This is a genomic window from Palaeococcus sp. (in: euryarchaeotes), from assembly GCF_053987695.1.
Map to the genome: position 1 here is coordinate 1 of NZ_JBMXHE010000006.1, position 44171 is coordinate 44171.

The window sequence follows — 44171 nt, forward strand, 5'->3', positions numbered from 1 at the left end:
GCTGGTAAAAAAGCTCTCAAAACTTATGATTACTTTCTTCAAAAAGGAATTTTAACAGTAAATGGAGCAGACTTCTTAGGAGTGGATCCTTCATACGTCAGGATAAGAATTCCAAAGAAAGCTGAGGTGTTTATAAAACAGCTATCAAACTAGGAACAGGCGAGTACTCCACCATAGAGAAATAGTTGTTTAATGTTTCTCTTATTTCTAGCTTTAATAACCTCAATTGGGAGAGCTGAGGCTCTCGCGACATGAATTAACCGTCGATTAATATTTCACTACGGTTATACCACAATAAAAAACAAAACTTTATAAAGACTATTTTTCTCATGTGGACATGAAGAGAGATGAGGGTGTCAGGTATGAGCGAGCCTTTAAATGGAAATGCTAACGGTGATAGTATAGATCTTGGAGTGGATTTTAAGACCACAGAAGAGGTTAAAATCCCTGAGAAGTTGATAGATCAGGTTATCGGGCAAGAACATGCCGTTGAGGTTATCAAAACCGCTGCAAAGCAAAAACGTCACGTTCTCCTAATTGGGGAGCCGGGAACGGGTAAGTCAATGCTCGGCCAGGCGATGGCCGAACTTCTGCCTACGGAGGAGCTCCAGGATATTCTGGTGTTTCCAAATCCCGAGGACGAGAACATGCCTCGGATTAAAACCGTTCCGGCATGCCAGGGTAAGCGGATAGTGGAGAAGTACAGGCAGAAGGCAAAGGAGCAGGAAAACATTAAGTCCTACCTTCTTCTCTTTGTGCTCTTTGTAATAGTTATAGCTGTAATAATGGATCCAGGACCTCAAACACTGCTCTTTGGAGTTTTTGTGCTTATAGTATCATTAATGGCCCTTTCCAATATGAAACTCCGGAACCAAGCCCTAGTTCCAAAACTCTTAGTTGACAACTGCGGAAGGAATAAAGCCCCATTCGTTGATGCCACGGGTGCCCATGCCGGTGCCCTGCTTGGAGACGTTAGACACGACCCGTTCCAGTGTTTTAGCGGTAAGGAGAGTATTGTACTTGAAAAAGATGGTGAAAGAAGAGTAGTTACCTTGAAAGAGTTCGTTGATAGCGCTCTTAAAGAGCCGTCGGGAGAAGGGCTAGATGGTGAGGTTAAGGCTATCTACAGGGACTTTAGGAATGAGAACGTTAAAATACTCACAAAGGATGGCTTCGTGAAGCTCCTCTATGCTAACAGGAGGGAAGGAAAGCAAAAGCTCAGAAGAATAGTGAACCTTGAGAGGGATTACTGGCTTGCGGTAACACCCGAGCACAAGGTATACACGACAAAGGGTCTTAAAGAAGCGGGCAAGCTGACCAAAGATGACGAGATAATAAGGGTTCCCGTTATAATCCTTGACCGCTTTGATGTAGCCCGCACATACAATGAGGAGAAGAAGCTCAAAGATTACTTCCGCTGGAAGGAGTATTACGAGAAAACCGGCAACGGATATAAGAGGGCCGCTAAGGAACTTGGCATTAAAGAGAGCACGCTCCGCTGGTGGGCTCAAGGAGCCAAGCCAAAATCCTTGAAAATGGCCGAAGAACTCGAAAAACTTGGTCTCCTACCACTGAAGAGCGATGATGAACGGCTTGAGGATATAGCCAGAGTGATGGGCATCCTTTTCAGCGATGGAAACATTGACAGGAACCTCAACACTCTAAGCTTTGTTTCAAGTGAGAGAGAAGCCATCGAAGAATTCGTGAGAATCCTTGGCAACATCTTTGGAGAGTTTGAATATGAGATCAAGGAGAATCGTAGGGCTATGGGAGAGAGTATTCTCTTCAGGACGTGGGACAGGAGAGTCATAAGGTTCTTCGTTGCCCTTGGTGCTCCCGTTGGTAACAAGACAAAGGTTAAGCTTAAGCTTCCGTGGTGGATCAAGCTTAAGCCGTCACTTTTCCTCGCCTTCATAGATGGTCTCTACAGCGGCGATGGCAGCGTACCAAGATTCGCCCGCTATAAAGATGCCATCAAATTCAACGGAACTCTTGAAATAGCCCAGCTTACCGATGAGCTTGAAAAGAAGCTTCCATTTTTTGAAGAGATAGCATGGCATTTGTGCCTCTTTGGAATCGAGGCAAAGGTTAGAGTGGACGAAGCTAATGGTAAGTACAAGGTGAGGCTTGTATTCTCACAATCCATAGACAACGTGCTTAACTTCCTTGAGTTCGTCCCAGTAAGTCTCTCCCCATCGAAGAGGGGAAAATTCCTCGGGGAAGTTGAGAAGTATCTCAATGCCGTTCCCGATTCAAGTCTCGCAGAGAAGCTCGAAGAATTCAAGGAGCGCTTTGAGAGGATTAAGAAGGAAGAGAGAAGAGGTTTCATTGAAAGCTGGGAAGAAGTGGAGGTTACTTACAATGTGACTACAGAGACAGGAAATCTCCTTGCCAACGGCATATTCGTCAAGAATTCCGGTGGTCTTGGAACTCCAGCTCACGAGCGTGTTGAGCCCGGAATGATTCACAGGGCACATAAGGGTGTGCTCTTCATAGATGAGATAGCCACCCTCAACATAAAAATGCAGCAGAACCTCCTAACGGCTATGCAGGAGAAGAAGATGTCAATTACAGGGCAGAGCGAGCTTTCGAGCGGAGCAATGGTGAGGACGGAACCTGCGCCATGTGACTTCATCCTGATTGCCGCGGGCAATTTGGATACCGTTGAAAAGATGCACCCCGCACTTCGCTCGAGAATAAGGGGCTACGGTTATGAGATTTACATGAGAACCACAATGCCCGACACGCTTGAGAACAGGAAAAAGCTCGTGCAATTCGTTGCCCAGGAAGTTAAGAAGGATGGAAAGATACCCCACTTCACCAAGGACGCGGTTGAGGAGATTGTGAGGGAAGCCCAAAAGAGAGCTGGAAGAAAAGGACACCTAACTCTGAGGCTTAGAGATCTTGGCGGTGTGGTCAGGGCTGCGGGGGATATAGCCATTAGAGAGGGAGCTAAATACGTTACGAGGGAGCATGTTCTGAAGGCAATGAAGATGGCAAAGCCCCTTGAGAAGCAGCTTGCCGATTGGTACATAGAGAACAAAAAGGAGTATCAGGTCATCAAGAGTGAGGGTGGCGAAATAGGCAGGGTAAACGGTCTGGCTGTCATAGGAGAGCAGAGCGGTATTGTGCTTCCAATTGAAGCTGTGGTTGCACCCGCAGCGAGCAGAGAAGAGGGTAAGATTATAGTGACGGGTAAGCTTGGAGAGATAGCCAAGGAGGCAGTTCAAAACGTCTCGGCAATAATCAAGCGTTACAAGGGTGAGGACATAAGCAACTATGATATTCACGTGCAGTTCCTTCAGACATATGAGGGTGTGGAAGGAGATTCGGCGAGCATAAGTGTTGCCACGGCGGTCATATCCGCCCTTGAGGAGATTCCGATAAAGCAGAGTGTTGCAATGACAGGCTCTTTAAGTGTCAGGGGGGAGGTGCTCCCTATAGGGGGTGCGACGCCGAAGATTGAAGCTGCCATGGAAGCCGGGATAAAGCAGGTCATAATTCCAAAGAGCAATGAAAAAGATGTCTTTCTGGGCCCGGACAAAGCCGAGAAAATAGAGATAATACCCGTGGAAAGGATAGATCAGGTTCTCGAAGTGGCACTGGACGATGATGATAAGAAGGGCGAGTTAATCAAGAGGGTCAGAAAGGCACTGCCCCTCGGATCCTCTTAACTTTTTCTAAATTGTGGTACATTAAGGGATAACTTTATATCCTGCAGTGCAGATTGATACGAAGGTGATTATGTATGAAAAAAATGGGCATTATCATGATACTCTTAATTTCCCTTTCTCTAGTTTCATACGTGCTTGCTGAAACTCAGATAGATCCAAAGAAAGTTCATTTCTACATGTACGGGGCAAAGACATGCCCTCACTGTAAAAAAATGAAGGATGAAATCCCAAAGCAGTTTGGAGATGGCAGCTTGACATATTATGAAGTCGTAGGAAATGATGAAAATGGCGCTCTTTTCTCCGAGCTTTACAGGCTCACCGGGATTTCAGGTGTTCCTGCAATTGGAATAGCTTATGAGGGACATTTGAAGGCGGTTATTGAGGGGGAATTTAATATCTCTGCAACTACTGATATCATTAAAACTTCTGAGGAAAACGGTGGTTTAATACTTTTTACAGGTGGAAAAGCGTACCTCATAAAGAATCAGACTCATATAAGGATGCTTGAGATGATATTCATTGAGCATAAATCCGCCATCTCCACCACATCCTCTCCCGAATCGACCACCCCGACCTCAACATCCTCTGCGTCTACAGGGTCTGCTGCTTCAAATGGCGTGTGCGGTCCCGGATTAATAGTGGGAATTGCATTAGTGCCTCTTTTCTTTAGGAGGGAGCGTTAACTTTTTGTTTTTCACTCTTGGTTTTAGAAACCCTAAAATCCTCAAAATTTAAAGTGTAGCATGGTGGAAGCATGAAGAAGGATATGGAAGTCCTTTTGGCAATAGTGGCATTTTCATTCATAATAAGCATAGTTTCCCTCACGCTCTTGGGGCTCAAGAATTTGATAGCCCCCTTTCTGGGACTGTCCCTTTCGGATTCCATAAATCCATGTACATTCGTGATTTATACGATGCTCCTCATAGCCCTCTCCGTAAAGGAGGTCTCCAAGAGGCGGATATATGCTGTGGGTCTTGCATTTGTGGCAGCCATATACATTTCATATTATGTGCTCGGCGTTGGACTGGTTGTCTTCTCCACGAGCATACCAACATGGGTTGCGGGAATTTTGGCTATAATCTTCGGACTGTACACAATGATAACGGGATACATGGAACGTTCCAGAATAGCCGGAAAGAAAGAAGCAAGGAGAAAGATTTTCAGCAAAGACGCCACAATAATAGGTGCATTTACTCTTGGGATAATAGTCTCCTTCACACTTCTCCCCTGCTCTGCAGGAAGCTATTTAATATATGCAATACTGATTTCAAAAGTGGGGGGTCTCGTTTATGTTCTTCTGGCACTGTACAATCTGCTCTTCATTTTGCCACTCATAATAATCCTGTTCGTGATGGGGAGTATAAGTGAGAGTAAAAGCGTTTCTCAAAAGCTTGTCCAGAGAAGCAGGGAGCTTTCAATGTTTGCAGGAGCCATCTTAATAGCGATAGGTCTATGGGTTCTCTACGCCTATTGACGAGAGCAGGAGGGATAGTGCCTCTTCGAGAGCTTCCATGCTCTTCCTGACCTCAGGGCTCATCTCTTGAAAGAGTCCTATCTGCTTCGGCTGTATCCCTATTAGGATGAACTTTGCCCTCAAATTCTGCTTTAGATATCCAACAAGAAGCTTTAAAGGGAGCTTGTGGGTGGAGTATGTTTCCCCCAGTGTGCCTTCCGGGTCGGCAAATATCAAATCGCCCGGTTTCCCGTTGAAGTGAACTGCATCTATGAACATCACATGGGAGGGCATTTCCCTTATTATCCTGCCAGCATAGCTCTCGGGCATCTCACCACAGTTCAGAATAGTCACCTTTGGATTTCTCACCTTTTTTTTGAGATTCTCGGCTATTAAAACTCCAAGGGCATCATCTCCCCGTGTATCGTTCCCTATCCCGCATACTATGACCTTTTTCGCTCCCTTCAAGAACTTTTCGAGCTCTTCAAGCATTTCCATCACCAGAAAATTAAAGGGAGTCTAGAACTCCCCCGATTATCTTTCCAAACTCGCTTTCCAGAAGTTTCTTAACATCCCCCACTTTGGAGTCCAGATCGTGGTATAGGGGAATTCCCGCCAGATACGGGATTTCAAACTCTTTCGCAATATTTTTGATGGTGCTGTGCGGGGGGAGTTGCTCCGAAGGGAGTAGCTCCGAAGGGAGTATCATATTCTCCACTATGCCAAGGATGTTTAAGTTCTGCTCCCTCAAAAATCCCAGGAGTTTCCTAACCACGTTAACTGCCAGCTTTGAGGGTGTTGCCACCACCAAGAACTCTCCCTTTTTAAGGAATCTCACGACATCCAAGAATTGGTCAGCCATCCCTGGAGGCATGTCTATTATGAGGAAGTCAAGCTCGTCCCATCTCGTTATTGCGAGGAGCTCTATTAAAGCGTCGCTTATCTCCATACCCCTGAGTGGTGTTGGTTTATCCTCCGAGTAATAGACTATGCTCATGAACTTTATCCCGTGAACTGTTGGTGGAATCACACCCCTATCCTCCTCGGGAAATTCCCTGGGCTCAAAGCCTAAAATGACGTGGTCGCTCGCTCCATGGAAGTCCAGATCAAGAAGGCCGACCCTGTATCCTTTTTTGGCGAGGGATAGGGCAAGGGTCGTTGAAACGAGGGACTTTCCAACGCCTCCTTTCCCGCTCACAACGGGAATTATGCGCTTGACCTTTTCCAAGCGTCCTTCAATGGCTTTAACCCTAGGATCCATCATTCTCCATCCCCTTCCACTTTTATGGCTGCCAGATAAACTCCTCTCCCCTTAATGACTTCAAAATCCCGGCTTCCACACTCGGGACACGCCAGAAATGCATGAACAACCTCCGGGATGAAATGGATGTCTTCCTTGATTCTATCGTCAAAGCTCTCCTTGACCTCTTTGAGCTTCCAGAGGTTTCCACAGTTTCTGCATTTAAACTCTGCATCCTCAACTTCGAATTCTATCTCGGCATCCTCCGCTATTGTCCCTTTTACGAGCTCGCCTATGGCGAACTTTAGGATCCCTTCGTCTATATCTTGGAGTTCCCCAAGAACTATCTTGAGAGCCAGAATCTTGTCCTTTCCATTCTGTTGAGCAAAGTCTATTGCAGTCCTCACAATTCCATCAGCCAACGCCCATTCGTGCATTCTCCTCACCCTCTTTTAATCATAGGAGTCGGACCTTATAAAGAGTTGAGTTTTTAACGAATGGTTTACATAGTATTTGAGATTTAAAGTTGATTCCCTTAAATTTTCTCTAATCCCTTCATACTGAATGAATTTTTTTGATGTCCATTTTGAAAGGAGAAATGGACATACTGTTAGGATAAGAGGAATGCTTATGATAATGCCCGCAAAAGAGGATAAAACCCCTCCACCACTGTCAGCCTACCATATTTATTCTAACAGCACCGAAATGGACATAAAAATCCATAAATGCTTTTTATGACTCAAAAAATGTTAAATACTCATTGGACAGATATGGGGACGGTGAATTATATGTCCGAGATAGAGCGAGCCCTTCAAACATTTCACTCGATAAGGGTCAGCGATATAATGCCCTCTATAGTTACCATGCCCATTGTTACCTTGGACGCTCCCCTCGTGGATGTATTGAAGCTTTTGAGAACGAGGCATCACGTATGGGTTGTTAAGAGCAGGGAGGATATGGAGCTTGAAGGGGTCATAAGGTATTTCGATGTAATGAACGTTTTGCTCCCTCCAGAGGATACAAAGGCGAGATTCGGCAATATAAGTGCTCTCTTTAAGTCAATTCTCGGGGGTGCTGAGAGGGCTGAGGATGTTATGGAGAGGAATGTGATGACGATCGAAGATGATGCAACGGTTCTGGATGCATTGAAGAGAATGAGGCATTATAAAATTCAGATTCTGGCTATAGTTGATGAAAAAGGACATCTGGTTGGTGAAGTAAGCCTCAGAATGCTCATAGACGAATTCCTTAGACTGATGAAGCTGGGTGGTGCACAATGGACGCAACATGGCTCCTCTTCACGCTCGGAGTAGCACTCATATTTGGAAAGATAGGCGACCATTTAATGGAGAGGGTTGAGCTTCCCGGAGTTCTTGGAGAAATTCTCATGGGTATGATTCTCGGAAACCTCGTGTATTTTGGTCTTGTAAGTCCGGAATATTTAACCCTCCACTCCAGCGATACATTTGAGTTTCTGGCTAAGCTTGGAATAATATTCCTTCTCTTTTTGGGAGGTCTTGATACTGAGGTGGAAATGCTGAAAAAAACGGGTTCTATTGCTACGGTTTCAACTGTTTTGGGTGTTTTTGTTCCTCTGATCCTCGGATGGTTTGGCCTCAAATTGATGGGATATCCTTCTAGGGAGGCTTTTGCCGGTGGAATCCTCCTAACCGCCACGAGCATTGGGATAACGGTCAGGGTTATGATGGATCTCGGGGTTCTGAGGAGCGAAGTTGGGGCGGCTTCTTTAAGCGCGAGTGTCATGGATGATTTCTTGGGCATAGCTCTAATCATATTTGCCGTTGGAAGTGGGAGTGTTCTTGGATTGATAAGCAAAATGGCTGTCTTTTTTATAATAACCGGGATCGTGGCGTGGTATACTGTGGATAAGTATCTTCGCTTTGCAGAGTGGCTTCATGTTGAAAAGGGAGTTTTAGCAATGGTTCTTGCTTTGATGTTTCTCTTCTCTGCCCTTGCACAGCACTGGTTTGATGCGGCAATAGAAGGAGCATTCATGGCGGGTATCGTTTTGTCCAGACTTCCAGAGGGCAAGAAGCTTATGGAGGAAATTAAATCAATAGCCTACGGACTTGTGGTTCCAATATTCTTTGTTTACACCGGAGCAATGCTTGATTTGAGGGTCTTCGCAAGCAGAGATGCCCTTACACTTGCCGCGGTCTTGAGCATCATAGCGGTCATTGGAAAGGTTGCAGGGAGGGGTTTTGGTGCGATAATTATGGGATGGGACTTTAAAAAGTCTCTCCAGATGGGGATTGGTTCAATTCCAAGGACGGAAGTTGCCCTGGTGGATTTGATGGTGGCCATTCACGGAGGAGCGATTCCTCAAAGCGATGCCCAGAAATTCATAGCGGCAACACTCATATTCATAACGGTCTCCGTGCTCATAACTCCACCCCTTCTGAAGTGGGCGTTTAGGGAGGATGTGGAAGCTATGAAGAGGGGTGAGATGGAGGAGAGGAAGAGCAGCATAAGCGAAACAAAGAAGAAAATTGCCGAGACAAAGAAGCCTAGAAAGATCTTGAAGAGATAATGTTAAGAAAACTCAATCCTCAAATCAACATCCAGACCTTCGAAGGCTTCCTTTATCTGCTCCTCAAAAATCTCGGCTTCCGGATCATCCTTGGGAACATTGAGCATTATCTTTATCTGTCGTCCCCTTATCTCGGCTCCTCTGTATTTGTGCCCCTGCAGAACGCTCTCTCCTGTGAGGGGATCTATAACCGCGGCTAAAATCAGCTTTACAAAGCCTTCATCTATATCTCTTCTACCCTGAAGCACATCCCATTTTGCCAGCGCCTGCTTCAGCCCTTCAGCTGCCAGCACGGCGCAGTGGAACTTTATCTGGGGCAAACCCCCGAGAGCCTCCACTATATCCTTAAATTTTATCTTTTTAACATCCTCCACACTCTTTCCAATTATCATCTCCGTAAGTATTGAAGCCGTTGCTATGTTTGCAGCACATCCATAGCTCTTGAATTTTGCATCTACTATCCTTTCATCTTCAATTTTGAGATAGAGCTTTATCATATCTCCGCATGCGGGGCTTCCGGCTTTGGCGGTGACGCTGGGATTATCAATCTCACCAACATTCTTTGGATGGAGAAAATACTGCAGAACTTTCCTTGAGTAGCCTATTCTCTTTTTTTCATCCCAGTTTTTAGCATCAAATCTTTCCACCTATCTCACCTTCTTTATGATGATTCTCCAGACACCTTCTTTCTCCTCAATTTCCACTATCTCCTGTCCGGTCTCATCGGCAGCCATGGCTATCTCGCCTTTGCTAAGCTCGTGAGTCCCCACAATCTCTATGAGTTCTCCAATTTTAGCCCTCCTTAGGGCTTTTCTGAATTCGTTGAGGGGCACCGGACATGGCTTTCCAATCACATCGATCTTTATCATTTTTTACCACCATAGATACTAATTTTATTCAACTCCATAATGATACCCCAAATTTCTTGGCCTCTGATTGTTTCCGCTTTTCCATTACATTAACCCCAATCATTTTTTACCACCGTAAATGCTTATCTCCCTCAGTTTTATAACCACATCCTTCAGGATCTCATAGGCTTGGGTTATCTCTTCTTCCGTCGTCCACTTGCTCAATCCAAGTCTGACAGAGCCGTGGGCATCTTCAAAGGATCCTCCAATCCCCCTTATCACATGGCTTGGAAGGAGATCCTGAGAGTAGCATGCTGAACCGGTGGAGAAGACGAGACCCCTCATGTCGCAGTGGAGTAAAATGCTCTCACCTTCTACATAGCTAAATGAGACGTTTACATTGTTTGGAAGCCTTCTATCTCCCGTGGGACCGTTTAATTTGGTATCTGGGATTGTGAGAAGCATATCTATCAGCTCATCCCTGAGCCCCGCCATTCTTTTTGAATCTTCATAATCTATGAGTTCCACCGCTTTTCCAAAACCAACTATGGCGGGAACGTTAATCATTCCGGGTCTGAGCCCTCTTTCTCTCAAATCTCCATCGAGGAGGGGTTTTATTTTAACTCCTTTTCGGATGTAGAGAGCGGCGATTCCTTTGGGTCCGTGAATCAGGTGGGATGTTATGCTCATCAAGTCAACGCCGAGTCTCTTCACGTCTATCTTCACCTTCCCAAAGGCATGATTGGCATCCACATAGAGGAGCGCTCCTTTATCGTGTACCCTCTCCGAAATTGCCCTCACATCCTGGATAGTTCCTATCTCAAAATTTCCGAGGTGAGTGGCGAATAGTATGGCTCCCCCAAGGTTTTCCTCCAACTCTGCAAGGTCAATGAAGCCCTCTCTATCAACACCGACTTCATGGGTTTCAAATCCCCATTCTCTAAGTCTTTCAACCGTTTTTAAAATGGCTTTCCTTTCTATTCTGCTGGTAAGAACTTTTCCCTTTCCCCCAGCCCATGCAACTCCTTTAATCGCCATGTTATCTGCTTCTATTTCGTCGGAGACGAATATTATCTCCTCCGGTGAGGCATTTATTTCCCTTGCTATCCTCTCCCTTGTGATTTCAATGGCTTCTCTGGCATCCTCATCGAACAGATGTCCGAATTCTCCCCCGGGAGTTCCATATTTCTCCTCAAAATACTCCATCATGGCCTTGATAACACGTGGATCAGGCTTTGTTGTGTTTGCATTATCCAAATATATGGTCATTTTTTCACCCAAGTATAATTTAGTGTGTGCATTTTTAATTATTTCTGGACATACTTGGGTATCTCCATGAATCCATCAGGCTCCTCTCAGAGTTTGCATTTTAACCGAAAATATTAAAGGAATATATTGAGAATATTTCATAGGTAAGGGTTATGGAGAGTGAATACTTGACATTGATTGAAAAATGGAGAGAAATTTATAAAACAGAAGTTAGGAACAGGAAGAGAATGCCTGAGGTTGCTCAGTTAAACCCCGAGGAGTATCTAAATGTTAGGAGACCCTTCTTTACGCATATATCTCCTGAGGATGCCGAATACGTGAGAACATTCCGGATGGTGTCCTACGGCATGCTTTCATACAGCCCCTCTCTGAGGGCAGTGATCCTTAGAGGAGCCGGATATAACCTTGCGAGGAGGCTAACCGGAACCGGCGAAATAAAGAGTGTTGATGATTTACCAAGGGTCTTTTTAAAGCAGCGGATTGGTCTTTTGGACATAATTGATGAGTCCTTTAACAAGATGAAAATTAATATCTATGAGTGCATAAGCTGCTACCAATCCCCTCCAATTGGGAGGACTCTATGTGATTTCGAGGCTGGAATGATTCAGGGAGCTATAGAATCCCTTATAGGGAAGAATATAACGAGGGAAATATACTGCTGGGGACTGGGAAATTCATTCTGTGGATTTGAAATTGTATTTGAGTGATTCCCATGAGCATACTGACGGTTCAGCCTTCGAGTAAATGCGATGCAACTTGTTTGGTATGTCCTTGGCGAGAGAAATTTGGCTGTGTGGGAGTTATGCTGCCCCTTGAAGCCCTTGAGGTATTGACAGAGAATCTTGGAGATTTTAAATTCGACGAAGGGATCATAACATGTCCGAATCCCCTCTTGCATCCCAAAATCGATTTTATAGTTAATGAGATTAGGGATTTGTGCAAAAAGACAACAATCTTTTTACCTGCTTCCGTATCTAAGAATGCGCTTCATAAAGCTCCTCTGAAGAATGTTGATGTTGTTTCGTTCTTAATCAGTACTTTTAGGGATATAAGGAGTAATGTTCAAACCCTAAAGATGTTGCTGTCCCAAGGTATAGATAATATTGAGGCTTATGTACCTTTGGATTCTAGTTACGATTTTGCTGAGATCCTCTCGATAATTAAGGTCTGTAGCTCCTATGGGTTGAAAATAACAATCGGCCCTTATATGTGCAACAGGCTTTATATCTACAAATTTCTCGAAAAGCTATCCAAGAGAGAAAATGTTGAGATTGGGCTCCATTACGGTAGGAGATATTTTTACAACGCTATTAAAGTCTTTATAAATAATTACCCCGTGGATGTTCTGACTTCTCCAATTGGAGAGAATTGCAGGGCCCTGTACCTCAATCCTTATGGAAATTTTTCCAAGTGTCCCTTTTTAAACTACGAAGTTAATTACAAAAAAATAACGAGGGATGAGCTTAGAAAAATGCTCTTTTCTCCATGTACCATAAATCACAATCCCATGCATCTATCTCCTCGCATCAGTGTTTCATTTGTCACAAGGGATGGTGTCGAAGTTTCATCTGACGTTTTGGAACTTCTTGAGCTCATATACCAGCTCAATTCTTTTAGGGCTGCATGTAGGGCTTTAGGAGTTTCTCCTTCAACTTACTGGGAAAAAATTAGGAGTCTGGAGGAAAAATTGGGGATTACACTCTTGATTTCCATGAAAGGAGGAAAGAAAAAGGGAGTAACTCTTCTGACAGATTTCGCCAAAGAGCTCTTGGAGAAATATAAGGAAATTAGAGAAAAAGCTCTTGTATCCATGTATGAATACTAAAGGCATCTTTTGTTCTGTATGCCGAACACGAGCCTCTTATTAAGATATTTCATAATTTTAATTTTGAGGTGATGACAGTGCCACTTCTCGAAACCGAGTTAGAGAGACCCACGGTTTACATAGATCCTGAAAAATGCATGGGTTGCAGGTCATGTGAGATAGCATGTGCCATTGAGCATTCAGCGAGCAAAAATATCTTTGGGGCGATTTTTGAAAAACCCAAGCCAAAACCCAGAATAAAAGTTGTGAGTGCTGATTTCTTTAATGTTCCTATGCGTTGCCAGCACTGTGAAGATGCCCCATGTGAGAATGTCTGTCCAACAGGAGCCATAAGGAAGAGTGAGGAAGGATTTGTGATCTTGGATTCCAACAAATGTATAGGGTGTCTCATGTGCATTATGGCATGTCCTTTTGGACATCCCAAGTATGAAGTGGAATACAAAGTCGTTCTTAAGTGCGATTTCTGCATCGATAGGATAAGAGAAGGAAGAGAGCCAGCATGTGTTGAAGCTTGTCCCACCGGGGCAATGACATTCGGAACATTGGAGGAGATTTTGAACAGGATAAGAAAAGAAAAGGCGGAAAAGCTCATTTCCGGCTTAAAAGTTCCAGGTATTGTGTACATGAAGCCAGTCGTTGAAACGGAGAAGGAAGAGGAAAAGGTTAGACCAGTGGACGTGTATATCGCCTATTCCAAAGCCAGGTGGTATTAGGAGGTGTTTTTATGGCGGAATATATAAAGTTTAAAGTTCCCGCAAAGCAAGTTTCTGAGACAAAAGGAGTTGCTGAGCTCATTGAAAAAGCTGAAGATGAAGGAGTGAAAATAGTCTGGCATAGGTTTTTAGAGCAGCAGCCTCAGTGTGGTTTTGGAATTTTGGGTGTGTGCTGCAGGAACTGCAACATGGGTCCATGTAGAATTGACCCCTTTGGGGCGGGCCCAACTAAAGGAACCTGCGGTGCGGATGCAGATACTATCGTGGCTAGGAATATATTGAGGATGATAGCTGCCGGTGCAGCGGCACACAGCGATCATGCTAGGGACATAGTTCACGTATTTAAGGGAACTGCAACTGGAGAATTCAAAGATTACAAAATAGCGGATGTTCAAAAACTCATGGCACTTGCCCAAGCACTGGGTGTGGAAACGGAGGGCAAGGATGAAAACGAGATAGCAGTGGAATGTGCCCACATTCTGGAAAAAGAGTTTGGAAAACCAGACGATGAGCCTCTAAGACTCTTAATGGGAACCGCGCCAAAAAAGAGAATTAAAGTTTGGGAGAAACTTGGGGTTCTACCAAGAGCAATTGATAGGGAGATCTGTGAATGCATGCATAGGACTCATATAGGTGTAGACGCTGATCCCGTTTCACTAATCCTCCATGGCGTAAGAACTTCCTTGGGGGATGGTTGGAGCGGTTCAATGATGGCGACTTACCTTAGCGACATACTCTTCGGAACGCCAAAGCCAATTAAAACCGTTGCAAATCTAGGTGTTCTTAAGGAAAGCCACGTTAATATAGTCGTCCATGGCCACAACCCAATACTCTCGATGAAGATAGTTGAGGTTGCACAGAGTAAAGAAATGCAAGAGCTGGCGAAGAAATATGGAGCCAAGGGAGTTAATGTCGTTGGGATGTGCTGTACTGGAAATGAAACTCTGATGAGACTTGGCGTTCCTCTGGCCGGAAACTTCCTGATGCAAGAGTTAGCAGTAATAACAGGTGCTGTTGAAGCTATGATTGTTGATTATCAGTGCATAATGCCTGCTCTAACTGATGTAGCTGGATGTTATCATACAAAACTTATAACCACTGAGCCCAAAGCTCACATCCCGGGGGCAATTCACATTGAGTTTAAACCTGAGAAAGCAGATGAGATAGCCAAAGATATAGTTAGGATTGCAATTGAAAACTTCCCGCACAGGGCAAAGGAGAGGGTGGAAATTCCAAAGTATAAGAGTGAGGTCGTTGCAGGCTTCAGCGTTGAAGCAATTCTTGAGGCTTTGGGAGGGACTCTTGAACCTCTAATCAACGCACTTAAGGATGGGACCATTAAAGGAATAGCAGGGATTGTGGGATGTAACAACCCAAAGGTCAAGCACAACCACAGCCACGTGATAATAGCAAGAGAGCTCATAAAAAGGGATGTTCTGGTCGTTGGAACAGGTTGTTGGGGAATTGCCGCTGCTATGGATGGATTGATGAGTCCGGAGGCTGCAAAGCTTGCAGGGGATGGGCTGAGACAAGTGTGTGAAGCTTTGGGAATTCCCCCATGCCTTCACATGGGGAGCTGTGTTGACTGCTCGAGAATTTTAATAGCTTTGGGAGCTTTAGCCGATGCATTGGGCGTTGATATTCCAGATTTACCTGCTGTTGGCTCAGCACCAGAATGGATGAGTGAAAAAGCAGTTTCAATAGGAACCTACTTCCTTGCAAGCGGTGTATTCACCCACCTAGGAACTATACCTCCAGTCCTTGGAAGTCAAAAAGTTACCAAGCTCCTTACAGATGACGTTGAGGACATCATAGGTGGAAAGTTCTATGTCGAGCCTGACCCGATAAAAGCCGCGGAAACACTTTACAATGTAATCATTGAAAAGAGGAAAAAGCTTAAGTGGCCCCTCTGATTTTCTTTTTGTTTTCAACCTTTTGTTGAAGAAAGTAAATTATGTCATGAGAATCTTACTAATCGAGGGGGACTTTGGAATGAAGATTTTAGTCGCTGGAAAGGGCGGGGTTGGAAAAACAACAACCTCTGCATTGCTGGCTCATATCTTAGCAGAGGAGGGATATAACATATTGGCTCTGGATACCGATTCTATTCCAAATCTGGCACAGAGCTTGGGTGTCCCTTATGAAAAAGCCCTTGGTATAGTGCCTCTATCTAGAAATGAGGAACTGGCACAGGAGAGAACAGGAGCAAGACCCGGTGAAGGATGGGGGGTGCTGTTTTCGTTAACGCCAAAGGTCGATGATCTCGCCGAAAAATACGGTATAAGCATTAAACCAAACCTAAAATTGGTCGTAATTGGTAGCATAGAACAGAGCAAAGAGGGGTGTTTGTGCCCTTCAATAGCACTAGCTAGGGCTTTTCTGATGCACGTTCTATTTTCCGAAAGGGATATAGTGATAGTGGATAGTGAAGCAGGTGCAGAGGTGTTTGGAAGGGGCTTAGCAGAGAAATTTGATGCAATGCTGTGTGTGGCCGAGCCCACCTTAAAGTCGATGGTGATAGCCAAAAAGCTCATTGAGATGGGAAGGCAGCTTAACATATCCAACATATTCCTCGTTATAAATAAGGTTCAGGATTCCCTCAAAGCTTCCAAGCTGTATGCGAGGGTTTTCTCCGATTCAACTCCCTATCATTTGGTTAGCTTTGATGAGAACGTAACTATGATAGAAAACGAGGGAAAAGGTGTTGACTGTATTCCAAAGGATTCTCTGATATACAGAGATGTTGATGCTCTAGCGAGAAAAATTTTGGGAATTAAGAAACGCTCAAAGGTGGTATAAATGTGCCAGTCGAAGGTTGTGATAATTGAAAATGGAAAATTAAGGGTTGTTATGACAGATGTAACTCTTTTGGATATCCATGATGGTAAGATAATTCTCAGGAATCTCCTCGGAAGGGAGCTCGTGCTTGAAAAATATCAGCTTGAGAGTGTGGATTTCATCTCACACAAAGCATACCTGAGGCCAGTGAAGTAGGGCTGGAGGAGAGTGTATGAGCTCCTTAATGCTGCTTATTCCCATTGGAGTGCTGGTGGGTGCATCGATTTTAGGACTTGTGGGAAGAGGAAAGAGCACTCTTCATGCGGTTAATATCCTCTCGGCAACTGCATCTCTGCTTATAGTGTATATAGCGATTTTGGGTTTTGAAAGGGGCTTGGAGTTGAAGCTTTGGATATATGCTTCCTCTTCGGTGATTGCATCGCTCAATCAGCTGATTTTTAAAGTTGACCAGCTTTCAGCATTCTTTTTGCTGATACTTGGAATTTTGGGCTTTTGCACTTCTCTATATGGCGTTAAATACATGGAGAGGTATTTAGGTAAGGAGGATCTTCGCTTGTATAACTTTAATTATCCCATCTTTCTTCTGATGATGTATCTCATTTTAACATGCTGGAACTTGCTTTGGTTCATCATTTTCTGGGAGCTTATGACTTTCTTCTCCCAGTTTCTCGTAGCCTTCGAGAGAAATAAAGAAAAGGCCATTAGGGCAGCCTATAAGTACTTCTGCATGACAAAAGCCGGAGCTGATTTTTTAGTTCTCTCGGTAATTTTGATAATCTTAAATGCCACACGCTTCAATGCCAATTACTCAGAAATCTCTAAAGTCCTACCTTTTTATCTTCAGAGCAATCCTTCTATGCTTTATGTGTTAACCTCTGCTCTTCTGATTGGATTTGGAGTTAAAGCGGCCATGGTGCCATTTCACTCTTGGCTTCCTGATGCACATCCAGAGGCTCCAAGTAACGTCTCAGCATTGCTTAGTGGGGTCATGATAAAACTGCCCATATACATGCTCTTTCGCTTTTTTATAAGTTTCTTCCCGAGAAATGCTGGAATTGGAATGCTAATCGCATCTTTTGGTGTGATAACACTTTTCTTCACCATGATGTATGCGTTAATACAAGAGGACTCCAAGCGTCTGCTGGCATACTCGAGCATCGATAACATAGGCTACGTTCTGCTTCCCTTGGGAACCGGACTTTATTTGATGGCAAAGGGAAATCAGTTCTTGGGATCAATAGCCTTAATGGCTTCCCTTTATCACACTATAAACCATGCGTTCTTCAAAGGGCTTCTCTTTCTGACTGCGGGTTCGGTGATTTATGAAACCGGTAGCAGAGATTTAAATTATTTGGGGGGGCTTGCAAAAAAGATGCCCCTAACCGGATTTGCGGCAATGACAGCATCATTTGCGATAGCGGGAATGCCACCTTTAAATGGCTTCGTAAGCAAGTGGATGATTTACATCTCGACGCTCTCATCTCCTGCATCATCCCTCTTTGGAATAATAGCCCTCTTCATAAGTGGGGTAACTCTGGCAGCATTCGTTAAGTATTTTACTTCCATCTTTACACGCCCATCTTTGGAAGAGATAGAAGCTAGGGAAGTTCCTCTCTTAATGTGGGCTCCTCAGATGCTCCTGGCTTTTCTGTGCATTCTCTTTGGGGTGTATCCCCGCCTTCCCGTGAAGCTCATAAGTGGGGCGTTGGATTCATTAGGTGTCCAAATGGATATGAGCAGGTTAGTGATTTATCCATCTGTGGTGATCCCAGATAGGGGGAGCTTTTCACCCATCGTAATTTTCTCATTTATTCTGATAACAACTTTCCTCATGTTGTTGCTGATACCATCGAAAGGCAAGCAATTCTCCGTATGGAAGTGTGGAATTCAAGAAGAGCTTAATGTGAGGCTTCCTGCGAGCTCTTACTACAGAGACTTCGAGGAAGAATTTGGTGAAGTCTATAAAATTGGGGATTTGAGCATGCATATACTCAAGAAACTCGTAGATCTCGGGAAAGGTGCCGGATTGAAATTTGAAGCAATGTCCTATGACTTGAACTCAATGCTCTCTATTGCAATGATCCTGATAGTGATTTTAGTGGCAGTTTTAGGAGGTGTTGAACTATGAACATCATTTTCATGGCAATCAACTTGGCATTTGCCCTAATCATTGCCCCCTTAATAGATGGATTTGAGAGAAAGGTTAGAGCCAGGCTTCAGAATAGAAGGGGCCCTTCAATATTTCAGACATGGTGGGACTTGATAAAGCTGTTTAGAAGACCCTCCATTGAGCCGAGAGATTCAGTCAAATCCTTCTATATTATGGCACCATACTTAACGTTCACAGCAATCTTAACAGCTTGTCTGATCCTTCCAACGCTCCTCCCACACTCCCTGAATTTTGCTGGGGATCTTATAGTGGTCATTTATATGGTGAGCTTGGCAACTTTTGGATTTTCAATAGGCGCTTTCTCCTCTGGAAATCCATACGCTCAAATTGGCTCAAGTAGGGAACTCTCTCTATTCATGAGTGAAGAGCTGGTTCTGGCATTTGTAGTTGGAGTGATAGCATTGATAAGCAGAAGTTTGAGCTTTGAGCACCTCTTTCCCCTGCCTTTGAGGATTTCATCAATACTCGCACTGGCACTGCTCTTCGTGATAATCTATGTAACGAGCTCGAGAATTCCCTTTGACATTCCCGAAGCTGAGCCTGAAATTATTGAAGGTCCCTTAATAGAGTACAGCGGAAGGCATTTAGCTTTGCTCCTCTACTTCATCCATTTAAAGCGGTTCCTGCTCTACGGCCTCTTTCTCAACTTCATTCTACCTGAGAAACCCGGAATTAGAATTGGCGGATTTTTGATTGGTTTAGTGATTCTATCTCTGGTTTACTCCTCTCTAGAAGCGTATTATGGAAGGTTCAGGATTGATCAGGCAATAAGACTTATGAAAAAGCTCTCATTCGTGGCTTTCATCGTGTGGATTATGGCAATGGTGGGGTGGTAGGTATGATCCTTGACATTTTAAGAAAAAACGATGCGGAGGTAATCAGACATGATGAAAGGCTCATTATAACCTCTGTTCCCAACGAAAAGCTCGAAGAAGTTGCGAAGGAACTTTTTAGCGCAAATTGTTATTATGCAACCGGAGTTGGGGTAGATGAAAGGGGGATGAGCCAAGGATTTGCAATCTATCATATCTTCAACTCCGAGAATGAGGGAAAATATATCGTGATAAAAACCTTCGCAAGGAATCTTACGATTCCTTCAATAACCCCCGTGATTGAGGGTGCAAACTGGGCCGAGAGAGAAGCCATGGACATGATAGGGATAAAGTTTGATGGCCATCCCGAACCTGAAAGATTGATTTTACCGGATGACTGGCCCGAGGGATTACATCCTTTGAGAAAGGATTTCCCCTACAACAAACGTCCCCCTTCCATAAAGCCCAAATCCAGGGTCAAGAAAAAGGATCCAAATACAATAGAAGTCCCTGTTGGTCCCTATCATCCAGCACTTCACGAGCCTGAATCCTTTGAGCTTTATATTAAAGGGGAGGAAATCGTTGAAGCAAAATACAAGGGTTTCCATGTTCACCGAGGAATGGAAAAGCTTGCTGAATCAAGGATGACAATAAATCAGATTCCATTTTTAGCCGAGAGGATTTGTGGAATTTGCGGGTTTACTCACTCCTGCGCTTATTGCCAAGCTGTTGAAGATGCTGCAAAAATAGATGTACCCGAGAGAGCATTGTACATAAGAACCTTACTCCTTGAAATAGAGAGAATTCACAGTCATCTGCTTTGGTTTGGGGTTGTTTTTCATTTGCTTGGATTTGAGAGTGGATTCATGCACACCTGGCGTATAAGGGAGGATTTCATGAATCTAGCCGAGGTACTAACAGGAAACAGAAAGACATATGGTATGAACCTGATCGGAGGGGTTAGGAGGGCTATAGATGAGAGTAAAAAGAGGAAGGTTATGAGGATCGTCGAAGGAAGTAAAAGGGATACAGTGGAAATTTTTGACAATGTTATGGGAATGAGGGAGCTATTGAACAGAATGGAGAATGTAGGGGTTCTACCCAAAAAGGAAGCAAGAGGAATTGGAGTTGTGGGGCCAACAGCGAGAGGATCGGGGATAGACACGGATGTTAGGATAGATCATCCCTATGCTGCATACGGGGAGCTGGAGTTTAAAGTGCCGGTTTATAAAACGGGTGATGTTCTTTCAAGGGTTCTTGTGAGATATGAGGAAGTTCTTGAGAGCTTCTGGATCATTGAACAGGTTCTGGACCAGTTGCCTCAAGGTGATATCATAAATGAAAATTATAAGATTCCGGAATTTGCAATAGGTCTTGGAGCAACGGAAGCACCGAGAGGGGAGGATGTACACTTCCTGATTACGGAGAGAGAGAATAAAGTCTATCGCTGGCATCCGAGGGCGCCAACATACAACAATCTTCCCGCACTTCCAATAATGCTTGTGGGAGAAAAACTAGCGGATGCCCCCGTGATAATAGGTTCAATTGACCCCTGCTTCTCCTGCACTGATCATGTCTCCATAATAGATGCCGAGAGAGGTAAAATCCTATGGAAAGGGCCCCTGAATGAGGGGGTGAGAACATGGGGAGGTTAAGGCTAATTGGAAAGGCCATCTCGATTGGAAGGGTTACTGAAAAATATCCCTTTGCTCCTATAGAAGTTCCTGAAGGCTTTAGAGGTAAGCCCGTAATCAACCCCGATGAGTGTATAGGATGCAGTGCATGTGCAAATGCCTGTCCTCCCCAAGCGCTTCAGGTTTACGATGATTTAAAGAGGGGGATTAGGGTTATTCACTTCTTTTTGGGTAGATGCATCTTCTGTGCACGCTGTCAAGATGTGTGCCCGACAGATGCGATAAGGTTAACCAAGGAATTTGAGCTCGCCACCTTATCCGAGGAGGATCTCCATCAAGTCGTTGAGCTTCAGATGGTTCGTTGTAAAGAATGTGGAAGACCTTTCGATACATTTAGACACGTAATCTATTTGGCCAAAGAGCTACCTCCGGAGCAGAGAACTATGATGTTTTTATGTCCAGAATGCAGGGCGAAAAAAGCTTCTAAAATTATAAGCTTCGCAAAAGGTGGTGGGAAAATTGTTTGAAAAAAGTTTATGGGTATTCCATTTAAACAGCGGCAGCTGCAACGGTTGTGATATTGAAGTTCTCAACATATTCGCGCCCAGGCAAGATGTCGAAAGGTTTGGAATTAAGCTCGTTGGTTCTCCGAGGCATGCAGATGCAATAGCCTTCACGGGACCGATAACGAGGGAATCTCTTCCAAAGGCGGTAGAAGCTCTTAAAGCCGTCCCGGAACCCAAACTCCTCCTTGCAATAGGGTCATGTGCATGTGGTGGTGGAATATGGTACGACACCTATGCTGTAATTGGAGGCGTTAAGGAGTTTTACAAGATTCTCAAGGAGGAGTATAACATTGAGCCGCCAACGACCATTTACATTCCAGGCTGCCCACCCAAGCCGGAGGCAATAATCTATGGTGTGGCATTGGCGAGGAAAGCTGTGAAGCAGAAGCAAAAAAAGGAAATCTACATCGAGGAGCTCAATGAGGATATGAGAAGAGAAATTGCTGAGGTATTATTCAGCGAAGCAAAGGGTACGAGACACTTTCTTCCCAACATAGTGGTCAAGACAAAGGAGGGAGAAGAAAATGAATCTTGAAAATAGTTTTTTTCTTTTGATGAAGTTTGTCATCCCGGTTTATCTATTGGCGTTCATCATTTATGCGATTAGAGCTTTCAAGGGCCCAACGATAGTGGATATAATCCTAGCAGTTGACTGTATGAGTTTTGATATTGCTGCGTTTATGGCGATTCTCGCAATTTACTTTAAATCGGCGTTTCTTATTAGTGGAGCAATAACACTAGCATTGTGGGCATATCTGCTGGACATTTACATCGCGAAGCATCTGGTTGGCAAGGAGGTGGGAGTGTGAGCGAGATTTTATTCTACTTGGGAGCAGTCATGATAACCATCGGTGGGCTTTGTGATCTGTTTGGTGCTCTCGGACTATTAAAGTTCCCAAACTTTTACATTCGTTTGCACGCTGCCACGGTAGGAACTATTGGCGGGGCAGTAGTGCCGTTATTTGGTGTTGGCTTCCTTGCACTCGGAGCGGATTTCTTACCTCACAAGTATGCAATCGCAGGAGCTAGTTTCGTGACTGGAATAATTGTCTTACTTGCAGCACCAGCGGGTTCTCATGCTTTGGCCTACGCTGCCCACAAAACTAAAATCGTCAAGTGGGAGCCAAAATGCGACCACTTGGAGGTGGAAGAATGATTGAAATCCACTTGTTAATGCTCCTTATCACAGTAATCATTGGATTAATATTTTCCTATCTTGCCATAATAGAGAAGGATTTGCTCAAGGCCATTGGCTTCTCAGCAATCCAAGCTATTGCCTATGCAATAGCCTTCTACATTCTAATGGCACCTGATATAGTCCTAGCTTATGTAGCAGTGGCTGTTGGTATCTATTCCGCACTGTTGATCTTTGTGGTGAGTAAAACAGAAAGATATGAGGTGGTGTGAGATGAAGAGGTTAGTTCCGCTCATAATCCTGCTCATCACAATATTTGGGTTAGCCTACTACATCACTCCAAAACTCCCACAGCAAACTGAACTAAGACCATTGGGCGAATTCTACCTGGAAAACAGTTACTTTGGTGATTATTCCGCAAAGAGCCCCGAAGTTGTAACCTCAATCCTCTGGGACTACCGTGGACTTGATACTCTCTTCGAAACTTCGGTATTCTTCATCGCAATAATTGGAAGCTTAACACTCTTCAGACTAAATAAAAAGCAAGAAGAAGAGGCGAAACAAAAGACGGAAGAGTTTAGGATTGGTTTAACTCTTATTATAAAGTCGGTTACAAGGGTTATTGTAGTCATGATTCTTGCAGTTTCGGCTTCAATAGCTTTGCACGGCCACTTGACTCCTGGCGGCGGCTTCCAAGGTGGTTCAGCACTAGCAGTAGCGCCCTTGCTAATAATTGCAGCTTACTCCAAGTATGCTTTAGAAGAACATGGTTTGGACAAGACTAGGGCTTTAATCTTCCGTTCTATTGGTCTCTTAGGAATTGCCCTCGTAGCATTAGTCCCCTTGCTTAGTGGTGGCTTCCTAATGCAGAACCAACCGATTTTTCCAGCCAAGCTTGGAGGACAGCTTGTAAGTGGTTCATTGATTTACTACAACTTCTTTGAATTCCTGGCAGTTGGAGCTGGATTCACGGCGGTATTCTTGCTCTTGGCAATTCCGGAAAAAGTATTCAAGAGGTTCTTGAGGAGGGAAGCCAATGAATGAAGTTATAACATTCATCTGGACAGTCATTATATTATCTCTGATTGCAACAGTCATAATAAGCCTCTATGGAATTGCGAGGAGACCCAACTTAACCAAAAAGCTCATTGCATTGACAATCTTCACTGACACCGCTAACTTGCTTGTCGTTTTACTCGGATATCGCTTAATTTATCCGGTAGCACCCCCGGTTTTACCAAGCTTTAGCAAGGAAGCTCTTCAAACTTTTGTTGAGACTGCTGTAGATCCCCTCCCACAGGCATTTGTAATCACTGCTGTTGTCATTGGAATGGCCGTAAACGTACTCATAGCCTTTGCAATAATTCAAATTTACCGTTTATATGGGACTGTGGATGCAAGAAAGCTTGGTGAAAAGCAGTCTACTCTACTGAAGGAGGGTGGAATATGAGGGGTGTAATCCCCACTGCAGTGTTGACATTCATCATTTACATCCTATTTAGTGGTTCAACAAAACCATTCGACTTAGTTACAGGAGTAATTGTTGCTGTTGGAGTGGGTTTGGCTGTTGGAAAATATCTCGTTCAGAATGATGCTAAGGCTTTGAATCCACTCAGATGGCTCTGGGGGGTGATTTACTTCATCTGGTACATGCTTGTCGCAGAAACAAAAGCACACTTGGATGTGATGATGAGGATAATAACCGGGAAGTACGAGGCAGGAATTGTTAAAGTACCAATTGAGGTGAAGACTGATTATGCAAAAACTCTCATTGCAAATTCAATAACGAACACTCCAGGAACTGTCGTGGTTGACTTGGATGACAAATATATGTATGTAAATTGGATTAATGTGATTACAGAAGAACCCGAAGAAGCAAAGAAAAAGATTTGCGAGGATTTTGAACGCTTTGCTAAGAAGATTTTCGAGTGAGGTGGCGAAGAATGAATGTTGTTGGTTTAACTCCGATAATTCCAATCGTCTTTGCATTTGCACTCCCGTTATTCTCAATCCTAATTAAGGGAAACAGAAAAATCATTCAACTTTATGCTCTAATTGGAACTGGATTAACTTTAATCTCCTCATATAGATTATTCCAATTGGCATACTCTTCAAACGTTCCCCTAGTCTATACTTTCGGCAAGTGGATTGCCCCAATTGGAATTGTCTACGAAGTTGACAAGTTAAGTGCCTTAATTGCCTTGCTCACTGCTGGATTAATGTTTTTAATTGCAATCTACAGTTATCGTTATCTCGAACATGATGAGGGTTTGGAGTGGTATTACACTCTCTACCTCGGCCTTGAGGCCGGTCTGCTTGGAGTTCTCCTAACAGGTGATGCTTTCAACCTCTTTGTTATGATTGAAGTCACAAGCATAGCAGCTTATGCATTAGTAATGTTTTATCGCGACAGGGGTGATTCAGTTTTTGCTGGATTAAAATACGCTTTAATAGGAGCTACTGGAACTACAATGTACTTCCTCGCCTTAGGAATGTTTTATGGCGCATTTGGTACGGTTAATTTTGCTGATTTATCTGCAAAGGTCCATGGCCTAAGCTTCCCAGTTAGTGGAATGCCAGCTGGTAACATCGTAATTACCTCGGGTATCGCTTTAGCGTTAGCCACATGGGCGTTCCTTATCAAGGCGGCCATTGTCCCAAACCACTTCTGGCTTCCAGAAGCCCATCCAGCAGCGCCAAGTCCAATTTCAGCAATTTTGAGTGGTTTGGTCGTTAATGTTGGTGTTTATGCGTTGATTAGATTTTTGTACACTGTTTATGGGGGTTCTTTAACTCCAGAATTGGCTCACGTAGTCAGCTTGCTCGGTGTTATTGCCATTGCTCTCGGTGCCATTTCAGCGCTCTTTGGAGCTTTGATGATGAATGTCCAAAAAGACATTAAGAGGCTTATAGCGTATTCAACCATAATGCATATGGGTTACCTTTTCATGGCGGTGGGTTTAAGAACAGAATTTGGCTTACAAGCAGCATTGTTCCATTTGATTAATCATTCCATTGCCAAGGCATTGTTATTCCTTGCGGCGGGAATTTTTGTGAATACTGCCAATTCCAGAAATCTAGAGGATCTATCTGGCATGGGAAGAAAAATGCCGATTGCCACTTTCGGCGTAGCGATAGCATCGTTTGGCCTTGCGGGTGTTCCACCTCTCAATGTTTTCTTCAGTAAGCTACTACTCTTCAATGCATTTATAGAGAGGAGCATTTTCCTGGGCTTAATTTTGGTTCTTTCGAGCATCACAGCTCTAATAGCATATATTAAAGTGTTCTATGTTCTATGGTTTGGCAGGTCAAAAAAAGATGTGAAGAAAGAGGAGCCCCTTAGCATGAGTTTGACATGCCTTATACTAGCTTTAATTTGTGTGATACTTGGTTTAATGGCTCCTGTAATCATTGATAGACTTATTACACCCGCGGTGGGCCAGATTCTGGATTATCAAAGCTACATATCCATAATCCTAAAGTTAGCCGGTGGTTTGTATTAGGAGAAGGAGAGGATACTGTTTGGGATAAGAGAATGCTTATGCTAAAAATACATCATTGCCAAGATGGTACTTAGGGGAGAATAAAAGGGCTAAAATACCCCGGTCCCAATTCCACATATCTTTGCAAAAGCACACACGGAGCAATCCTCTGTGTAGGGCTTGAGATAGGGCTCGCCCTTAACCCCCTTGGTTATCTCCTTTGCCTTTTTCATATCCTCATCCTCTCCTTCGAGGACGAGCGTTACACTTCCCTCAGCTCCTCCTGCACCTCCCGCCGCTATCGGAATGGCATCCACGTTTGCAAGAATTTCATAGGCTTCTATCTCGGTTATTGGCACGGCGTGAGGTATCGGCACAAGTGCGGAGTAGAGGCCCGTTCCCCAGTCGAATGAGTAAATCCCGGTAAGCTTTGCACTCACTTCAACGGGCGTGGGGGTGAACTTCTCAAGGCTTATTGGAGTTATTGTGAAGACTCCCTTCGTTATGGTCCAGCCGTATGTTAATCCTATAGTGCCTCCATTGGGGGCAGCAGCGAAAACTGCAACATTCCAATTTGGATCTATTGCGTTTGCTCCCTTTATAAAGACATCATCTTTTCCCATCTTCTCCAGAGCTTCCTGGGGTGTGCCCTCAAAGGGTTTCCCCTTTTCCAGAATTAGGTACTTTGGCCATGTTTTCTTTGGCGTTACACACGTTCTCCCTTTACTTATGACTCCAACGGTCCATTTTTCCTTCTCGATTTTCTCCCCTAAAATCTCCTCCGCTATGTAAGCGGCAGTTGTCCCTGTAGCTACAAAAACTATGCCATCTTTCAGAGCCTTTTGGACCTCATCGAGGGCAACAACAGCTTTTGCAATCAAGCGCTTGCTCTCTGGAGGGGTTAGGGTAACGAGAGCTCTTTGCATGAAAATCACCTCATTAAACTCTGTGTCTGAACCTTATTAAAATTGTGGACTGCAATTATTCTCTCAGAACATCCCCGAATGCTATTCACCGAGATTTCACCATCACCCGGTGTTACCATACGTGCAGAGCTGACTTTGCACAAGAGAACATGCAAACTCGTGCTTTCATTCAATCTATGTGTTTTCTGGTTATAGGATTAATTTTTGGTAAATTGGAAAGAATTCGCATTTTGATTTGTCAGGATAAGATAGCCGTAAAGAAAAAGAGAATAAAAATATACATAAGCATGACCACAATTATCCTAATAGTACCCAAATTTGTGAAGATAAGTTCATAAAGGTGGGATCCGACTTCGGAATGGTGGGGAAGATGATGGACTTTTCAAGACACTTTCCAATCATTGGTATCAAGGGTCAGAGAAAGCTGGGAGAGAGCACGGTTACAGTTGTTGGAGCCGGAGCGTTAGGGAGCTGGGAGGTCTACTTTCTCCGCAAGCTTGGTATCGGGAGGATAATTGTTATTGACCGTGATTTTGTTGACGAGAGCGACCTTCCGAGAACCATTTATAGTGAAAGAGATGTCGGGAAACCCAAAGTTGATGTTCTCAAAGAGGAGTTTGGCGTTGAAGGGTATTTTGAAGACCTTAATCCCGGTACGGTAAACCTCCTCGACGAAGCGGACTTAATACTGGATGGTACGGACAACATATATACGAGACAGGTGATAAATGATTATGCAGTCAAAAATGGGAAGCCTTGGATTTATGTCGGGGTTTTAGGAACATATGGTAATGTCATGCCCATAATACCGGAAAAAACAGCATGTCTCCGATGCTTCATGTTCAAGCTCCCTTCCAGACCAATGCCCACCTGTGCAATAGCGGGCATCATGAGCTATGTCCCCCCTCTCGCAGCTTCACTAGCTGTATCTCTGGGGATGAGGATACTTTTGGGGGAAGATTTGGAGAGTGAGATGATTTTCTTTGATACCCAAACTATGGAATTTGAAAAAATTGAAATCCCGAGGAGGGATGACTGTGAGGCATGCGTGAGGCATGAATTCAAGTTCTTAGAACGGGGGATGAAAATCGAGACAATGTGTGATGGCTCCATCCAGATAACACCGCCTGAGAAAATGGATGTGAATTTTGAGGAGCTCTCTGAGAGGTTTAAAAACCTCGGAATTGAGTACATTAGAACGTCTCAGTTCCTCCAATTCGAGGATGGAGAATACGAGATTTTAATCTTCAGAAGCGGGAGAATGATAGTCAGAGGAGCGGATGATGAGAAGGAAGCTAAAAACCTCTTTGCACGATATCTGGGTGGTTGAAATGATTCTCGTTCGATATGGAGAGATAGCCATAAAGGGCGGAAAAAGGAGGGAGTTTGAGAGAAAACTTAAGGAGAACATAGAGAAAGCTCTCATGAGAAAAGGCATGGGCGGGAGAGTTAAGATACTCAGGGGGAGGCTGCTCGTCGACGCTAACGACGAAGCGGCTGCGATAATCGCCAAGGTGCCCGGTGTAATCTCGGTCTCTCCTGCAAGAGAAATGAGTTATGAGGAAATTCCAGAATACCTCCGTAGAGCTCTGAAGGCCAAATCACCAAAAAGCTTTAAGGTTGAGACCCAAAGGCTTGATAAAACTTTTTTGAGAACATCCGTTGAGGTAAACCGCGAAATTGGTGCATTTGTTGTGAAGGAATTTGGATGGCGGGTAGATTTGGAGAAGCCTGAGCTTGTGATTGGGGTTGAGATTATTGCCGGGAAAGCCTATGTGTTCTTTGAGAGAATCAGGGGTGTGGGAGGACTCCCCGTTGGCACTCAGGGAAAAGTCATTGTCCTTTTGAGCGGAGGTATAGATTCTCCCGTTGCCGCATTCCTCATGCTCAAACGCGGTGCCGAGATCGTGGCGGTTCACTTTGATCAGGGGATGAATGCGAGGAGTGTTGTTGAAAGGGTCGTAGAAATTCTCAATGATTACTCCCCCGAGCCAATAGAACTCATAATTGAGGATCACTTTGAGATACTCAAACCCTACGTTGTGGCGCTCAACAGGCTCAATCGCAGGGAATGGACGTGTGTGGTCTGCAAGGTGGCAATGCTTAAGAGGGCCGCGGAGATAGCTAAAGAGGTGGGTGCTCTTGGGGTGGTTACGGGGGATTCCCTTGGACAGGTGGCATCGCAGACATTAACGAACCTTTACTTTGAAACGATGAGTGTTGATTTTCCGATTCACAGACCCCTCATTGGAATGGATAAGGAGGAAATAGTTGCCATTGCGAGGAAAATAGGAACCTATGATGCCTTTCTGCAGTACCCCTATTGTGAGTGCCCGTTCAAACCAGAGAGGGTGGTTACGCAAGGTAAATTAGAGGAGTTTGAAAAAATCAGGAAAGAGCTAAAAAGGTTTGAACTAAAGCCTTAAATAGTTCGAGACTGAAATTAATTATGGTGATAAAAATGCTGAGTGAAAAAATGCTTAAAGCTTTAAATGAGCAGCTCAACAGGGAGATCTATTCTGCATATCTGTATTTTGCAATGGCTGCTTATTTTGACGATTTGAATCTGGAGGGGTTTGCCAGCTGGATGAAAGCTCAAGCAGAGGAAGAGTGGGGACACGCTTTGAGATTCTACAACTACATCTATGACCGGAATGGCAGGGTTGAACTGAGTGAAATTCCACAGCCCCCGAAGGAATGGAAATCCCCTTCCGATGCATTTAGAGCATCATACGAGCACGAGCAGTTTATAAGCAAGTGCATAAATGAACTTGCAGCACTGGCTGAAGAAGAAAAGGACTACTCAACGAGAGCATTCCTTGAGTGGTTCATCAATGAGCAGGTTGAAGAAGAGGCGAGCGTCAAAAAAGTCCTTGATAAGCTTCGTTTGGTGAAGGATAGCCCTCAGGGCATCTTCATGCTGGATAAGGAGCTCTCCGTGAGGGTACCAAAACTCCCAACTCTCCTCATGCAAGGAGAATGATTTTCGATCTTTCTTTCTATTTCATGTTTGATTCGGCAAAAATGGGGTTTCCAATATCCATCCCAAAAGTTAGGCAACCTAAAGTCTGTTTGGCTTGGCATAGCTCTTCACCGATTAACGTGACACTTTAGCTGAAAGAATGCAATTTTGTATTACCTCCCTCTTTTTCGTGTGAACTAAGCTTATAAGCGCTTTATTTTAGAGTTACTACCATGACGCATCACTATGGCTATGTGAGTACAGTTTTAGCTGCCCTGCTCTTTGGAATAAGCTCGACGCTGAATAAAATCGCCCTTAGAAATGTTCATCCAATGATTGTAGCAGGGAGCATTTATCTAACGGCGGGGATAGTTTTAATGCTTCTCCGCTTTACACCGCTTAAGGATAAAATCCTCGAGAGGCTTGAATTTAAAGTTAAAACCCAAGAATACTTCTCAAGGCAGGATCTCCTGTTGTTGACTTTTATAGTACTTTTTGGCTCCTTCTTGGCACCTCTTTCGTTCATGTTTGGCTTGAATAAGACGACAGCTGTTAATGCATCTCTTCTACTCAATACTGAGACATTGTTCACTGTTTTAATAGCCCTTTTAGTCTTTAAAGAAAAAGCCTCAAGAAGGAGCATTCTCGGAATTCTCTTAATCTTAATTGGAGCCGTTGTGATCTCGACAGAGAACTTCAGGGAAGTGGAGCTGGGCAGAGGCATCCTTGGGAACATTTTAATAATTTTAGCGGGCCTTTCATGGGCGGTGGATAATAATTTGAGCAAGTTGCTAAGCGTTAAGAGGGATCTGCTTTTGGTAACTTCACTAAAAGGGCTGTTTGGAGGGGGCGCGTTATTAATTCTAGCTTCTCTAATTGGAATTCGCTTCTACATCCCATTTCAAAGCCTTCCATATGTATTAACGGTCGGTGCCTTCAGCATAGGCTTTTCCATCGTGCTGTTCCTGTTCGCCCTGAGGGAAATTGGGGCTATGAAAACGGGGGCAATTTTTTCAACTTCCTCACTAATCGGCGCTCTCTTTGCTTTTCTAATCCTCGGAGAGAGCTTCACGGCAATTAAGGCATTTTTCGGCATTTTGATGTTCTTTGGGGTGTATCTACTATCTCTGGAGTAGCCAGCTAAAGCCTCATATAGAACAAGAGGAGCTAATATGGGACGAAGATAGGGATGGGATTTTATTGTGCTTGGGTTCTTGTCCTGCTCCTTATTGGGTCTTGTTCATGTGAAGAATTTCGGGCAGAAAAATCCTCTATCCGGTGACATAAGGCTCAATAGTCGTGGACTTTACCTCCCGCCGAACTTCTCGTGGAGTCAATCAAGAGCGTTTTGTCTCGACGGTATAAAGAAGCATTGGAATGACGGCTGGAATATCGACGCCAAAAGCTTCTGGGAGTTCTTTTAAAGATACTGGAAAAATAAGAGCTGAGCGCGTGCCGATTTCCGTTTAGCTTTGCCTTCTACCCAAAAACGTTATATAACATGAAATCCCAGTGAAAACAGAGGTTATTGGGGGTTTTATGATGGTATCACCAAGTCCTCCACCCATAATTGGTGATCGGAGGGAATCTCTTAATCCAGAGTTTGTAGAGAGAGCAGTTGAAACCGTCAGAGCTGCATTACCATTTTTTACAGCTGGAGTTCCGATAATCCGAAGGGGACCTGCCGGTGAAATACACGTTGATGCTCCTATAATGTACATGGACTTTGCCATAGACAGGATGCATTATGACCCTTACGCTAGGGCTCCTTCCCCTAAGGGAAGGCCCGTCAGAGCTTGGGGGATTGAGGTTGACCCTCGGGAAGTTCGGGTGATAGTTAATAGCGCATTAAAAGAAGCACGTGTTATTGAGGCTGCAGAGTTTAGAGAACCTGAAGATGCATGGGCCATTCCAGTGGCATGGGGAAAATTCATAATACTGCATGTTAAGGTTTCTTACGACGGCAAGGAACTCATACCTGATTATGGCCTTACGGAGGAGGTAAGGAGATACGTCATTTGATGCAAAAAATTTCATAAGCACTGTGATATTCTATGCAAAAAGAGAATGGTTCCTAAGTGTACTTATCCTTCTCTATATTATGCTTTTGATTAGGGATCCCTCTTTACTAGGTAGAACAATAGATTTCATAGATTATGAAAGTTTAGCTGCGATAATTTCACTCCTTCTTGTCTCTCGAGGTCTTGAACTCTCTGGGATCTTCAGCAGAGCTGCGCCTAAAATAGTGGAACTATCCGGAAGTTCTGATCTTAAATTGTTGATTTTTATAACAATTCTTGTGGCGGCTTCTTCGGCAGTTATAATGAATGATACGGCTATTTTTGTGTTCATTCCCCTCATTCTAACAATTTCAAGGATAACAGGGATAAGTACTGCTGAGATGGTTACATTAACGGCTATATCCGCCAATATCGGCTCCGCTTTAACTCCAATAGGGAATCCCCAGAATATAATCATTTGGAGAACTTACCGCATATCCATGAGTGAATTTATTTTGAAAATGCTACCCTATGTAATACTCTGGATTGTGATTCTTTTCTTCTTTCTCTGGCTGAACGGTGGGAAGAAACCCATATCAAAACTTCCGTTACCAAAAGTTAAGATCAAACGGAGGCTCTTTTTTACATCTCTAGCGCTTCTTATAACCAACATAATACTTATAGAAAAGGGATACGCTGTGTTTGCCTTTATAATTACCATGATTTTAATGATATTTGCTGGTAAGGAATCTATCCTCTCGCTTGATGTTGCTCTCATAGCAGTTTTTACACTTATATTTATCGACTTTAAGGAACTTGCTTTCCTGCTCTCTGAAACTTCTTTTCCGCTAAACACTACTATAAGGACATTCCTACTCTCTGCAGGTTTAAGTCAACTCATTAGCAATGTTCCCACCACCGTCCTTTTCGCTTCAAAAGTTAAATGGCTTCCCCTTGCTCTTGGTGTGAATCTTGGGGGCAATGGTATCATAAGTGGTTCACTGGCAAACTTCATAGCTCTCAGAATTTCAGGAATCAGTCTGAGAGAATTTCACAAATACTCAATACCTTACTTCTTAATTGCGACTATTGCTACTCTAATTGTACTGGCTATCTAACCCTTTTCCCTGCTCCAAGGGTAAGGTTTATAAGACATTTGCACAATTGTTCAAATGTAGAGGTGATAAAATGACGGAAGTATGTAAGATTTATGAGGAGCATCTAGATAAAATTTTGAAAGCCCAGAAAAAGCTCCCCGATGAGGAAACCATCCTCGAGATTTCGGATTTTTTCAATGCCTTGGGGAACCCCACTCGCTTGAAGATAGTCTTCGCCTTGCTTGAGGAGGAACTTTGTACGTGTGACTTATCAAACATCACCGGGCTTTCTGTCTCAGCCATATCACACCAGCTTAGAATTTTAAAGGACAGAAAAATTGTCGCTTATAAAAAAGATGGTAAGAACGTATTTTATCGGCTAGATGACGAGCACATAAGGCAGATTTTGAAGATTGCCCTTAGGCACATGGAGGAGTAATATGCCAAAGAAGCTTAAATTGGAGGGGCTCGACTGTGCGAGCTGTGCTTATGAAATTGAGGAAGCCCTCAAAAAAGAGGGTTTTGAATTCGCTCTGGTAAACTTTACGACGAGCGAGCTCGTTATTGAGGGCGATGTAGAGAAGGCTAAAAGAATAGTGAGAAATGTCGAGCCCGGAGTCAAGGTCATCGAAGAGGACGAACACGGACATGAGCACAGGGAAAAGGTGCTCTATTTTATTATCCCATCTATCATACTCTTCGCCATTGGTATAGTGCTCCGCTACTATTACGGTATAGATAATGCCTTTGTGATGGGAATCTTCACGGTGAGCTACCTCCTCGTCGGGTGGAAGGTTCTCAAGAGTGCAGTGCTCAATTCCTTCCATGGTAACGTCTTTGATGAGAACTTCCTTATAGTCATAGCCACCCTAGGAGCATTTGCCATCCACGAGTATCCAGAGGCGGTTGGGGTTATGCTATTCTACGTAGTCGGTGAGTTCTTCCAGGACATGGCAGTAAACAAGTCAAGGCGCTCCATCAAAGCTCTGCTCGCCCTAAAGGCGGAGTACGCCAATCTTGTAACTGGAGATAAAATTGTACGGGTAACGCCCGAAGAGCTCAAGGTCGGCGATATAATCCTCATAAAGCCTGGCGAGAGAGTTCCCGTCGACGGCGTGGTCATTGAAGGAAGCTCAAATGTTGATACCTCAGCACTCACAGGTGAGAGTATTCCAAGAACTGTGAAAGAAGGGGAGGAGATCCTCTCGGGTATGCTTAACCTCACAGGAGTTTTAAAAGTAAAGGTTACAAAAGAGCTTCGCGAGTCAACAATTTCGAGGATTCTAGAGCTCGTTGAGAATGCGAGCGCGAGAAAGGCTAAGACCGAGAAGTTCATAACAAAGTTTGCCCATTATTATACACCTGCTGTCGTTGGGCTTGCCGCCCTTGTCGCCACGGTTCCGCCCCTGACTACCGGAGATCCGTTCTCAACCTGGATTTACCGGGCACTGGTGCTCCTCGTAATCTCATGCCCATGTGCGTTGGTTCTCTCAATCCCCTTAGGCTACTTTGGAGGTATTGGGAGAGCCGCTAGGGAGGGGATACTCGTCAAGGGTTCCAATTATCTCGATGCACTCCACAGTGCAGCGGTGGTTGCCTTCGACAAGACGGGAACTCTAACAAAGGGTGTCTTTAAGGTGACCAAGATAGAGACGAGGAACGGCTTTACTGAGGAGGAGATAATAAGATTTGCCGCTTTGGCGGAGGCACATTCGAACCATCCAATAGCTAAAGCGATAAAGGACGCTTATGATAAAAAAATCAACGAGATGGAGGTATTGGGATATGAGGAGATAGCGGGGCATGGCGTTAGAGCGAGGATAGGTGATGTTGAGATAATGGTGGGTAATGATAGGCTGCTACATCGTTTTGAGATTGGGCACGACACATGCCATGTTAAGGGAACCGTTGCTCATGTGGTTATCAACGGGAAGTATGCGGGTTATATAATAATCTCGGACGAGATAAAGGAAGATGCACCCGCTGCCATTAAGGAGCTCAAGCACCTCGGTGTTGAGAAAGTTATTATGGTCACAGGCGACGGCGAGGACGTTGCTGAGGAAATAGCGAGTCACCTTGGACTCGATGGGTTCTATGCCGAACTTTTACCAGAAGACAAGGTTAGAGTCATTGAAGAGCTTGAGAAAAAGAAAACACCGAGCGAGAAGATAATCTTCGTCGGTGACGGCATAAACGATGCTCCTGTACTGGCGAGGGCAGACGTGGGTGTTGCAATGGGTGCCTTGGGAAGCGATGCAGCCATAGAGACGGCAGATGTGGTCATAATGGATGACAAGCTTTCGAAGTTGCCAAAGGGCATCAGGATAGCTAGAAAGACCCGGAGGATAGTTTGGCAGAATATAATCTTTGCCCTCAGTATTAAGCTCGCATTTATAAGCCTTGGAATACTTGGAGAGGCGACTATGTGGGAGGCGGTCTTTGCGGATGTCGGTGTCGCCCTCATAGCGGTATTCAACGCGATGAGAATTTTGAGGTGAACGGAATGCTCTATGAAATGGGACTTTTTGTTTTTCTTCTCCTTTCGCTTTATTCATGGTTCAGCATGAAGAGTGCCTACGAGAAAAACGAGACATTTCTTGAAGGAGATGTTGAAAGATGAACTGGCTTTACATGGTTGCCCAGAGCTTTGAAGTTTTGAATATTCCAACACTCGTATATCTAAAGAGGGGAAGAGAGGTTGAGAGGCAAAACCTCGTTAGAAGAAAAGAGGATGTTGAAGAAAGATTAAAAAGGCTGCTGGGACACCGGTAGCGGAGCTTGAGCATTCACAAGTTGATTCTTGAAATTTTTTACATTTTTCTTTTCCGTTAATAATAGCGTTTAACTCCAATACTTCCTGCAATATATTTTATTTTCGCCAAAATTTATAGGGATAAATGTCTATATTATTTTGGCGATGTCCATGTATGGCAACTGGGGAAAGTTTCTACGTGTAAACCTCTCCACGGGAGAGGTGAAAGTCGAAGAATATGATGAAGAGTTTGCTAGAAAATGGCTTGGGAGCAGGGGACTTGCAATATATCTGCTTTTAAAAGAGATGGACCCGATGGTTGACCCGTTGAGCCCTGAAAACAAGCTAGTAATTACTCCTGGCCCGTTAAGTGGAACAAGCGCTCCCACGGGAGGAAGATATAACGTTGTTACAAAGAGCCCGGCCACGGGCTTCATAACCATGGCGAACTCTGGAGGATACTTTGGAGCTGAACTAAAGTTTGCGGGCTATGATGCCATTGTTGTAGAAGGCAAGGCAGAAAAGCCTGTTTACATATATATAAAGGACGAAAACGTCGAGATTCGTGATGCTTCCCACCTCTGGGGCAAGCTCGTGAGTGAGACCGAAGAGGCTATAAGGAAGGAGATTGGAAGTAAAAAACTCAGAATAGCCCTAATTGGTCCTGCGGGGGAGAACCTTGTTAAGTTTGCCGCTGTTATGAATGATGGGCACAGGGCTGCAGGTAGAGGTGGTGTAGGCGCGGTAATGGGAAGCAAGAACCTCAAGGCTATAGCCGTTGAAGGGAGTAAGACCGTATCAATAGCGGACAAACAGAAGTTTATGCTAACGATTAGGGAGAAGATTAACAAGCTCAGAAATGATCCTGTTGCAGGAGGAGGACTCCCTAATTATGGTACCGCCGTTCTTGTTAACATAATCAACGAAAATGGGCTCTATCCAACAAGAAACTTCCAAACAGGGGTCTTTGAGCATGCATATGAGCAGAGTGGTGAAGCCATGGCAGCTAAGTACCTTATAAGAAACCAGCCGTGTTATGCATGTCCGATTGGATGTGGAAGGGTTAACAAACTTCCGACCATTGGAGTCACTGAGGGTCCCGAATACGAGAGCACATGGGCACTTGGAGCAAACCTCGGTATAAACGACCTCGCAAGCATAATTGAAGCAAACCACAGGTGCGATGAGCTCGGCCTCGATACCATATCCACTGGTGGAACCCTTGGAACGGCTATGGAGCTTTACGAGAAAGGATTAATAACGGATGAAGAGCTTGGAGAGGCTCCTCCATTCAGATGGGGTAACACGGAGGTTCTCCACTACTACATCGATAAGCTTGCAAGGAGAGAAGGCTTCGGAGACAAACTAGCTGAAGGTGGTTATCGCCTTGCAGAGAGCTATGGCCATCCCGAGTATTCTATGAGTGTCAAAAAGCTTGAGCTACCAGCCTATGATCCAAGAGGTGCCGAGGGACACGGCCTCGGTTATGCGACCAACAACCGTGGAGGATGCCACATTAAGAACTACATGATAAGCCCCGAAATCCTCGGTTATCCATATAAGATGGATCCACACGATGTGAGTGATGACAAGGTTAAGATGCTCATAATCTTCCAGGATCTCAGTGCGCTTATCGATGCCGCCGGGCTCTGCCTCTTTACGACCTTCGGTTTAGGAGCTGATGACTACAGGGACATGCTTAATGCCGCTCTGGGATGGGACTATTCAACCGAGGACTATCTCAAGATAGGGGAGAGAATATGGAATGCCGAGCGCATCTTTAACCTTAAAGCTGGTCTTGATCCGGCAAAGGACGATACGCTGCCAAAGCGCTTCCTAGAAGAGCCCATGCCCGAGGGACCGAACAAGGGTTACGTGGTTAGATTAAAGGAGATGCTCCCGAGGTACTATGCCCTCAGAGGCTGGACGGAGGATGGGAAAGTTCCAAAGGAAAAAGCCAAAGAGCTCGGTATCGAGGAGTTCATTTGATCTCACTTTTCTTTCTGTTTTACAAAATTTTTCATTCGAAAAATTTTTTAAGTGTAAAACCTAGTTTTCATGAAAATGGTGGTAGAATATGGTAAAAGTCAAGGTTTTTGCCACGCTGATAAAGCTCACCGGACGGAAAATTCTCGAGGTTCCCGCTGGAAGTGTGGAAGAGCTTTTGGAAAAGCTTTACTCAACATATCCCGGGTTTGAAGAGGAACTCGAGAGGGGGTTCATGATACTCATTAACGGGAGGAATATTGAGCACCTGCAGGGTTTGCAAACTCCACTGCGGGAAGAGGATATTGTGAGCATCTTTCCTCCTGCCGGGGGCGGCTGAAATGGAAAAAGAATATTCTTTTACATTATGGGATGGCAAGGTCATTGTGAAACCCAAGCTTGATATGAAGTATCTCTACATAGAGACGACGAGCAGGTGCAACCTCCACTGCGAAATGTGTTTCAAGCAGTACTGGGAAGATACGGAAGGGGACATGGACTGGGAGCTTTTTCTCAAGATACTTGATGATGCGGAGGAATTTCCGGATCTCAAGATGATTTACTTCGGTGGAATAGGAGAGCCTTCTGTTCATCCCCGCTTCATGGATATGGTACGTGAGGTCAAGAGAAGGGGCTTTGCTTTGGGGATGTCCACCAATGGAACTCTTCTCACAGATGGGATGCTTCGGGAATTTGCGGAACTTGGAGTTGATCTCATCTACTTCTCCATGGATACAATTCCAACCGCTGCCAACGTGATAACGCTGGGCCACATAGCGGCTGGAGTAACCGCGGAGAACGTGAAGAAGCTCGTTAAATACAGAGACGAGAGTGGAACTCATAGACCGAGCATAGGCGTTGAAGTCGTTGTGACAAAGGAAAACTACAAAGAGCTTCCAGAGCTGGCAAGGTATCTGAGAGATCTGAATATTGATGCAATGCTCATATCAAACCTCATTCCCATGACAGAAGAGCAGATAGATGATATCGTTTACGATGGAAGTGTGGATATGGAACCCATAGTTGACGAGCTTCATAAAATAGTCCATTCGGGACTCTATGTTAAAATACCTAATTTTGAGCTTAAAACCGAGAGACAGTGCGACTTTGATGAGAACAATGTTGCCGTTGTGAGATGGGATGGGGAAGTCGCTCCATGCTATCGTTTCCTTCACACATATTATGAGTATATCTTCGGCAGGAAAAAGAAGGTGAATGCTTACTCCTTTGGCAATGTTAAAGAGAATAGCCTTAAGGATATCTGGACAAGTGAGAAGTACACTTGGTTCCGCTTTACCATGAAGAACTACATGTATCCCTCATGTACGGACTGTGCACTTCGGGATGCATGTGATTTTGTAAAGACAAGTGACATTGATTGCTGGGGAAATGAGCCGAGCTGTGCTGATTGTCTATGGGCAAGAAGGTTGATCTTTTGCCCTATCCCGCAGCACATGTTTGGGAAGTTCTTTTAATTTTTCAATTTTTCAATTCTTAAATTCTTCAATTCTTAAATTCTCATCTGTTTCCAAAGAGCTCTATGCACACCCTGCACTTCTTTGGGTCAATTTCGGGATCGACTTTGGAATGGAAAGAGCATACGTAACCTTTCCCGAGCATCTCGATGGTGATTTCAACGATTCTCGCGTGTATTGCATATTCATCTGGCTTTTCTTTTACTATCTCATTGGCGAAGTCCCTAAGCTTCTCTTCCACATCTATGAATTTTTTAACATCGATAAGGGCACCCCTGTTCATCTTTAAATAGCGTGAAACTGCAGATTGGGTTATGTGGAGGAGCTCAGCAATCTGTGTTTGAGTAAATCCCCTCTCGTAAAGAATCTCCACTAAACGCCTCCTCAGGGCGGGGTACACATATCTCGCAGCGGCTTCAAAGGCATTGCTCTTCATGCTCATCTTTATGACATCTGGAATATTTAAGATTTTTCAAGCGCCTTGAGTTCCTTCATAATCTCTTCAAAGCGATTTCTGGGCAAAAATGGGTAGAAAGGTTTAAAAGCCCTTTGTATGACATATGTCATGAAGGTGATATCATGAAAACTGTGGAAATTGTTAAAGATGTTTACTGGGTTGGAGTTAGAGACTGGAACAAACGGATTTTTGATGCCCTGATTCCCCTGCCCAAAGGAACCTCCTACAACGCCTATCTGGTAGTAGGGAGTGAAAAAAGAGCCCTCATAGATACTGTGGCACCGGGTTTTGAGGGGGAGCTTGAGGAAAAAATAAACGAAATCACAGACGTGGCCGATATCGATTACATAGTGATGAACCACGCCGAGCCCGATCACTCGGGTGCAATCCCATATCTGCTGGAGAGGAACGAAAAGGCCATCCTCATTGCAACCAAAAAAGGCGTGGACATGGCGAAGGCTTACTATGATGTCCCTGATGAGAGAATTATGGTGGTGAAGGATGGCGATACCGTCTCGCTGGGAGGGAAGACCCTCCGGTTCATAGAGGCACCATGGCTTCACTGGCCGGAGACCATGTTTACATACCTCGTCGAGGATAAGATACTCTTTCCATGCGACTTCTTCGGGGCGCACCTCGCAGAGAGCTTTTACGACGATGACGTGCCCGACCTTCTAACGCACGCCCAGAGGTACTTCGGGGAGATAATGATGCCCTTCTCGGCCATGGCAAAGAGAGCGCTTCAGAAGATCGAGGAGCTTGAGATTGAGATAATCGCCCCGAGCCACGGCCCGATATACAGGAATCCCTCAAGGATAATCGAGGCGTACAAACATTGGAGCGGCGGGGAGATGAAGGAGAAAGTGTTGATAGCCTATGTCAGCATGTGGGGGGCAAATGAAGCCATGGTAAGGGAGCTCGCGGCTCTTCTGACCGCTGAGGAAATAGATGTTAAGGTCTACAACCTCGTGAGCTCGGACATAGGGGAGATCGCCAAAGACCTCGTGGACTCAAGGGTCATAGTTCTGGCAGCCCCGACAGTCCTTGGAGGCGCCCATCCCCTTGCGGTATATGGAGCATACCTCGTAAAGGCCCTCAGACCACCCGCAAAATATGCGGTGATAATAGGCTCCTACGGGTGGCACGGGAGGAGCAAGGATTCACTCCTTGAAGTTCTGAAGGGCGCGAATATAGAGCTTCTCGGGAGCCTTGAGGTTCGTGCGAGGCCGAAGGGCGAGGATTACGAAAAGCTCCGTGAGCTGGTCAGGGTTATCATGGAAAAGATTAGGGGCGGTGCGGAGTGACCGAGTTGTTGAAAAACCGCGAATACAAGAAGGAAGCCCTGAAAGCTCTTCTCCTTAGAATTCACGAGGGCGAGGACGTGAATAAACTTAAGGAAGAATTCCGTCAAGTCCTGAGCGGCATTTCGCCCCTTGAGATTCCAATCATAGAACAGGAGCTCGTAAAGGAGGGCATATCCGCAAGGGACATAGCGAAGATGTGTGACCTGCACGTTGAGCTCTTTAGAGAAGCTGTTAAAGGAACGGATGAGCTTGAGGAGAGGGATCTGCCCGATGGACACCCTCTCAAGACGCTCTACCTCGAAAACAAGGAGATAATGAAGGACGCGGAGATGCTCAACCTCTACGCGAGGACTCTGGCGACAACAAAGAACGAGCGCATGAGGGAGGAAATCCTCGGTGTTCTGGAGGAGATAGCGAGCAACCTCAGAAAGGTCGGCTTCACCCACTACAATAGGGAGGAGATGCTCACCTTCCCCTACATTGAGCGGAGGGGTTTAACCGCCATAGCCACCGTTCTCTGGACGAAGCACGATGAGATAAGGTTCATGACAAAACGCTTTGCCGAGCTGTTGAGGAAGAGAAATGAGATGTCATGGGAGGAGTTTGCGGAGAAGGTCAAAGAGAAGGCAGGAGAGCTGTCCTTTGCACTGAGCGACATGGTGTTCAGGGAGAACAACATCTACTACCCGACGCTTAATGCTCTCCTCACCGATGGCGAGTGGAAGGCAATAAGACAGCAGGAGGACGAGATCGGCTACTATAAGGTTAGTCCGCCGGAATGGGATTCGGACACTGAAGCGCTTCATCCCTGGGAGATAGAGTCAGAGCTGAGCGTTGAACAGCTCCTTGGTCTTCCAAAGGAGGTTCAGCAGGTGCTCAAAGGACAGCCCCTTGAGTTCGACAAAACCATGCTGAAGAGAGAGGGCGACATAAACCTCGGGACCGGTTTTGTCAGCGTGAATGAGCTGAAGGCGATATTCGAGGTACTGCCCGTTGACATTACCTTCATAGACAAGGATGACAGAGTTCGCTTCTTCTCTCCGGGTGAGAGAATATTTGCAAGAACCCCCTCCATCCTTGGGAGACCCGTCCAGCTCTGCCACCCGCCCAAGAGCGTGCACATAGTGAACAAAATCCTTAAGGCTTTCAAGGAGGGCAGGAAGAGCGAAGCGACGTTCTGGCTTAAGATGGGCCCGAAGTATGTTTATATCAAGTACATGCCTCTCTTTGACGGTGAGGGGAACTACATGGGGACTCTTGAAATGACGATGGACATCGCTGGGTATAAAAGGATTGAGGGTGAAAAAATGCTCTTGGATTGGAGGGATTGATACCATGAGGGGAAATCCGGAAATCTTTAAAAGGCGCCTTGAGCGCTTTCAGGAACGCTTGAGGGAGAATGAGATAGATGGAGCGGTTATAAGAACTCTATCGAGCTTCATATACTTTACGGGAACCAAATGGCTTCGGCCGGCACTCTTGATTCCTGCAGAGGGAGATCCGATTGCATATGTCGTTAGAGGAGAGGAGAAATTATTCAAGCGGAAGAGCTGGATAGAGGATGTGGTTGAGTATCAAAAGGTTGAGGATTTGATGGCAGGAGTTGTGGGATGGATCCATAGGAACGGCATGAACCGCGTTGGTCTGGAGTTCGGGGTTGAGAGGGATGCATATCTGCTCTTCCTAAAGGTTTTCGAGAGGCTCAATCCGGGCATTGAGATAGTGGACGTATTTGGCATCACAATGAGCATGCGCATGATAAAGGATGAATGGGAGCTTGAGAACATAAGAAAAGCTGGAAAAATTGCTCAAAAAGGTATGAAAGCTGCTGAGGATGTTATAAAGCCCGGAATGAGCGAGCTTGAAATTGCAGCGAATATAGTGAGGGAGCTCATGCTCAATGGGAGCGAAGACCCGAAGGTCTACGTCTCAACGACCCCAAGGGCACACGCCGAACCCTTTAGAGGTCTCAAGGTTCCGGAGAATGGAGTCGTTACCGTGGTTATAGGAGCAGACTGGAACCACTACTACGCAAATATGGCGAGGACTTTCGTGGTGGGAGATCCCGGTGAGAGGGTGAGGAGAGCCATTGAAGTGAAGGAAGAGGCTTATAATCTCGCCATTGAAGAGACGAAGATTGGCATTCCTCTTGCATCTATTGAAAAGAAATTAACAAGCTTTTTCAAAGAGAGAGGGTTTGGTGATGCTTATTTGGCGGGGTATACCCATGGGGTCGGGCTCCTAATTGAAGAACCTCCAATAACAACCATAGTCGTTCCACAGAGGGCCACAAAGGTTCAGGAAAACATGGTTCTGGCAATAATCCATCCGCCACTCATGATTTCCGAAGGGGCTATAAAGCATGAAGACACCTACCTTGTGAGAAAAAGGGGACTAGAGAAGGTGACATGAACTTCTTCTCTTTGAATCCCATTTTTTAAGGAGGAAGAGAAAGGTTATTATCCCAAGGACGGATTCTCCAAAAACCCCATTAAATTCAAGGATAATGTCATAAGGGATGAACCAGAATGCGAGGAGTCCTAGAGTCGTGGAAAACAGTTTTTCAACCTTTAAAAACAAAAGATGGATGGAGTGAGCCAGAGGAAATAGTTTCTAACTTTGCCGGGGAGCCGGTGCTGGATGCACAGGGGGAACTTATATTTTGTGCATCATTATGTTACAAAAGATATGAAAATAATAGAAGCGGATATCTATGTGGCTTATAAAAAGTGATTATTTTTGATAACCCCCGCTTCTCCCTTTATCTTCTCCGTTCCAATGGTGTTGAAAATCATTTCGTACTTTTCTGCAAGCTCTTTACCCGAAGAATCTTCTTCACGTCTTCGTTTGTGAAAATCTTTATCTCCTTTAGCTTATCTAAGCCGCCTCATCCCTCCCACTACAGCTCATCCTTCAGGTGTGCTTTCTATCTCCTTTTCACTCAAGTGATTCTTGGGCATTATTGAATCGACCGTTTCAAATGCTTTCTTTATGACTCTTCCCTTAGCGACCCATTTCTTTAGATAACCCTTATCTGGAAA

The 44171-nt window shown here is 44.7% G+C and carries 45 protein-coding genes and 1 pseudogene; 38 read left to right on the forward strand and 8 right to left on the reverse strand.

Annotation, left to right across the window (positions count from 1 at the left end):
* The first annotated feature begins 362 nt into the window (after window positions 1-362).
* From lonB to ACXJGZ_RS00560, 3 genes are all read left to right on the forward strand, one after another.
* On the forward strand, window positions 363-3674 hold the full coding sequence (lonB, locus tag ACXJGZ_RS00550) for an ATP-dependent protease LonB (RefSeq protein ID WP_456397770.1): 3312 nt from the start codon (window positions 363-365) through the stop codon (window positions 3672-3674).
* Between the two features lie 74 nt (window positions 3675-3748).
* Window positions 3749-4357: a CGP-CTERM sorting domain-containing protein gene (locus tag ACXJGZ_RS00555; RefSeq protein ID WP_456321115.1), complete on the forward strand. Its 609-nt coding sequence runs from the start codon at window positions 3749-3751 to the stop codon at window positions 4355-4357.
* Between the two features lie 71 nt (window positions 4358-4428).
* Window positions 4429-5148: a cytochrome c biogenesis protein CcdA gene (locus tag ACXJGZ_RS00560; protein WP_456321114.1), complete on the forward strand. Its 720-nt coding sequence runs from the start codon at window positions 4429-4431 to the stop codon at window positions 5146-5148.
* On the opposite strand, the gene ACXJGZ_RS00565 is transcribed toward ACXJGZ_RS00560, so the two are convergent.
* The 3 genes from ACXJGZ_RS00565 to hypA are packed head-to-tail and all read right to left on the reverse strand — an operon-like array spanning window position 5125 to window position 6804.
* Window positions 5125-5625: a hydrogenase 3 maturation endopeptidase HyCI gene (locus ACXJGZ_RS00565; RefSeq protein WP_456321113.1), complete on the reverse strand. Its 501-nt coding sequence runs from the start codon at window positions 5623-5625 to the stop codon at window positions 5125-5127. The two genes, ACXJGZ_RS00560 and ACXJGZ_RS00565, sit on opposite strands and share 24 nt — an antisense overlap.
* 10 nt (window positions 5626-5635) lie before the next feature.
* Window positions 5636-6391, reverse strand: a complete 756-nt coding sequence (locus tag ACXJGZ_RS00570) for an Mrp/NBP35 family ATP-binding protein (RefSeq protein WP_456397773.1) — start codon at window positions 6389-6391, stop codon at window positions 5636-5638.
* On the reverse strand, window positions 6388-6804 hold the full coding sequence (hypA, locus tag ACXJGZ_RS00575; RefSeq protein ID WP_456321111.1) for a hydrogenase nickel incorporation protein HypA: 417 nt from the start codon (window positions 6802-6804) through the stop codon (window positions 6388-6390). The genes ACXJGZ_RS00570 and hypA overlap by 4 nt, the downstream gene beginning before the upstream one ends.
* 351 nt (window positions 6805-7155) lie before the next feature.
* On the opposite strand from hypA, the gene ACXJGZ_RS00580 reads away from it, so the two are divergent.
* Both ACXJGZ_RS00580 and ACXJGZ_RS00585 read left to right on the forward strand, forming a co-directional pair.
* Window positions 7156-7680 (forward strand): CBS domain-containing protein, encoded by a 525-nt coding sequence (locus ACXJGZ_RS00580; RefSeq protein ID WP_456326901.1) that lies wholly within the window; start codon window positions 7156-7158, stop codon window positions 7678-7680.
* Window positions 7644-8783 (forward strand): annotated as a pseudogene (locus ACXJGZ_RS00585) (cation:proton antiporter); the annotation flags it as partial. The gene ACXJGZ_RS00580 and the pseudogene ACXJGZ_RS00585, both read left to right, overlap by 37 nt.
* Before the next feature lie 137 nt (window positions 8784-8920).
* Here the strand turns inward: ACXJGZ_RS00585 and ACXJGZ_RS00590 are convergent.
* The 3 genes from ACXJGZ_RS00590 to ACXJGZ_RS00600 all read right to left on the reverse strand — a co-directional run bounded on the left by ACXJGZ_RS00590 (window position 8921) and on the right by ACXJGZ_RS00600 (window position 11035).
* The gene (locus ACXJGZ_RS00590; protein ID WP_456326900.1) at window positions 8921-9565 is read right to left on the reverse strand and encodes an iron-sulfur cluster assembly scaffold protein; all 645 of its coding nucleotides are present in this window, start codon (window positions 9563-9565) and stop codon (window positions 8921-8923) included.
* A complete protein-coding gene (locus tag ACXJGZ_RS00595) occupies window positions 9566-9787 on the reverse strand; it encodes a sulfurtransferase TusA family protein (RefSeq protein ID WP_293256809.1) in 222 nt (73 codons plus the stop codon).
* Window positions 9788-9886: 99 nt separating this feature from the next.
* Window positions 9887-11035: a cysteine desulfurase family protein gene (locus ACXJGZ_RS00600; protein WP_456326899.1), complete on the reverse strand. Its 1149-nt coding sequence runs from the start codon at window positions 11033-11035 to the stop codon at window positions 9887-9889.
* Window positions 11036-11187: 152 nt separating this feature from the next.
* Between ACXJGZ_RS00600 and ACXJGZ_RS00605 the strand changes: the two genes are divergently transcribed.
* The 18 genes from ACXJGZ_RS00605 to ACXJGZ_RS00690 all read left to right on the forward strand — a co-directional run bounded on the left by ACXJGZ_RS00605 (window position 11188) and on the right by ACXJGZ_RS00690 (window position 26192).
* Window positions 11188-11742 carry a V4R domain-containing protein gene (locus ACXJGZ_RS00605; protein ID WP_293252484.1) on the forward strand — a complete coding sequence of 185 codons (555 nt, stop codon included), beginning with the start codon at window positions 11188-11190 and terminating at the stop codon, window positions 11740-11742.
* Window positions 11743-11747: 5 nt separating this feature from the next.
* Window positions 11748-12860 (forward strand): winged helix-turn-helix domain-containing protein, encoded by a 1113-nt coding sequence (locus tag ACXJGZ_RS00610; protein WP_456321107.1) that lies wholly within the window; start codon window positions 11748-11750, stop codon window positions 12858-12860.
* Between the two features lie 71 nt (window positions 12861-12931).
* Window positions 12932-13573 carry a 4Fe-4S dicluster domain-containing protein gene (locus ACXJGZ_RS00615; protein ID WP_293252478.1) on the forward strand — a complete coding sequence of 214 codons (642 nt, stop codon included), beginning with the start codon at window positions 12932-12934 and terminating at the stop codon, window positions 13571-13573.
* An 11-nt stretch (window positions 13574-13584) separates the two neighbouring features.
* Complete coding sequence (gene cooS / locus ACXJGZ_RS00620) at window positions 13585-15486, forward strand: anaerobic carbon-monoxide dehydrogenase catalytic subunit (RefSeq protein ID WP_456321106.1); 1902 nt, start codon at window positions 13585-13587, stop codon at window positions 15484-15486.
* A 79-nt stretch (window positions 15487-15565) separates the two neighbouring features.
* Window positions 15566-16372: an ATP-binding protein gene (locus ACXJGZ_RS00625; protein ID WP_456397778.1), complete on the forward strand. Its 807-nt coding sequence runs from the start codon at window positions 15566-15568 to the stop codon at window positions 16370-16372.
* Entirely contained in the window at window positions 16373-16567 is a 195-nt protein-coding gene (locus ACXJGZ_RS00630) for a CooT family nickel-binding protein (protein WP_293257615.1), read from the forward strand.
* A gap of 16 nt (window positions 16568-16583) precedes the next feature.
* The gene (locus ACXJGZ_RS00635) at window positions 16584-18500 is read left to right on the forward strand and encodes a proton-conducting transporter transmembrane domain-containing protein (protein WP_456397781.1); all 1917 of its coding nucleotides are present in this window, start codon (window positions 16584-16586) and stop codon (window positions 18498-18500) included.
* Window positions 18497-19378: a respiratory chain complex I subunit 1 family protein gene (locus ACXJGZ_RS00640; protein WP_456326897.1), complete on the forward strand. Its 882-nt coding sequence runs from the start codon at window positions 18497-18499 to the stop codon at window positions 19376-19378. The genes ACXJGZ_RS00635 and ACXJGZ_RS00640 overlap by 4 nt, the downstream gene beginning before the upstream one ends.
* A gap of 2 nt (window positions 19379-19380) precedes the next feature.
* Window positions 19381-21009, forward strand: a complete 1629-nt coding sequence (locus ACXJGZ_RS00645) for a hydrogenase large subunit (RefSeq protein WP_456397783.1) — start codon at window positions 19381-19383, stop codon at window positions 21007-21009.
* A complete protein-coding gene (locus ACXJGZ_RS00650) occupies window positions 20997-21515 on the forward strand; it encodes a 4Fe-4S dicluster domain-containing protein (protein ID WP_293256255.1) in 519 nt (172 codons plus the stop codon). Before ACXJGZ_RS00645 ends, ACXJGZ_RS00650 begins: the two co-directional genes overlap by 13 nt.
* Window positions 21499-22089 carry an NADH-quinone oxidoreductase subunit B family protein gene (locus ACXJGZ_RS00655; RefSeq protein WP_456397786.1) on the forward strand — a complete coding sequence of 197 codons (591 nt, stop codon included), beginning with the start codon at window positions 21499-21501 and terminating at the stop codon, window positions 22087-22089. Before ACXJGZ_RS00650 ends, ACXJGZ_RS00655 begins: the two co-directional genes overlap by 17 nt.
* Window positions 22079-22363, forward strand: a complete 285-nt coding sequence (locus ACXJGZ_RS00660; protein ID WP_456326896.1) for an MrpF/PhaF family protein — start codon at window positions 22079-22081, stop codon at window positions 22361-22363. Before ACXJGZ_RS00655 ends, ACXJGZ_RS00660 begins: the two co-directional genes overlap by 11 nt.
* Complete coding sequence (gene mnhG, locus ACXJGZ_RS00665) at window positions 22360-22710, forward strand: monovalent cation/H(+) antiporter subunit G (RefSeq protein ID WP_456321099.1); 351 nt, start codon at window positions 22360-22362, stop codon at window positions 22708-22710. The genes ACXJGZ_RS00660 and mnhG overlap by 4 nt, the downstream gene beginning before the upstream one ends.
* Window positions 22707-22961, forward strand: coding sequence for a hydrogenase subunit MbhD domain-containing protein (locus ACXJGZ_RS00670; protein WP_297183644.1), 255 nt, complete (start codon window positions 22707-22709; stop codon window positions 22959-22961). The genes mnhG and ACXJGZ_RS00670 overlap by 4 nt, the downstream gene beginning before the upstream one ends.
* Before the next feature lies 1 nt (window position 22962).
* Window positions 22963-23733, forward strand: coding sequence for an MnhB domain-containing protein (locus tag ACXJGZ_RS00675; RefSeq protein WP_456397787.1), 771 nt, complete (start codon window positions 22963-22965; stop codon window positions 23731-23733).
* Entirely contained in the window at window positions 23726-24139 is a 414-nt protein-coding gene (locus ACXJGZ_RS00680) for a sodium:proton antiporter (RefSeq protein WP_297183639.1), read from the forward strand. Before ACXJGZ_RS00675 ends, ACXJGZ_RS00680 begins: the two co-directional genes overlap by 8 nt.
* Window positions 24136-24621: a Na+/H+ antiporter subunit E gene (locus ACXJGZ_RS00685; protein ID WP_456397789.1), complete on the forward strand. Its 486-nt coding sequence runs from the start codon at window positions 24136-24138 to the stop codon at window positions 24619-24621. The genes ACXJGZ_RS00680 and ACXJGZ_RS00685 overlap by 4 nt, the downstream gene beginning before the upstream one ends.
* Window positions 24622-24632: 11 nt before the next feature.
* Window positions 24633-26192, forward strand: a complete 1560-nt coding sequence (locus ACXJGZ_RS00690) for a proton-conducting transporter transmembrane domain-containing protein (RefSeq protein WP_456397791.1) — start codon at window positions 24633-24635, stop codon at window positions 26190-26192.
* 89 nt (window positions 26193-26281) lie between these two features.
* On the opposite strand, the gene ACXJGZ_RS00695 is transcribed toward ACXJGZ_RS00690, so the two are convergent.
* Window positions 26282-27097 (reverse strand): sugar phosphate isomerase family, encoded by an 816-nt coding sequence (locus ACXJGZ_RS00695; RefSeq protein ID WP_293253331.1) that lies wholly within the window; start codon window positions 27095-27097, stop codon window positions 26282-26284.
* Between the two features lie 358 nt (window positions 27098-27455).
* Here ACXJGZ_RS00695 and ACXJGZ_RS00700 point away from each other — a divergent pair, with 358 nt between their 5' ends.
* From ACXJGZ_RS00700 to ACXJGZ_RS00755, 12 genes are all read left to right on the forward strand, one after another.
* Entirely contained in the window at window positions 27456-28427 is a 972-nt protein-coding gene (locus ACXJGZ_RS00700; RefSeq protein WP_456321984.1) for a HesA/MoeB/ThiF family protein, read from the forward strand.
* 1 nt (window position 28428) lies between these two features.
* Window positions 28429-29523: a tRNA uracil 4-sulfurtransferase ThiI gene (gene thiI, locus ACXJGZ_RS00705; RefSeq protein ID WP_456397794.1), complete on the forward strand. Its 1095-nt coding sequence runs from the start codon at window positions 28429-28431 to the stop codon at window positions 29521-29523.
* Window positions 29524-29558: 35 nt separating this feature from the next.
* The gene (locus ACXJGZ_RS00710) at window positions 29559-30080 is read left to right on the forward strand and encodes a ferritin (RefSeq protein ID WP_456321987.1); all 522 of its coding nucleotides are present in this window, start codon (window positions 29559-29561) and stop codon (window positions 30078-30080) included.
* 212 nt (window positions 30081-30292) lie between these two features.
* Window positions 30293-31195 (forward strand): DMT family transporter, encoded by a 903-nt coding sequence (locus ACXJGZ_RS00715; protein WP_456397795.1) that lies wholly within the window; start codon window positions 30293-30295, stop codon window positions 31193-31195.
* A 403-nt stretch (window positions 31196-31598) separates the two neighbouring features.
* The gene (locus ACXJGZ_RS00720) at window positions 31599-32081 is read left to right on the forward strand and encodes a hypothetical protein (RefSeq protein WP_456397796.1); all 483 of its coding nucleotides are present in this window, start codon (window positions 31599-31601) and stop codon (window positions 32079-32081) included.
* A gap of 22 nt (window positions 32082-32103) precedes the next feature.
* Window positions 32104-33177 (forward strand): SLC13 family permease, encoded by a 1074-nt coding sequence (locus ACXJGZ_RS00725; RefSeq protein WP_456397797.1) that lies wholly within the window; start codon window positions 32104-32106, stop codon window positions 33175-33177.
* 70 nt (window positions 33178-33247) lie between these two features.
* Window positions 33248-33595 carry an ArsR/SmtB family transcription factor gene (locus ACXJGZ_RS00730; protein ID WP_293255137.1) on the forward strand — a complete coding sequence of 116 codons (348 nt, stop codon included), beginning with the start codon at window positions 33248-33250 and terminating at the stop codon, window positions 33593-33595.
* A 1-nt stretch (window position 33596) separates the two neighbouring features.
* Window positions 33597-35654 (forward strand): heavy metal translocating P-type ATPase, encoded by a 2058-nt coding sequence (locus tag ACXJGZ_RS00735; RefSeq protein WP_456397798.1) that lies wholly within the window; start codon window positions 33597-33599, stop codon window positions 35652-35654.
* Between the two features lie 118 nt (window positions 35655-35772).
* On the forward strand, window positions 35773-35928 hold the full coding sequence (locus tag ACXJGZ_RS00740) for a YbbN family protein (protein WP_456320828.1): 156 nt from the start codon (window positions 35773-35775) through the stop codon (window positions 35926-35928).
* 151 nt (window positions 35929-36079) lie between these two features.
* Entirely contained in the window at window positions 36080-37897 is a 1818-nt protein-coding gene (gene aor / locus ACXJGZ_RS00745; protein WP_456320827.1) for an aldehyde ferredoxin oxidoreductase, read from the forward strand.
* A gap of 88 nt (window positions 37898-37985) precedes the next feature.
* Window positions 37986-38234, forward strand: coding sequence for a MoaD/ThiS family protein (locus tag ACXJGZ_RS00750; protein ID WP_456320826.1), 249 nt, complete (start codon window positions 37986-37988; stop codon window positions 38232-38234).
* 1 nt (window position 38235) lies between these two features.
* Window positions 38236-39369: a tungsten cofactor oxidoreductase radical SAM maturase gene (locus ACXJGZ_RS00755; protein WP_293256515.1), complete on the forward strand. Its 1134-nt coding sequence runs from the start codon at window positions 38236-38238 to the stop codon at window positions 39367-39369.
* A 43-nt stretch (window positions 39370-39412) separates the two neighbouring features.
* Here ACXJGZ_RS00755 and ACXJGZ_RS00760 read toward each other — a convergent pair whose 3' ends face one another.
* The gene (locus tag ACXJGZ_RS00760) at window positions 39413-39805 is read right to left on the reverse strand and encodes a transcriptional regulator (RefSeq protein ID WP_293256538.1); all 393 of its coding nucleotides are present in this window, start codon (window positions 39803-39805) and stop codon (window positions 39413-39415) included.
* Window positions 39806-39948: 143 nt separating this feature from the next.
* On the opposite strand from ACXJGZ_RS00760, the gene ACXJGZ_RS00765 reads away from it, so the two are divergent.
* The 3 genes from ACXJGZ_RS00765 to ACXJGZ_RS00775 are packed head-to-tail and all read left to right on the forward strand — an operon-like array spanning window position 39949 to window position 43542.
* Window positions 39949-41130, forward strand: coding sequence for an FprA family A-type flavoprotein (locus ACXJGZ_RS00765; RefSeq protein ID WP_456397799.1), 1182 nt, complete (start codon window positions 39949-39951; stop codon window positions 41128-41130).
* Window positions 41127-42461 carry a DUF438 domain-containing protein gene (locus ACXJGZ_RS00770; RefSeq protein WP_456397800.1) on the forward strand — a complete coding sequence of 445 codons (1335 nt, stop codon included), beginning with the start codon at window positions 41127-41129 and terminating at the stop codon, window positions 42459-42461. Before ACXJGZ_RS00765 ends, ACXJGZ_RS00770 begins: the two co-directional genes overlap by 4 nt.
* A 4-nt stretch (window positions 42462-42465) precedes the next feature.
* Window positions 42466-43542, forward strand: coding sequence for a M24 family metallopeptidase (locus ACXJGZ_RS00775; RefSeq protein ID WP_456397801.1), 1077 nt, complete (start codon window positions 42466-42468; stop codon window positions 43540-43542).
* The last annotated feature ends 629 nt before the right edge of the window (window positions 43543-44171 follow it).

Excerpts from the sequence above, each read along its gene's own strand:
- lonB (WP_456397770.1), top strand. The coding sequence starts at position 363 with ATGAGCGAGCCTTTAAATGGAAATGCTAACGGTGATAGTATAGATCTT.
- ACXJGZ_RS00555 (WP_456321115.1), top strand. The coding sequence starts at position 3,749 with ATGAAAAAAATGGGCATTATCATGATACTCTTAATTTCCCTTTCTCTA.
- ACXJGZ_RS00560 (WP_456321114.1), top strand. The coding sequence starts at position 4,429 with ATGAAGAAGGATATGGAAGTCCTTTTGGCAATAGTGGCATTTTCATTC.
- ACXJGZ_RS00565 (WP_456321113.1), bottom strand. The coding sequence starts at position 5,625 with ATGGAAATGCTTGAAGAGCTCGAAAAGTTCTTGAAGGGAGCGAAAAAG.
- ACXJGZ_RS00570 (WP_456397773.1), bottom strand. The coding sequence starts at position 6,391 with ATGATGGATCCTAGGGTTAAAGCCATTGAAGGACGCTTGGAAAAGGTC.
- hypA (WP_456321111.1), bottom strand. The coding sequence starts at position 6,804 with ATGCACGAATGGGCGTTGGCTGATGGAATTGTGAGGACTGCAATAGAC.
- ACXJGZ_RS00580 (WP_456326901.1), top strand. The coding sequence starts at position 7,156 with ATGTCCGAGATAGAGCGAGCCCTTCAAACATTTCACTCGATAAGGGTC.
- ACXJGZ_RS00595 (WP_293256809.1), bottom strand. The coding sequence starts at position 9,787 with ATGATAAAGATCGATGTGATTGGAAAGCCATGTCCGGTGCCCCTCAAC.
- ACXJGZ_RS00600 (WP_456326899.1), bottom strand. The coding sequence starts at position 11,035 with ATGACCATATATTTGGATAATGCAAACACAACAAAGCCTGATCCACGT.
- ACXJGZ_RS00605 (WP_293252484.1), top strand. The coding sequence starts at position 11,188 with ATGGAGAGTGAATACTTGACATTGATTGAAAAATGGAGAGAAATTTAT.
- ACXJGZ_RS00610 (WP_456321107.1), top strand. The coding sequence starts at position 11,748 with ATGAGCATACTGACGGTTCAGCCTTCGAGTAAATGCGATGCAACTTGT.
- ACXJGZ_RS00615 (WP_293252478.1), top strand. The coding sequence starts at position 12,932 with ATGACAGTGCCACTTCTCGAAACCGAGTTAGAGAGACCCACGGTTTAC.
- cooS (WP_456321106.1), top strand. The coding sequence starts at position 13,585 with ATGGCGGAATATATAAAGTTTAAAGTTCCCGCAAAGCAAGTTTCTGAG.
- ACXJGZ_RS00625 (WP_456397778.1), top strand. The coding sequence starts at position 15,566 with ATGAAGATTTTAGTCGCTGGAAAGGGCGGGGTTGGAAAAACAACAACC.
- ACXJGZ_RS00630 (WP_293257615.1), top strand. The coding sequence starts at position 16,373 with ATGTGCCAGTCGAAGGTTGTGATAATTGAAAATGGAAAATTAAGGGTT.
- ACXJGZ_RS00635 (WP_456397781.1), top strand. The coding sequence starts at position 16,584 with ATGAGCTCCTTAATGCTGCTTATTCCCATTGGAGTGCTGGTGGGTGCA.
- ACXJGZ_RS00640 (WP_456326897.1), top strand. The coding sequence starts at position 18,497 with ATGAACATCATTTTCATGGCAATCAACTTGGCATTTGCCCTAATCATT.
- ACXJGZ_RS00645 (WP_456397783.1), top strand. The coding sequence starts at position 19,381 with ATGATCCTTGACATTTTAAGAAAAAACGATGCGGAGGTAATCAGACAT.
- ACXJGZ_RS00650 (WP_293256255.1), top strand. The coding sequence starts at position 20,997 with ATGGGGAGGTTAAGGCTAATTGGAAAGGCCATCTCGATTGGAAGGGTT.
- ACXJGZ_RS00660 (WP_456326896.1), top strand. The coding sequence starts at position 22,079 with ATGAATCTTGAAAATAGTTTTTTTCTTTTGATGAAGTTTGTCATCCCG.
- ACXJGZ_RS00670 (WP_297183644.1), top strand. The coding sequence starts at position 22,707 with ATGATTGAAATCCACTTGTTAATGCTCCTTATCACAGTAATCATTGGA.
- ACXJGZ_RS00675 (WP_456397787.1), top strand. The coding sequence starts at position 22,963 with ATGAAGAGGTTAGTTCCGCTCATAATCCTGCTCATCACAATATTTGGG.
- ACXJGZ_RS00680 (WP_297183639.1), top strand. The coding sequence starts at position 23,726 with ATGAATGAAGTTATAACATTCATCTGGACAGTCATTATATTATCTCTG.
- ACXJGZ_RS00685 (WP_456397789.1), top strand. The coding sequence starts at position 24,136 with ATGAGGGGTGTAATCCCCACTGCAGTGTTGACATTCATCATTTACATC.
- ACXJGZ_RS00690 (WP_456397791.1), top strand. The coding sequence starts at position 24,633 with ATGAATGTTGTTGGTTTAACTCCGATAATTCCAATCGTCTTTGCATTT.
- ACXJGZ_RS00695 (WP_293253331.1), bottom strand. The coding sequence starts at position 27,097 with ATGCAAAGAGCTCTCGTTACCCTAACCCCTCCAGAGAGCAAGCGCTTG.
- ACXJGZ_RS00700 (WP_456321984.1), top strand. The coding sequence starts at position 27,456 with ATGGTGGGGAAGATGATGGACTTTTCAAGACACTTTCCAATCATTGGT.
- thiI (WP_456397794.1), top strand. The coding sequence starts at position 28,429 with ATGATTCTCGTTCGATATGGAGAGATAGCCATAAAGGGCGGAAAAAGG.
- ACXJGZ_RS00710 (WP_456321987.1), top strand. The coding sequence starts at position 29,559 with ATGCTGAGTGAAAAAATGCTTAAAGCTTTAAATGAGCAGCTCAACAGG.
- ACXJGZ_RS00715 (WP_456397795.1), top strand. The coding sequence starts at position 30,293 with ATGACGCATCACTATGGCTATGTGAGTACAGTTTTAGCTGCCCTGCTC.
- ACXJGZ_RS00720 (WP_456397796.1), top strand. The coding sequence starts at position 31,599 with ATGATGGTATCACCAAGTCCTCCACCCATAATTGGTGATCGGAGGGAA.
- ACXJGZ_RS00730 (WP_293255137.1), top strand. The coding sequence starts at position 33,248 with ATGACGGAAGTATGTAAGATTTATGAGGAGCATCTAGATAAAATTTTG.
- ACXJGZ_RS00735 (WP_456397798.1), top strand. The coding sequence starts at position 33,597 with ATGCCAAAGAAGCTTAAATTGGAGGGGCTCGACTGTGCGAGCTGTGCT.
- ACXJGZ_RS00740 (WP_456320828.1), top strand. The coding sequence starts at position 35,773 with ATGAACTGGCTTTACATGGTTGCCCAGAGCTTTGAAGTTTTGAATATT.
- aor (WP_456320827.1), top strand. The coding sequence starts at position 36,080 with ATGTATGGCAACTGGGGAAAGTTTCTACGTGTAAACCTCTCCACGGGA.
- ACXJGZ_RS00750 (WP_456320826.1), top strand. The coding sequence starts at position 37,986 with ATGGTAAAAGTCAAGGTTTTTGCCACGCTGATAAAGCTCACCGGACGG.
- ACXJGZ_RS00755 (WP_293256515.1), top strand. The coding sequence starts at position 38,236 with ATGGAAAAAGAATATTCTTTTACATTATGGGATGGCAAGGTCATTGTG.
- ACXJGZ_RS00760 (WP_293256538.1), bottom strand. The coding sequence starts at position 39,805 with ATGAAGAGCAATGCCTTTGAAGCCGCTGCGAGATATGTGTACCCCGCC.
- ACXJGZ_RS00765 (WP_456397799.1), top strand. The coding sequence starts at position 39,949 with ATGAAAACTGTGGAAATTGTTAAAGATGTTTACTGGGTTGGAGTTAGA.
- ACXJGZ_RS00775 (WP_456397801.1), top strand. The coding sequence starts at position 42,466 with ATGAGGGGAAATCCGGAAATCTTTAAAAGGCGCCTTGAGCGCTTTCAG.